Source organism: Candidatus Steffania adelgidicola (genome assembly GCF_020541225.1).
GTDB classification, from domain to species: Bacteria; Pseudomonadota; Gammaproteobacteria; order Enterobacterales; family Enterobacteriaceae; genus Steffania; species Steffania adelgidicola.
In genome coordinates this window covers 461370-519040 of the sequence record NZ_CP045889.1, presented here as the reverse complement: position 1 = coordinate 519040, position 57671 = coordinate 461370, and the positions used below count along the sequence as shown (strand labels likewise).

Sequence of the window (57671 nt, the reverse complement as noted above, 5' to 3'; positions counted from 1 at the left end):
GGCTAAAAACTGACGAACTTTAAAATCACTATCTAAATTATCAGCAAATTCTTTTGTATTCGCATACCAAGTAGAATTCCAGGCTTTAACAATACCCAGGCGAATACCATTCGGATGTACTTTCTGACCCATTGCTAGCCTCCAGACTCTTAGCGATCGGACACAATTACAGTAATGTGACTGGTGCGCTTCAGAATGCGACTGGCTCGCCCCTTGGCACGCGGCATAATACGCTTCATACTTGGACCAGCGTCAACGAAAATCCTCACCACTTTGAGATTATCGATATCAACGCCATCATTATGTTCAGCGTTAGCAATAGCGGACTCCAATACCTTTTTTACCAGAGTGGCGGCTCTCTTTTTAGTGAACATTAGGATTTCAATAGCTTGTGACACTTTCTTGCCACGAATCAAATTGATCACCAAGCGAATCTTTTGAGCAGAAGAATGAGCGTGGCGATGTTGAGCAATAGTTTCCATCTCTTCCTCCTGGTTTATCGCTTCTTAGTCTTTTTATCAGCTGCATGACCACGATAAGTTCGCGTTGGCGCAAATTCACCGAGTTTATGCCCGACCATTTCATCGGCAACAAAAACAGGAATATGCTGACGTCCATTATGAACAGCGATGGTTAAACCAATCATGGTTGGAAAAATTGTTGAACGACGGGACCAAGTGCGAATAGGCCTCTTGTCAGTGCTTCCCACCGCTTTTTCTACCTTCTTCAGCAAGTGTAGGTCAATAAACGGACCTTTCTTGAGAGAACGTGGCATGGTGTATCCTCTAATATTATTTGCTACGGCGACGTATGATAAACTTATCAGTACGCTTATTACTACGCGTCTTCTTCCCTTTGGTCTGTATCCCCCACGGGGATACAGGATGCTTACCAAAATTACGACCTTCACCACCACCGTGGGGATGGTCAACAGGGTTCATTGCTGTACCACGAACCGTAGGACGGACCCCACGCCAGCGGCTGGCGCCGGCTTTACCTAGCACACGCAGCATGTGTTCAGCATTACCTATCTCACCCAAAGTGGCGCGACATTCGGAGTGAATTTTTCGCATTTCACCAGAACGGAGCCGCAACGTAACATACGCGCCATCACGGGCCACGATCTGAACATAAGCACCCGCCGAACGTGCCAACTGACCACCTTTACCCGATTTCATTTCGACATTATGCACAGTAGAACCAACCGGTATATTGCACATCGACAGAGCATTACCGACTTTAATTGGGGCATCAATCCCAGAACGAACCTGATCACCAACCTTTAAATTTTTTGGTGCCAAGATATAACGACGCTCACCATCTGTGTATAACAGGAGTGCAATGTTGGCAGAGCGATTCGGATCACGCTCTAGACGTTCTACTATTGCTGGGATACTGTCTTTATTACGTTTAAAGTCAATCAGACGATAATGCTTCTTATGTCCGCCACCGATATGGCGGGTAGTAATACGGCCATTGTTATTACGGCCACCGGATTTACTGAGAGTGTCTAGTAACGGGGCATAAGGTTTGCCCTTGTACAACTCAGGGTTGACCACTTTAACAACGTGGCGACGACCCGGAGATGTCGGTTTACATTTAACAATTGTCATTGTCTTTACTCCTCCGCCTCACTCTGCGGCGCCAATGAAATCCAGATTTTGGCCTTCTTTCAGGCTAACGTAAGCTTTTTTCCAGTCTTTACGACGACCGAGACGCTGTCCATGACGTTTGATTTTCCCTTTGACCCGAAGGGTGTGAACCTCGTCGACTTCGACTTGAAAAAGCTTATGCACAGCGGCTTTAATTTCTGCTTTAGTGGCATTTTTATCCACTTTAATAACAACGGTATTATGTTTTTCCATCGCGGCAGATGCTTTTTCAGAAACATGCGGCGAGCGTAGTACTTTCAGGAGGCGTTCTTCACGAATCATGCCAGCATATCCTCCACTTTCTTAACAACGTCAGCCGTCATAACAACTTTATCAAACGCGATCAAACTAACCGGATCTATACCTTGAAAATCACGCACCTCTACTTTATAGAGATTCCGCGCAGCTAAAAATAAGTTTTTCTCTAATTTACCCGAAATAATTAACACATTATTCAAGACCATATCTTTTAGTTTCTGTGCTAGTAACCTGGTTTTCGGAGCTTCGAGAGAGAAATGTGTCACAACAAGCAAACGATCTTGACGTACCAGCTCAGACAAAATGCTTTTAAGCGCTCCCCGGTACATCTTTTTATTTACCTTCTGACTATGATTCTGCGGTTTGGCAGCGAAGGTAAGACCACCAGAACGCCATATGGGACTCTGCACGCTACCGCAACGGGCACGGCCAGTACCTTTTTGACGCCAAGGTTTTTTACCAGAACCGGTAACTTCTGCACGAGTCTTCTGACCACGGGTCCCTTGCCGAGCACCCGCGGCATACGCCACAATAACCTGGTGGACTAGCACCTCATTAAAATCACATCCGAAGGTAGTTTCGCAAACGGTCAATGTGCTTCGCGTGTCTTTTAATACCAACTCCATTCCCATTTCCTCGACGATTACGACTTAACAGCTGGTTTAACAATCAAGTTACCACCGGTTGCTCCCGGGACAGCACCTTTGACCAACAGCAAATTGCGTTCTACGTCAATACCCACCAGTTTTAAACTCTGAACAGTTACGCGTTTATTTCCCAGCTGGCCTGGCATTTTTTTTCCCTTGAATACTTTTCCTGGAGTCTGATTCTGACCAATGGAACCCGGGACACGGTGAGACAATGAGTTACCGTGTGTGGCATCCTGAGTACGGAAATTCCAGCGTTTTACAGTACCAGAAAACCCTTTCCCTTTAGAGGTACCAGTGACGTCAATTTTTTTTACATTGGCAAATAGTTCTACGGAAAGACTCTGACCAACGGTAACTTTTTTGTTATCCTCGACACGAAATTCCCACAGACCACGACCGGCTTCAACACCGGCTTTTGCAAAATGCCCGGCTTCTGGTTTAGTTAAGTGGTTAACCCTTTTTGTACCAACAGTAACTTGAATCGCATGGTATTGGTCTTTTTCGAGATTTTTAATCTGAGTCACACGATTCACTTCGATTTCAATAACAGTAATGGGGATAGAAACACCATCTTCGGTAAATACACGAGTCATGCCCGCTTTACGTCCGATTAAACCCTGCATTGCTTCAACCTCTCAATCGTACCTGATTAACCTAAACTAATCTGCACATCCACACCGGCCGCTAAGTCTAACCGCATCAACGCATCAACAGTTTTTTCGGTTGGATCAACGATATCCACCAAACGCTTATGCGTGCGGATCTCGTACTGATCACGCGCATCTTTATTGACATGCGGAGAAATCAAAATAGTAAATCGCTCTTTGCGAGTTGGTAAGGGAATAGGACCACGAACCTGCGCACCGGTACGTTTGGCAGTCTCGACGATTTCTACGGTTGATTGATCAATCAAACGATGATCAAACGCTTTCAAACGAATACGGATTCTCTGGTTCTGCATGAGATCAGAACTCCAATTATTTTCAAATGGAAAAACCACCCTCCCCCATCCTTGATGGGGAGCATGATTTTTAATTTAGTATCTCCACAAAAGATAAATGTGCAGTTAAATTATAGAATCACAGCTATAACGTCAGTATAGCTTATCATAAAACATCTACAAAACAAGCCCTCGTACTATCTGGATATATATACAGAAAGAACCTCCGCAGGAAGTATCTCTCTCTTTAATTTACAGAGAGATAAAAAACATAGAAAAACACTCACTATTATTACGCTTAACCTAATGCATTCGAGTATGTTAAGATGATCTCTTTACGCTACATGGAAACATACGTCGAAGTCTAAAACGTATGACCTATCTCCATTGTATTCGCTCTTCGTTGAAGAGCTATGATAATTCTACTCTTCAAAACTGACTGTAGCAATCGCTGATTGTAAAATCACACATATCGACCTTTTATCACCGGCAAAGAAATGCTTGTTTGGTAACGGCTATTGCAATTTATATATTGCATTTTGATTATACACTAGTCTGCGTGGCTCTATCGGGGGTTAAGCAGAGAAAACTCCATATAAATCACTACAAGCGAAAATATTTGACTATGCCCCATTTTATAACGAGCACTTTCTTAACCCAATAGAGAAGTACTATTATTTGTTAATAACGGATAAATAACTATGGGATTTCCTCGGTTTAAATCAAAAAGAAAATATCATATATTAACTACAGCCTATCTATTCTACAGATAAACAAGCACTTATTTAAGTTCCATAACCCCCTCGAGAAAAACAGGCTATCAATAAGACTTAATGGGATACATATGAAAATATTTCATACCTGAACATAATATAACTTTTAAAAGTTTTATACTAGGCTGATGTTTAATACTTTTTTTCACGGCAGTGGCTTCACTGCGTACCCCTATAAAATGTAAAGTTCTTTAGCTTAGTCCAGACGTGGCGGGATACGGAGAGAGTTTAACTTTTAGTGAAGATGAGGTGGTGTGCTAAACCTGCCGGAAGTTCGGAGATAGTCTTAGTGACTCCTCCTTTCATTCGACATCACCTATCTGCATATTAGGCTAGCCAAAAATACACGCATGCTTGTTAAGAAACCAAGCATTCTAGGACGCTATGCCCATGCAGTTCATAGATAGTTATTAAAAATATTCAGATAAGAGCATATCTTATACTTAAGTGCGATATATATGATCCAGTGCACTGAATTTATTTTGCACTCTCAAATCTAAAACCCATTAGAGATATATGCAAGGCATAACCTGGATCATAACAAATACATTTTAGAGTTCTTTTCACATTGACTCTATCAATATTTAGATTAAGAGAATAATATAGATTAATCTCTGGTAACAGAACTGGCATAGGTAATCTTTTTGATATGATTTTTTGTGTGAACGGTGTTTTTGTAAAAAAACACGAATTCTACTTACAATTTATCGAATGGTATTCGCACAATATCTAATAAAATTCACTGAATTAGCCATATTAATGCCCTGCTTGTTAGTTGAGCACCTGTCGCAACATTTATGTTACAAACCCATCTAGATAATATGCGTCTCCTAGAGACTACCATGTTGGTGATACTAGTAGTATACCACTAACCCTATTTGCGCCGCGCAATGCACCCCCCACTATAGGCGATGAGCATAAGCTGATAGCTGTAATTACGGGGTTGATTATCCAGCTTTCGATACCGGTTCGCAACCATCTCATACTATGCCAAAATGCACTCATTGAAATATCGAATACTGATCGTTTTCTCGATCGGGATATATTATTGTCAGGCGCCATATGCTTCTTCAAAAAGCCTACGCGGAATACCTTTACATCGGTAAAAGAGTACCTTATCGCACACCCTGCGTGTGCTAGTCATTGAGTGCACTGCTAATTATCATCACTTAACGAACAGTCCTTTTCAACTGCGTCAATGTTTTAATCTGGGGAGACGAGGGATAAAGTTTTTCAAGAATAGAGAAATGTGTTGATATTACTATTTTTCGCTAAAAGTTGTTTTCATGCGTATCGTAAGCACGACATTTTGTTGATTAAATGACTTTACAATCGTATCTCATTGGATTCATTAAACGATGCCCTAAATATCATAGTGTTATTCTTTACTGTGAAGTGAATCTTGTAATTGCAACAGTTGAGTTCTGAATTCTTTCTCTTAAAAACCACTTACACTCTTAAAAGAGTGCGAACAGATGTTTCCAACATAAGCTCTAAGTATATTTACAGCACTGCAACCTTTCCGTAACATACTCCCCAGTGAAGAAACGACATTAGCACACATTTTATTGAGGTCGTTAAATGAGATTCAGGAAATACAATGAGGCTTTAAGGATTCTATTCCTCTTGAGCATTGTCCTTATAATTAGCGGCTGCAGCGACATGGCGTTAATGAATCCAAAAGGACAAATTGGACTAGAGCAGCGCTCTTTAATATTAACCGCTCTCGGGCTAATGTTAATCGTCGTAATACCTGCTATTGTAATGGCGCTTGTCTTTGTTTTTAGATATCGTGCATCGAATGTTAAGGCGACCTACAGTCCTAACTGGGCCCACTCTAAAAGAGTGGAGTTGGTCATCTGGACTGTGCCTATCCTAATCATTATCTTTCTAGCAACCTTAACCTGGAAATCGACTCATGCTCTGAACCCGAGCCAACCAATTGCATCCAATGCCAAACCCATTACGATTCAAGCTATCGCGTTAGACTGGAAATGGCTCTTCATTTACCCCGAGCAGGGTATTGCCACAGTCAACATAATTGTTTTTCCGGCTAATATACCTGTGAAGTTTGAGATCACTTCTAATTCAGTGATGAATGCTTTTTTTATTCCACAATTAGGCAGCCAGATTTATGCGATGGCCGGGATGAACTCAACCCTGTATCTTATCGCCAAGGAGTCAGGCCATTATAAAGGTATTTCGTCGAACTTTAGTGGACGGGGATTTTCCGGCATGAAATTCACCGCTATTGCCACACCGAATCAGACCACCTTCAATCAATGGATTAAAAAGGTCAAAACATCATCAGATACGCTGAAGACTATAGACGCTTACGAGCAATTAGCGGTGCCAAGCGAGTATCATCCGGTCAAATACTTTTCTAGCGTCAAAACAAATCTATTTCAGGATATAATTGGTAAATTCATGGAAAACAAGGAGAATAGCGTTGCAATCGCTCACAGTAAGAGGATGAGCATGAATAAACGCTCTCACGCGGCTACTGAGGAATAATAACAATGTTTGGGAAATTAACTCTTAATTCTATTCCCTACCACGAACCGATCATCATGATGACTCTCGCCGCCATTACGATGATCTCTCTGGGAATTGTGGCAACTATTAGCCATTGTGGTAAATGGCAATATCTTTGGAAAGAGTGGCTTACCTCAGTAGACCATAAAAAGATCGGCATCATGTACATAATTGTAGCATGCGTAATGTTTCTGCGCGGCTTTGCCGATGCCATCATGATGCGAACTCAACAGGCATTAGCCTCAGCAGGGGGGGAGGGCTTTCTACCACCCCATCATTATGATCAGGTGATGACTGCTCACGGCGTTATAATGATTATCTTCATGGCAACACCCTTGGTGATTGGCCTGATGAATTTGGTAGTACCACTGCAAATCGGAGCACGTGATGTTGCCTTTCCTTTTCTCAACTCCCTTAGTTTCTGGCTCTTCGTCGTCGGTGTGATCTTAATCAATATTTCTCTCGGCGTTGGTGAATTCGCCCAAACCGGCTGGGTTGCTTATCCGCCGCTGTCTGGTAAGGAATACAGTCCCGGCGTCGGAGTTGACTACTGGATCTGGAGTATCCAGATAGCTGGTATCGGAACAACCCTCACTGGTATTAATTTCTTTACCACCATTCTACGAATGCGCCCTCCCGATATGCCGATGATGAAAATTCCAGTATTTACCTGGACGGCGCTATGCACCAACGTACTAATTATTAGTGCATTTCCAATCTTAACCGTCACCATTTTGTTGCTAACCTTAGATCGCTATCTTGGTACCCATTTTTTCACCAATAATCTGGGAGGCAACATGATGATGTATGTGAACCTATTCTGGGCCTGGGGGCATCCGGAAGTATACATTTTAGTGTTACCAGTATTCGGTGTATTTTCAGAGGTCGTTGCGACCTTCTCAAAAAAACACTTATTTGGCTACACCTCACTCGTATGGGCGACAATCGCCATTACTGTGCTGTCCTTTTGCGTCTGGCTTCATCACTTCTTCACCATGGGATCTGGTGCCAACGTCAACGCCTTCTTCGGTATTATGACCATGATCATCGCCGTCCCGACTGGAGTAAAGATTTTCAACTGGCTGTTTACCATTTATCGGGGGCGCGTAGTATTTAATTCAGCAATGCTATGGACCATAGGTTTTATTATTACATTCTCGATTGGGGGAATGACCGGGGTGCTTTTAGCAGTCCCCGGAGCCGACTTCGTACTACATAATTCCCTATTTCTGATTGCTCATTTCCACAATGTCATTATTGGTGGCGTGGTCTTTGGCTGCTTCTCCGGTATGACTTACTGGTTTCCAAAAGCGTTTGGTTATACCCTCAACGAATGCTGGGGTAAACGCGCCTTCTGGTTATGGATTATCGGTTTTTATGTAGCATTCATGCCACTTTATGCACTGGGTTTTATGGGGATGACCCGTCGATTGAGCCAAAAAATTGATCCCACTTTTCATCTGTTGCTAATGCTGGCTGCCGCCGGATCCATACTGATAGCATTGGGCATCCTTTGCCAGGTAATTCAGATTATAGTCAGTATTCGAGATCGAGAAAAACACCAAGATTTAACCGGCGATCCATGGGGTGGACGTACCCTAGAATGGGCCACGTCCTCTCCACCACCGTTTTATAACTTCGCCGTCATCCCGAAAATAAATAATCAACGCGATGCCTTCTGGCAGATGAAAGAAAAAGGTACTGCTTATAAAAAACCACTCGCGTATGAAACTATTCACATGCCAAACAACACAAGTGCTGGCATAATAATCTCCGCCTTTAGTCTAGCGTGTGGATTCGCCTTAATCTGGCATATCTGGTGGTTGGCAATCTTCGGATTCGCTGGCATTATCACTACCTGGATACTTTATAGTTTTAATGAAAACGTCGAATATTGCGTATCAGTGGAGGAAATTGAACGCATTGAGAACCAGCACTTTAAGCAAATCCAGTCCGCGGATATACAAAATGTTAACTAAGCGCTTTTCTAATTGTACAGAAACTCATGCACAGCATAAGCATGACAATTCAGGAGCTACAAAAATATTTGGCTTTTGGATTTATCTGATGAGCGACTGTATTTTATTTGGTACCCTATTTGCTACTTATGCTGTTCTAAGCAATAGAGTAGCCGGGGGGCCAGCAGGTAAAGATATTTTTAATCTACCGTTAGTTCTCCTCGAAACATTTTTTTTGCTCTTCAGCAGTATAACTTATGGAATGGCAATCCTGGCAATGTATCGGGCCGAAAAGACGCGAGTCAATATCTGGTTAGGTCTAACTTTCTTTTTGGGCTTAAACTTTATCTGTATGGAACTATACGAGTTCCACCATTTAATCAACGCAGGGTATTCCCCAGATCGGAGCGCTTTTTTATCTAGCTTCTTCACACTAGTGGGTATGCATGGTATGCATGTGACCGCTGGTCTTCTCTGGATCCTTGTTATGATGCTTCAGGTCTCCTGTTGTGGATTGACCTCAATCAATCAAACTCGTCTTCACTGCCTCAGTCTATTCTGGCACTTTCTAGACTTGGTATGGATTTGCGTCTTTACTGTGGTGTATTTAATAGGAACAGTGTCATGAATAATGCATCTACAAAATATAGTGGTGGCAGCCCTAAATCATCTTACATAATTGGTTTAATTCTCTCCATAATCCTCACAATAATACCATTCGCCATGGTAATGCAGACTTCTACTAACAAAAATAGCCTGATTGCGTTGCTGGTGATTTTTGCCGTGGCTCAGATTGTAGTACATTTAGTGTATTTTCTACATCTAGATAGTTCATTTGAGCAGCGGTGGAATCTAATAGCACTTGTGTTTTCGGTAATAATCATTGCAATTCTCATGTGCGGGTCTTTATGGATTATGTCTCATCTTAATTATAACTTAATGAGCCAACTAGTAAGTTTAGATATTAATGATTAAGAAATATCTAGAAGTAATAAAACCAGGAATTATTTTCGGTAATCTCATTTCCGTTATGGGGGGGTTCTTACTCGCCGCAAAGGGTCAGATCGATTGTACTTTATTTCTTGCTACACTCATAAGTGTCTCGCTCGTAATGAGCTCAGCGTGCATATTTAATAACTATATAGATCGCGATATCGATCGGAAAATGGGAAGAACTCAAAATAGAGTTTTGGTCAAAGCAATCATTTCTCCGTCAATTATTTTAGCATATGCGACAATAGCAGGTATTACCGGTTTTATACTTTTATATCTACTCATCAATCCGCTAGCTATGTGGCTTGCAGTTATTGGTTTTTTTGTCTATATATTCGTCTACAGCCTATATATGAAGCGTCGATCTATTTACGGTACGCTTATTGGGAGTTTATCCGGGGCTATACCTCCGGTGATTGGTTATTGTGCTGTTAGCAATCGCTTGGATACCGGTTCGCTAATTTTAATGCTAATTTTCAGTCTGTGGCAAATTCCACATTCTTATGCTATCGCTATCTTCCATTATAAAGATTATAAAACAGCCTTGATTCCCGTATTGCCAGTTAAATGCGGTATTACGCTTACTAAGCATCATATTATCTTTTATATCCTCGCGTTTATGCTGGCAACACTGCTGCTAACAATAACCGGTTACACGGGATATAAATATTGCATTATCACCGCTTCACTCACCCTCTGCTGGCTAGGTATAGCTTTACAGGGGTATAAATCAACTAATGATAATAAAGTTTGGGCACGGAAGTTGTTTATCTTTTCGATCATTGTAATTACCTTACTCAGTATAATGATGTCGGTAGATTTCAATAACAGCGCATACCTTAAACCTCCACTTCACTAATGGACGCCTAATGCAATATCCCACCTGGATATCCATTCCAACATATCAAATTTTATTTTTCTCTTCTGCCCATGTTTACTCATTGTATCGCAGTTTTTATGCTAAAAAGAGAGCAAATGTAAGATACCATGCCTTATTTAAAGGTGAAAACATATCAAGGCACTATTGGCGTGGGCTTCACGGAAAGAGAACATCATCGTCACCTTCAAGGGTAGTAATATTTCTAACGTGCTTTCTATCTAGTCTCCGGATCTAAAACTGGCAGGATATAAGTAAAAAGATACAAGGTATTTTTTGCAACATAGAAACACTGTGTGTATACATGATATAATAAAAATTATATAAATTGGTCATGCATTAACCCAGAAAACATTCCTTGAGGTTGTAATGAACGACACAACAATGACCAACATAGAGCTAAGAGCTACCTGGGGTCTAGGTACAATATTTGCATTGCGCATGCTAGGGATGTTTATGGTATTACCAGTCTTGAGTATTTATGGAATGGCGTTGGAAGGGGCTAACCAATCACTTATCGGCCTCGCTATCGGCATTTACGGGCTGGTACAAGCGATATTTCAGATTCCCTTAGCCCTGATTTCTGACCGTGTCGGCCGAAAACCACTGATTGTCGTTGGCTTACTAATCTTCGCCCTTGGCAGCATCATCGCTGCTTTGACTAGCAGTATCTGGGGGGTTATTCTCGGGCGAGCGATTCAAGGTTCAGGCGCCATTGCCGCGCCATTAATGGCGTTACTATCGGATTTAACCCGTGAACAAAACCGCACTAAAGCCATGGCGTTTATCGGTGTTAGCTTTGGAGTAACCTTTACCATTGCCATGGCGCTAGGTCCGATTATAACTCGACTGATCGGTCTTAGTGGACTGTTTTTAGGCGTCACTGCACTAGCACTAACTGCCGTTGCGCTTACAGTTTTAGTAGTGCCTAGCACGAACTCTCATACGATGAACCGTGAGTCAGGCGTGGTACGGGGTAGTTTCACTAAGGTTCTTGGTAATCCGCAACTCCTAAAATGCAACGTAGGTATTTTTTGCTTACATACTATACTGATGTTGAATTTCATTGCTCTTCCGCCGATGATGGCCAAAGCCGGTTTCGTAACCAGTGAACAATGGAAAGTATATTTAGTGACTATGCTAACTTCGTTCTTAACGGTAATCCCAGCAATCATATACGCTGAAATAAAACGTCAGATTAAGCGTATATTTTTTTCCTGTATGACCCTACTACTGTTTACCGAAATCGTATGGCTCTTAGCTGGCACCCATCTCTGGCTAATATTTACTGGTACTCAACTATTCTTTCTATCGTTTAATATCGTAGAAGCCCTACTGCCTTCGCTGATTAGTAAAGAGTCACCGGCAGGTTATAAAGGCACATCAATGGGTATTTACTCCACCAGTCAGTTTCTTGGGGTGGCATTCGGCGGGACACTCGGCGGGTGTCTATTTCAACTCCAAGGCCAATGGCTGGTATTTCTTGCTGGGGCATCGATTGCGCTGATATGTTGTCTAGTTAGTACCACACTGCGGGAGCCACCCCATATCAGCAGTCTTCGTCTTACCTTGCCCACCTGCTTACTGACTGAAAGTCAATTAACGCAGCATCGTCTTCAGGCAAAGCCTGGTGTAATCGAAGTACTCGTTATTCCTGAAGAGCGTAGCGTCTATGTTAAAGTAGATACAAAAAAAACCAACCGCGATACGCTAGAGAAAACAGTAACGAGTCTGAAGGAAACACTAGAGAATAAAAACTAGCGCAGGTAGGGTAGGTATAACTCCTGAAACTACAATCGATAAACATCTCGCAGATTCGTCCCTTTCTTGAAGCGTGAGTGAAGATTTATCAATGATTGTTCACTGTTCTATAATCACCACACTCTAAATCAGATTCTACCAATTATTATTGGTAACCTAGGGTCTACTTATCTTGGACTTTTACGGGAACAATACTATACCGTCCCCACTTTTCCCATTTGAAATATATCGCTTCAATAATTTTCTACGCAAGATCTCACGCAATATTTCTACCCGGATATCTGTCTTATAATTAGCTTGAGTTATCTTATTTTTTCTTGAAAAGAAAAGGATTGAATTTTGATAATGGGATATAAACAGAGCACTAGAGTGTTTGTGATTTACAGGATATTTTTAACTTCTTTTGCTGCTCCACTGACCAACAATCTGTTGATTATATCAATCATGACCATTTTAAGTATCTGTTTTAGCAATTTTACAAAGGATAGAGAATATTACTTCTTTATTAAATAATATCGTTCCGTCTTAATTGAGTGTTATAGTCGTCCTGTAGACGGTTTTATTTTCTCTTCTTTAAAATTGTTATCAATGTTGACCTAACTCCCTCTTTCTAACAGCACACTTTATTTCAATTATCAATTCTAAAAATACTTAAAAAGTATAATTTTTATCCCGGTTTTCTCTAAAAACTGTCTGAACATAATAAAATATCCCTCTTTCCACAAGAGATAGAATATTTAATAAGTTATTATTAACATTGGGTCCCTGACATCATCATTAAGGCATATTCACCAGATACCAATCCTAAAGAGGTAGAAAAATAAAAAGAAATATCTATTTTTACAAAAACACTCTGTTCTCAATCTATCTGAGTCTCACTCGATAATAAAAACAGCAGCATTTCTCTAGTAATGATCTTAAACCATATGAAATGATATAATATATTAGAACATAAATAAACTTGATAAAGACTATTAAATTGTATTGATGGTGATACTAAACAAGTTTCCATTAACATAAGGTTAGATAGTAATGTTAACCTTTAAATTATATAGCAAAAATCTTACCCCCTCTCTGGTCTACTATGAAAACATACGATAATCTTCGCGTTACCACCGCTAAAACGGTGACAGAAGTCCTGGATAATAAGCAATCTCTTAGCGTCTTATTACCGGTGCTGAAAACAGCCTTAAACAAAAAAGACCGCGCGCTACTACAAGAATTGTGCTTTGGTATTATGCGGGTCTTACCGCTGTTAGAATGGATCTTACAGCAGCTAATGAAAAAAGCACTGACTGGTAAACAGAGGACACTTCATCACCTCCTCATGGTTGGATTATATCAGTTAATGTATACTCGTATTCCTCCTTACGCCGTTCTTGCAGAGACGGTAGAAGGTGTGGTCTCACTACAACAACCTCAGCTAAAAGGATTGATTAACGGAGTGTTACGGCAGTTCCAGCGAAAGCAAATTTTCTTGTTAACCAAAGCTACGAAACTAGAAATCTGTCATTTTCACCCATCCTGGCTGAAAAAACGAATTTTAGCTGCCTGGCCGATACACCACGCACAGATAATCCATGCTAATAATCAACGACCTCCAATGTGGCTGCGAGTTAATCGTCGGCACTTCACCCGTAACGCTTACCTGATATTGCTTGCCAATAAGAATATCGAAGCTGTTGCACACCCGAAACTACCGGACGCTATCAGGCTAAAAACACCATGCAATGTTAGCAAACTACCTGGTTTTTATCAGGGTGATATAACAGTGCAGGATGCATCAGCACAGAGAGCTGCTTTACTTCTACAACCCCAAAACGGCGAGATCATTCTTGATCTCTGCGCAGCTCCCGGAGGAAAAACCACTCACATTCTAGAGATCGCCCCTACAGCGCAGGTTACCGCAGTGGATCTAAATGCGAAACGGATTACAGATATCCATAAGAATCTGCAGCGACTAGGGATGACTGCGAAGGTTCTAATAGGAGACGGACTATCACCGAATGACTGGCGAGAGAATACCATTTTTGACCGTATCCTACTGGATGTACCATGCTCCTCAACCGGCGTCATCCGGCGGCATCCGGATATTAAATGGTTGCGATGCGATCGGGATATTACTGCATTAGCCGAAGTACAATACCAAATTTTATGTGCTACCTGGGAAATTCTTAAGCTCGGTGGAACATTGCTATACGCCACTTGTTCTATTTTACCAGAAGAAAACTACTTTCAAATCAAGGATTTTCTTTCTACGCATCCTGATGCCAAAGTACATGAAACAGGCGATGCGATTTCACCCGGCTTACAATACTTACCTTCACCAACATCGGGTGATGGTTTCTTTTATGCAAAAATGATAAAAGGGATTTTATCCCATTAGAGATGCGCTATTCCTAAAAATAAGGATTCATTTATGAAAATCATCATTCTTGGTGCAGGGCAAGTCGGTGGTACGCTTGCGGAAAATCTTGTCGGGGAGAATAATGATATTACGATTGTCGATACCGACGCGGAGCAGTTGCGCCAGTTACAGGATAAGTTTGATCTACGTGCGATCCAGGGATACGGATCTCACCCGCGGGTCCTGCGCGATGCCGGAGCGGAAGATGCCGATATGCTAGTAGCCGTAACAAACTCCGATGAAACCAATATGATTGCCTGTCAGATAGCCTATACGCTATTTAAAACGCCAAACCGTATCGCCCGCATCCGATCTCAGGAGTATGGTCGAGAAGCTGAGTGGCTATTTTCGCCGGAAGCTGTTCCCATTGATCATTTGATCTCACCTGAACAGCTAGTCATTGATAATATCAATAAACTAATTGAATATCCTGGTGCCATTCAGATAGTAAATTTTTCTAAAAGCAAAGTTAGCCTAGTGGCTGTTAAAGCCTATTATGGCGGGTTGCTAGTTGGGAATGCCCTTTCTTCGCTCAAGGCGCATATGCCACATATCGAGACCCGAGTGGCGGCTATTTTTCGTCAAAACAAACCAATTCGCCCGCAGGGATCAACGATTATCGAGGCAGATGATGAAGTTTTCTTCGTCGTCGCTTCCCAGCATATCCGTGCAGTTATTAGTGAAATGCAGAGACTAGAGAAACCTTATCACCGCATTATGATCGTTGGCGGTGGCAACATCGGTGCTGGTTTGGCGTATCGACTAGAAAAGAATTATAATGTGAAACTAATAGAACGTATTCAAGAACGCGCTGTTGAACTAGCGGAACAATTGCATAATACTATTGTTTTTTACGGTGATGCCTCAGATCAGGAGCTGTTAGCACAGGAGCATATTGAGCAGATTGATGTCTTTATCGCCCTTACTAATGACGATGAAGCCAATATTATGTCCGCTATGTTAGCTAAGCGCATGGGGGCAAAAAAAGTATTAGTACTAATTCAACGACGCGCATATGTGGATCTTGTTCAAGGCAGTGTAATCGATATCACCATTTCCCCCCAGCAGGCTACGATTTCATCGCTGCTAGGACATGTCCGCAAAGCGGATATCGTCACTGTTTCCTCATTGCGAGGCGGAATAGCAGAAGCAATTGAAACTATAGCTCATGGCGATAAAAACACTTCACGAGTAGTTGGCCGTCACATTGAGGCTATTAAGCTACCACCTGGTGCCATTATTGGTGCTATTGTTCGCGGAGATGAGGTTATTATCGTCAACCGAACCAGCCGGATTGAAGAGGGTGATCATGTGATCATATTCCTCACTGATAAAAAGTTTATCAATGATCTAGAACGCCTTTTCCAACCCAGTCCCTTCTTCTTTTAGCAGTGACATAAAACCAATCTATTCGAAATAGATCGCTCCTTCTTTCTTTAAATTTAATTTGTTTATAACAATAAAAACATATATGATTTTATCATACTTTATTCTATGTATAGAATCATGGTCATCGAGTAGTCGAGTTAGTATTTTTTATAAAACTAGATACTTTTCCAGTAAAACCACTTTAGCTTTAAAAACTAATGTTATTAAGCTTATTGTAAAATTGTAAAACGTTAGGATTAACTTTAAGAAGTTCAAGTGGATGCTGAATTCGAGACCAACAGATCCTAAAACTATACTAATAGAATCGGATTTTTTTATTCAAAATAAAATTTTGATTACATCTTTATGCAGTATTTTCTATAAGAAAGATATCTTTTTGGTAAACGACATATATGGCCACAAACAAAACCACCTGTTTCTCTACCTAAGTAGAATAAACACAATCTGTTCCAACCGAAGAATAATAGCATGGAAGTTCTAACGCTTATCCTTAAGTAACCATGACCTGATTTCCATCGCTCATTAGCTGAATCGTTTAATTCATATTAAATTAACAATAATTAAATATTAGTATTATTTGTAATAATTGTACAATGATCAGTAATAATAGAGTAAAGATATTTTTTCTTAAAATATCAAAATAAACCCTGTTTATAATCAACGATATTATCATCAGATGATATATAACTATCCATAATGCTAAAAAATAACCTGATTCACGACTCGTGATAGTACAGTACTTATATCATTTTAAAAATCTGAAAGACATTAAGTATAAATGGAAAGTAAAAAAGATATCCGTTTAAATATAGTAACTCTGTTCTTTGTAAAAATTCATCATAACCCTTAAATCACTTGGTGATATTAGCTAATAATTGTAAATTACTTATATTAGGTACTATGAGTACCTAATATTATCAATGACTTTAAATGTAGACTGTATATGTTCATAATAACCTCTAAAATAACCCACCATCTTAAAAAAAAGAACTAAACCATGCCTGATCCACTCAAGCGACCTACATTTCTAGTACACGATTACGAAACCTTTGGTAAACATCCTGCCCTTGACTGGCCAGCGCAATTCTCAGCTATTCGCACCGATAGCCAGTTTAGAATTCTAGAGGAACCAACAAACTTTTTATGTCATCCGGCTGACGATTATTTGCCAGATCCAGAAGCAGTGTTAATTACTGGGATTACACCCCAAAAAGCGTTAAGTGATGGTATATCAGAGGTGGAGTTCGCCCGGCGTATTTATAAAATGTTTAACATGCCAGACACTTGTATTTTAGGTTACAACAATATCAACTTCGATGATGAAGTTAGCCGTAATTTATTTTATCGCAATTTTTATGATCCATACGGCTGGAGCTGGAAACAGGGTAATTCCCGATGGGATCTGCTGGATGTCATGCGTGCCTGCTACGCCTTGCGCCCTGAGGGAATCTCATGGCCAATAAATGAAGAAGGTCTACCCAGTTTCCGTCTTCAAGATCTCACTCATGCAAATGGTATTGAACATTCGAATGCCCATGATGCGATGGCCGATGTTTATGCTACTCTCGAAATAGGAAAACTAATCTATAAAATGCAACCGAATCTATTTAATTTCCTCTACCATTACCGCGGTAAGAGAGAGTTAAAAAGACTTATCGCTCCTCTTGAAACAATGACACCATTGGTACATATTTCAGGTATGTTTGGCGCGGCGCGAGGAAATACTGCCTGGATTGCGCCTTTAGCCTGGCATCCTTACAACCCTAATGCGCTTATCGTCTGCGATCTAAGCGGTAATATACAGCTTCTTGAGGAGCTCGATAGTGATGCTCTACGTAATCGGCTCTATACAAAGAAACACGCGCTGTATAAAAATACTTCAGTACCATTAAAGATCGTGTACCTCAATAAATGTCCAGTGCTGGCACCCGCCAATACGCTACGCCCGATTGATGCCGAACGACTGGGTATCCATCGGAAACGATGCCTGGATAATTTGACCTGGTTACGCAAACGGCCAGAACTCAGAAAAAAAATAGTAGCTGTGTTTTCCGAAAAGACAACTGTTTTTACGCCTTCAGACAACGTCGATACCCAGCTATATGATGGATTTTTCAGTGAAAGCGATCGGGCTACTATGAATATTATTCTCTCTACCAATCCGGAAAGTTTACAGACATTAAATATAAGCTTTATAGATCCTCGCTTAAATCTATTACTTTTTCGCTATCGCGCACGAAATTTCAAGCACACGTTAAATCATGATGAGGCACTACGCTGGTTAGAACATCGTAATATCTATTTTAATAAAGCGCGTCTAGACGGTTATCTACAGAAAATAAAGGAGCTCTCCTTAATGCATCAAGGAAATACGCAAAAAATACAGTTACTAGACGCACTTTGTGAATATTGTCAGATATAGAAACAGGAAAGAAAATCAAAAATCATGTACTAGTGTATTACAAAAGATCTCTGTTTTACTTTTCGCTTATCTCTATTTGTACTTAATCTATGTCTAATCTAGCTTCTATATAGAGAAGCAATTTCTAACATGTCATAGGCTATTTTCCACATAAACGTGAACTTTTAAGGATGCATATGCTTAACCCCAAAAAAAATTCTTAATAAACTATTTTATTCTTTTTCCAATGAACGTAACGTTCCTTTTAGATATGTAGTGATATAATCACCATATAACCCAATTTTAAAGATCATATATTTATTACGAGTCGCCTATTGTAGATAACAATTAGCTTAATCAGATCCTTGAAATCAGAAAAATATTTGAAGTTAACAATACCACTGAAGTCATTCTTAAACACAGCGAGTCGTATCGTAAATAAAAACATTCGATTCATTGATTAATTTCAAAATAATAAACCGTGCAAGGCAGTTGCCTTAGATAGGCATACGCTGATCTATTACAATTAATAGATGTACAATCGTGATTTACCATAAACAATCATAGTCACGAGTACTAATAGTACTGTTATATAACAAATATTTAAAGTAATAGTATTTGCTACAATGGTTGCCATGGCTGAAAGAGCTAAAATGGCTGCAATATCTCCACTTCTTCTATCTGTAATTGATGATCTGTTTCTAAAAAAATAAATTTTTCTCAATGTAAGTAATGAGGTATCCAGGTATATATCATAAAATCAATTGCTCCATAATTCTCTGATACATTCGACTCAGTAGCTGAAGATCAGTCACTCTTACGCATTCATTCACTTTATGAATAGTAGTATTTACTGGTCCCAGCTCTACTACTTGCTTACTCAGTCGGGAAATGAACCGACCGTCAGAGGTACCGCCGGTAGTTTCAAGACGTGGTATAATGTTCTGATATTGCTTTACCGCTCGCACGGCTGCTTCTGCTAAAGCACCGCTTTCGGTTAGGAACGGTTGGCCAGATAACGACCACCGGATCCGATAGCGTAACTCGTACTTCTGTATAATAGTCTCTACTCGATGACGGATAATCCTGTCTGTCAGCTCAGTATTGAAACGAAAATTAAATTGCACTAGCAACTCACCAGGGCTGATATTGTTACTCCCGCTACCAGCATGGATATTGGTAATTTGCATCGTAGTAGGTGGGAAAAAATCGTTACCCTTATCCCAACGAGTATCTATTAATTCTTTTAGCGCATTCATCGCGCCATGTACCGGATTCTCCGCTAGATCTGGATAAGCAATGTGACCTTGTATCCCTTGCACAATTAGATGCGCGCTTAGCGAACCTCGCCGACCATTTTTGATAACATCCCCAAGCTGGGCACTACTAGATGGTTCACCTACAAGACAATAATCCAGACGTTCTTGACGTTCTATAAGCAATTCTATTACTTTAACCGTGCCGTTTTGCGCGTTTGCTTCCTCATCAGAGGTAATGAGAAACGCTAACCGACCCTGATGATGATGATGTAAAGAAACAAAGCGTTCAGCGGCAATAACCATCGAGGCTAAAGATCCCTTCATATCCGCGGCGCCACGCCCATACAGCATACCATTGTGCAAGCTTGGTTGAAACGGTGGGTTATCCCAACAACCGATATCACCAGGAGGTACTACATCCGTATGTCCAGCAAAGACTAGTGTACGACCTTCGCCACGCCATGCCCAAAAATTAAGAGTATCGCCAAATGGCATTGGTTCAATTGTAAACCCCAAAGCTTCTAGGCGCGCCATTATTATCACCTGGCATCCGGCGTCCTCAGGGCTCAGAGAGGGACATTTTATTAACTGCTTTGCTAGTGCTAAGACAGGACAAAACATTTTAGACCTCGCTGATGGCAAAAAGATAATATTTTTGTAGAGAGAATTTTAATAAAAATGGTTATCTGTAACCAATGATAGTCATAGACTATTAATGACAGCTGCCTAGAAAAGCACTAACCTTAACCCACCTGAACTCCATTTTTTATAGATATTGTTAGTATTCAATGCACTTCTGAATACTTTAGTTTTCCAAACTGGTACTAGTAAGTGTTAGAATTCGCCTAAAAACCTAGGAAGAATAAAGACTGATGTCATACCTACTTTAGGGTAACACGCTTTAATATTATTTCCTTAAGCAATACTGAAAACTATATAATTCGCTGTTAAGCGAACTGTAGAAAATATACGCTAGACTATAAATAATTCAATGTTCACAAGAAAAAATCTTACAAGTCCTAAATCTAAATATTATTTTTCCTTATAATTTATTTCAACATCAATCAATGCGCCTTTGTGAATCCAAACCGATCATTAAAGTTATCATGCTTTATAAACTAGATAAATCATTGTTCGATATGATAAAAAAATAACTCTCTCTCCGCTTCATCCTTAATTATCGGAAATGGATAAACTACTCCAAATACTGGAGCATCAACGTTTTCTTACATTCTCTAGCCTAGGATGTATTGATTCAAGTAATCTACACGATAAAATCGCTTAAATAGCTAGAAGTTTCTGCTAATGAAGCAGAAGTAATAAAATTAGGATTGCAGAAAATAAGTAGGTTATTTTTAAATGAATTTAACTTGTTATAGCCATAATAGTGACTTTATTCAAAGTGTCAGGATACTGTTCATTATCTGGGATATGAACAAATCCACTAAGCTGTATCTTTCCAATGATTTTCATTTATCACTAGAGTAAAACCTAGTTGAATTATCTTTTTGTAACTTGATAACAAGTAAGCAACCTTAACTAATAAATAACATTGTGTGAGATAAGATTTTAGAAAACTTTTTTCAGTAGCGCTGCTACACTACCCCCCCCTTGGTTATAATCTATATTAACGCCAGTGTTCATAGCAGTCACCTTATCCTGACTTCCAGCCAACTTTCTTGATAAACAGATCGCTTTAGACTTATGGTCCGTGAAAATAGCAGCCGGAATTTGATTTGAGAGACCATCTATCTTTTGATAGAGCTGTTTTTGCTGCTCAAGCAGTTGAAATAACCGGTGTTGATTTTCCTGAATCTGACCTCGAAGTAAATCGACATCATGCTGCTGATTTCGGTACTGCTGATATATCTGAATTAGTAGTTGCCTATGCGCATTAGCAATACGCTCGAGTTGAGTAACTCGATCTTCTAGCGAATTGAAGCTAATATTACTAATTATCACATTCGCCGCAGCAGACTTTTGGAGGGGGGGGCTAACTAATAATAACAGACTGAAGAAATAAACTGTAAAATTCTTACTCATGAAAGACTCTTAATAGACCAGTATAACGCGACGGTTTTTGGTATTAGCTAATTTATCGCGATAAAATGAAATGGGTTGATCATTACCGTAAGATACAATAAAGATCTACTTAGCAGCGGCACCCTTACTCTGAAGATATATCTTCACGGCATCAGCACGGCACTCACATAGAGCAATATTATATTCCGGTGTCTCGTTTTGATCTATATAACCTTCAATAACTACTTTTTGTGATGAATTCCTACGTAAAAAACTGGCATGAGCGTTAAGCCTTTTATAAAAGGGTAAGGCTAGTATTATACTAATCCACATCGAAGTAAACAACATTATTTCGCTGAAGATTTTGCATCTCCGGAGTTACCTGCTTTTCCGGCGAGATACTGTTGTGGAGATTCTCTATGTTTATTTTTGCCCCCATACCTGGTATGTATGCATTATTAGTATGTTGATGTAAACTACATCCACCGATCATGATTAATGTCATGCTCAAGAAAATCTCTTTGAACCCTTTATTGACTGGCATCTTTCTCTTCCTTACATATTCACACGTATATTATAGATACGGCGACCACGCAGGAAACTTAACTGATTCATGAATGACTGGAAAATGTGCTTTAAAATCCCCATTAGCCGAGACTAAATGTAATATACAAGTTGTCCCTTTTTGTGTAGCACTGTAGATAATCATGCTACCATTAGGAGCGATACTAGGGGTGTCATCCATGAACGTATCCGTTAATACCTGTACAGTTCCTGTTATTAAATTTAATTTAGCGATGTGCTGTATGCTGTTATTACGGCTAACCATAACTAAAAACTTTCCATCTGCGCTAACATTTGCATTCTGATTGTGGGTCCCTGTCCAGGACAGACGTTGTGGAACACCGACATTGATATTAATTTTATAAATTTGTGGAGACCCACCTTGGTCAGAAGTATACGCTAACGTCTGACTGTCAGGAAACCAGGTTGGTTCGGTATTATTGCTACGACTGTCGGTTAGTGCACTAATCTGATTGGATAACAGATCCATTATATATAAATTCAAACTGCCGGTCTTTGATAACACAAACGCTAACTTACTGCCATCTGGTGAAAATGCAGGCGCGCCGTTATGCTGAGGAAAACTTGCAACCTGACGAATAGCGGTGCTATCCAATGTTTGGATCACAAGCGCACTATGACCGCTTTCAAACGTAACATATGCAAGTTTACTGGCATCAGGAGACCAGGCAGGCGACATTAGAAGTCGTGGCGAACGATGCACTGGAATTTGATTCCAACCGTCATAATCTGATACGCGAAGTTCGTATGGATACATACTACTACTGGTATGGACCACGTAGGCAATACGGGTACGAAACGCACCTTGAATTCCGATAAGTTTTTCAAAAGTTTCATCACTGACGCCATGTGTAGCATAACGCAGCCATTTTCCTGAAACTTTGAACTGATTTTCCGACAAAACGATGCCAGGATTATGAAAAGTATCTACCAATTGGTAAGAAAGGACATAGCTGTCATCGGCGCTTGGCCATATTTTCCCCACAACTACAGCGTTGATGCCAATTCCTGACCAGGCAAGAGGCGTTACTTCCGATGCAGTGGTTGGATATTGAGGTAGATGAGACTTATCGAGAGGCTTGAATTTACCACTATTACGTAGATCAGCAGCTATAATTCCAGCGATATCTTGGGGTGGAGCACCGGACCCACCCCATTTAAACGGAACAACCCCGATCGGCTGCGCCGAATATGCCTCTTGATTGATCTGTATGCTCACTCCTGCATATGATACATATGCCCATGACAGAAAAATACCCAAGGATAGTCGAAATACCTGGTTCATTGTATCTCCCGGTACACCACCAGAGTACCCGTCGCTATTTAAAATTAGTACATATATCTGGTGAAAGCACATTACCTCTTCAATTTTCAACCATTATACAAAATCTTCAATCTAAAACAGAGCGTTTTATAATTACCACATCAAACTATGATGCACTGCGTTTCAGTTTCGCTTGAATGTTACCTTCTTATAGCTTACTGTATTTTCTGGCTAGGCGACTGATAATAATCGTCAGTTCTATCAAGTCAAAACTCACCGAATACCACATCGTATCAGGCGATATATGTAATTAATACATAAAGTTAACTTCTTGAAAATACATTTAAAAGATTACAAAATTCACCATGTATCATTTTAATGATGAACGATGATATTATTTATTTCTGTAAAAAATAGTATTGTTATACTTTGTATTACAGTTACTTGCCTCACATACAATTGACGGTGAGCATGTTCTTAACAAGTAGTTTAACCGTGAAATATCATTTATACTGTGCTTTTTATTGAGAACAGCCATATTGTACTAACAGTTATATTAGTAAACTATAGCCTGGAAACTAAGTATTACTGTGATCATTGTTGGCTTTCGTGTGTGCTATTCTCTTCTTGGAGATAAACGACTTTTCAAGTCAATACAAACATTAAAAGATGTTAATGTGCATTAATAGAATAATGACTCTTTATAGTATATATTCTATATATGTGCCCTTTAATGCAATAAATGTTATAAACTATTTAAGAAATAAATAATATACTGTATAAGCTAAACCTCAGTAAGCTGAGTTATTGGCTCGATTCACTCCATATCTGACCTAATGAAATAGTAATTACTCTTAACTGTATCATATTCGCATGATATACAACACTTCTTTAGATTGGCTGACCCCTGACTTAAATAATAGTCTTTTAAGACTAGATTTACCCATGTCTGACAACACGATGATAACAAGTAGATTCTCATTGTTACTCAGGATATCTCAATAGATAGCCTTGAAAAAATTTTTCCTTAACGCCATAAGCAATCATCGGTATGATGCCTATAAAAATTAATATAGGGATAGAACGGTTTAATACTATGACTCCGTCAATAACGCTGAATCAGATGATATTACTATCAATCAATATGTAAACATCCATGTTCCAGATACATTTTCAGGGGGGGGGCTTTCTTTAAAGAAAGAATTTTTAATACCTTATTATACTTAATAGATCGACACACACAATGTATAATCTAATCGAGAAATTTAGGTTTTAAACGCTAGAAGCGGTAGCCTTTTTAAGGCTACCGCGCCATGCGAGGCTCTTTCTACTAACACTTTAGATAGCTAACCATTCTCTTGATGAAAGAAAGAGAAACGTGATCACGCTATAGCAGCACGTTTTCTATCCCAACAACATAAAGCAGCATAATGCAATCTCAGAACAACAGATAACCTCAAAGAATGCTTGTTTAAGCATTCTCGATATCAAAATACTACTACGCTGGACAATTATCCCAAAATACAGTTTTGTCGCCTATTAAAATAGGCATAGTAACTTTCAGACAAGTTACCATTAGCGAATAATTTAAAATTATCCACTCATTTACTGGTGAGACCCGCTATACAAATAGCAAATTTAATTAGCTGAAAAATATATAGCTATATAGCTAATACAGCTATCTATCTATAGCTAATACAGCTATCTATCTGACCGGAAACTATTCATTAGAATTTCGAATAAGTAATGAAATCTTCATAGAAATAAAATTGAAAGAGGATTTCGCTTTTATTTCGAATAGATTCCCCAGCAGAGAAAAAAGTAATGTTCTACTCCCATGTCCTTTTTAACGCTTAATTACCATAAGGATATTTTCGATCTCGACTACTTTTAGATTGAGAGACTTTGCCTTCTTCGGAAGGCGTTATCTTTTCTTTTTTTTTCAGTTATCACTGTAATATCTAGATTAGCTATACGTTACCTAATGGTGACATTAGGTGACTTCAATTAGTCTTTCTCATGTATTATTACATGATTTACAGAGAATATTATAATAATTTTTCTATTCTAGGTTATGACTACACTTAAATCTCGATTTACAATAGATAGACAAGCCAGAAAACATTCGGATCACCAGTGACAATAATACACTCATCAATCACTTAATATGTTTGTGATAACAGCATTAATCTCTTATTAATTCGAACGGTAGCGCTTATAACATCAGTAAAAAATACACATTTAGGAGGCTAATTCACTACCATTACCTGCTGATTTTCGAAAATCAGGATAAAGATCCAACACAGTCAATTTACACCATATAAGATATGGATATTTTTTAGTCTTTCATGCCTCAACAAAATCAGAGCGGATTTTTTACTTAGCCTACTCGGAGAATTTTAAAACTAATTTGTACAAAAAAATCGGCATGCTTTAATAAAAATCTTGGATACTAAAAAACCTCAACACAGTTTCCGTCTAATTTTTTTAACAAATACAACAATCTATGTATTTATATACGTTAAAAACTCTCAAATAGTATCTATAATTAAGGTTATATTGTTTTTCTTATCTTGATGATTCGTACTTGAAATATCGCTAAGTGATCCCATTATAAAAGTGGGTTTTATTTTATATATCTTTAAAGGAGTACAATATGGCCTATCGTTCTTTCTCATTCATCCCGGCCTTGAGTAATCATCTGCTTTCGGACCGCTTTACACAAATAGATAATCTATTTAGTCGTCTGACCGGGGAAAACCCCGTAACTGATACGCCTGCTTATAATCTTTTACAAAAAGATAAAGAGCATTATGAAATGACGGTAAGCGTGCCGGGTTATACACAAGATGAACTGGATGTTTCTTTACTCAATAACCACCTTACCATCATGGGTAAAGTTCAAGGTGAAGAAAACAAAGCAACTGAAACGACTGAAAAAGAAACCGGTGTAAAATGGTTTCATTGTGGCATTAAAAAAACTAATTTTTCATTAAGTTTTAACCTTGAACACAAGATACACATTCAAGATTCGCATCTAGACAATGGATTGTTAACGCTTCGATTTACTTGTGAACTCCCCCAAGAGGAAAAACCACAAAAGATCTCCATTGGCTTAAAAAATAGATCAAGTCGAACACTTGAGCATAATAAAGACTAAAAAACGCCCCAGTCAGGGGCGTTTTTTCTCTTCATAAGGAAGAGTGTATTACTGAACGCGCTTATAGTAAGCAAGATTTACATTAAATATATAATGAAAGTGATATTAAATATTATTACATACATCATTCTTTTCTTTGTTTTATCTAAAAACAAAACTGATTTTGATTCCAATATTCATCCAAAAATACAACCATATTACATTAATGAATAAAATGTAATATGGTACTTTCTAGTTTATGCTTTAGTATACATCTACTAAAAAATTATCAAATCTGGGTAAAATGGAATCATTTCTCATTTTACATAATACGCTTGATGATCTCTGGAAATACTATTTCTAGTCTTTGATATTTTTACTCATTCCTTATTTCAAGGAGAAGATTTCTCAATCAATCATTATTCAAGATCAACTTTAAAACACCCTCGGATAATATCCGATGGGGGGATAATAGTCTTTCAAGTAAAGACATCATTGCTTTTCTTAACCTGATATTATTGGTTATCAAATTTAACAAAATATATCATGGCATGTTTTAAACATACAGGCGGTAACATATATTTTTGTATCCATTGAATAAAAACTTTTACTCCTTCATGCTTTTTGATATTATCCCTATTGATTCGAATTAATATCTGACGTATCTTTTCATTTAGATAATTCTATCCAAATCTAAATTAAGAACAGAGTATTTTAGTTTTAATGGAGTTCTTCTTTTTTTGAATGTTCACTGTATCGTAAAAAAGATATAGGAAACGATTTGAGCAAACACCCTGTTTTTATACCAGGTCTCGCGTGTTCTTTTAGTATCAATGACTAGAATTCTTAAACATGCATGTCTTTAAAATTGTTAGAGAGTGATGCGATGATAATGCATGTCAGCACGTGCTTTAAAGAACAACGATCTCAGCTGGTATACTTCTCTCTAAAAGAGAGTCAATACAGCATCAACCAATACCTGTTATATAAAATTAGATTAAATAATCTGGGCTCGTAGTAGTCTATATCTCTACATCTATCAATCTAAATTTGACCGCATTATAAACAATATAATTTGCAAATTATCTTTCTCTTTTATTTTCTCACTTTAATTCCAAAATCACGTAATTTAACTCCATGTAATTACAAACCTTGAACAGAAAAGAAACGCACGAATTTCAGCATATCCTCTGCATGTCAACAACATTACTTGACTATACTTTATAGTTATAGATAAAAGGGGAGTATGTTCAACAATTCATATAAACAATCACATTTATATTCCCTTCTAGTTATATATTTTCTGAGGTCCATAAGACAATCCATACATGCTTTTCTATATCGTTTTAGAACCCACTATCTCACGATAAGAGATACTTATTCAGTATCAAGAAAATAGTTTTTTATTAGTTATAAATCTTGGTTTTTGTAAAAAAACATGAAATACGTAGAGTATTTTATTATTTATATAAAAAACATATAAGTTTCATTTTGTATTGTTTTAAGTGATTTTCCGTAACTACTTTCTGTTTTATTTTAAGGAACTCTCCCACTCTGTATTCATCTAAATAAATAGAGCACTACGCTTTCTTTTGATACAGAAAGAATATAGATGTTTACGTATTTCTGTTCAGAAATCATTCAGCGAGAGAAGGGTACTGATCGTAGGAAAACGATCTTACTTTTAAAAATAGAAAAACGTCTTTAACCAATAAAGAATATCCCCCTCATAATCCTAAAACAAAGACGCTTCTTATATTAACTAGATGATGTTAGTATCATCACTCTTAGTTAAAGACTAAAGACATATTTTTTTACACAGAAGAATGTATTATCCATATAATCTCACTCAAAAATAAATCGGAAAAAATAATGTTTCTAATATTTTACTATCTCGAGCATGACTAGTTAACCTTATACCCAATTGAGAAACAAGAAGCACTGTATATTTTTCTTAACTTAAAACGAATGTAGATACAAATATTCAGCAATACAGCTGTACAGTAATTCTCATAATAAATCCGGTAACAGCATTCCTCATGCTAAAAAATGCGTTATATGTTGTTTTAAAATTAAATAGTGATGAAATTTTTAATCGCTAGATGACCACATCCTCTTCACTATTTTTTGAAAATAATACATTAATATGTGATTTGACGACCATTACTAGTAACTGTAACAACAGTTATTATATTTTATAATTCGATGACAGTAATTGTGATATCACTCATAGACCTTATATTGATAACCTGCAGATAAGTTTTATTGAACATATGTTAAAGGAGCATAATATGAACTATCGTTCTTTCTCTCTTATTACCAATATTAAGCAACAATCTGCTTTCTGATCGTATTATGCAAATAGATAATCTATTTAGTCATCTTACTGGAGAAGACCCCCGTGGCTGATACGCCTACTTATAATGTCCTAAAGAAAGATAAAGAACATTATGAAGTAAGGGTAAGCGTACCAGGTTATACTCAAGATGAAATCGATATATCATTGCTAAATCATCAATTAACCATTAGCGATAAACCAAAAATTGAGAAAAAAGCATCGACCAAGGAAAAAGATAATCTCCAATGGTTACATGAAGGGATGAAGAAAAGTGAATTCTCTTTAAACTTTAACCTTGAACATAGAATAAAGATCCAGCAAGTTAATCTCGATAACGGATTACTAATCCTACTATTTACCTATGATATCCCTGCACAGGAACAGCCCCCCAAAATTTCAATTATTACTACAAACAAATCAGATGGAGTGTTGAAGTACAATGGGGATTAATTAAGACGCCCCAAGAGACGCGTCTTAATCTTAAAATACAAGATTTATCCTAGGAGGGATTACAATTAAAAATTCGATTTTTACTTAAATATAAAAGTAGACGATTTTAGTTATATATCCCCTTGCAACGTTTGTATCAGTCAACCAAATAAAAATCGAGTGTGATTCTCACTTTAATTAATTTAATTATTACCGTGGTACTACAAATCCAGATCAAATTAGAACAAATTAAGGTCATAAGACTAAATACTGTAAATCATCTTATAAAATTGAGTCTTGAAGAAAATAATCAATGATAACCTTTATCTTTTTATAAAGATATAAAAGCAAAATAATTATCACTAGCTTTCCTGAAAAGTACAGTACAGAAATATATTTCTAAGTCAATGGTGAAGCAGAAGATGAAGAATTATGATATAAAAACTGCACATTTGTTATTCCCACTCAATCGTGGCAGGCGGCTTACCGGAAATGTCATATACCACACGGGAAATACCATCTATTTCATTTATAATACGGTTAGAAACATGCCCCAAAAACTCATAGGGAAGCTTTGCCCAATGAGCGGTCATAAAGTCAATAGTTTCTACAGCACGTAGTGCAATCACCCAGTCGTATTTACGAACATCACCCATCACGCCAACAGAACGCACGGGTAAGAATACTGTAAAAGCCTGACTGAGTTTATTATACAGATTTTCCTTGTGCAGCTCTTCAATAAAGATTGCATCAGCCCAACGCAATAAATTGCAGTATTCTTTTTTTATCTCGCCAAGCACCCGAACGCCTAGACCAGGCCCAGGGAATGGATGACGATAAAGCATATTGTACGGTAATCCTAACTCTAACCCTATCTGGCGAACTTCATCTTTAAACAATCCTTTCAGAGGTTCCAGTAAGCCCATATTCATCTCTTTTGGCAAGCCCCCGACATTATGATGAGATTTGATAAAATGCGATTTACCAGTAGTTGAAGAGGCGGATTCAATGATATCGGGATAAATAGTACCCTGAGCCAACCATTTCACATCGCTAAGATAAAGAGCCTGTTCTTCAAATACTTCTACAAACACCCGACCAATGGTTTTCCGTTTCATCTCTGGATCGTTGATACCAGCTAGAGCGGAAAAAAACCTTTCTTCTTCTAGAAGAAGAATGATATCTAGATTGTAATCCTCACTAAACATTTTCATTACCTGACCAGCTTCATTAAGACGTAGAAGGCCGTTATCAACAAATATGCAAATAAGATGTTGCCCGATAGCGCGATGCAATAGCATCGCGGTAACCGAGGAGTCTACGCCGCCAGATAAAGCAAGAATTACCCGAGAATCACCGACCTGTTCTCTAATGCGAGAAACGGAGTCTTCAATGATTTTAGTGGGCGTCCACAGTGGTTTGCAACGGCAAATATCAAGTACAAAACGTGCTAGCAAGCGCTGGCCCTGATGAGTATGAGTGACTTCTGGATGAAACTGGACACCGTAGAAACGTTTTTTTTCATTGGCTATAACGGCCAATGGACAGTTTTTAGTTCTTCCGATAGTAAGAAAATCCACCGGAATAGCGGTGACTTTATCACTATGACTCATCCAAACATCTAATAACTGGATCCCACGAGAATCAATAGCATCCTGAATGTCTCTCAATAAAAAACTATCAATTAAAACTTCAACCTGGGCATATCCAAACTCGCGTGAAGAAGAACTCTGTACTGTTCCGCCGAGCTGCATCGCCATGGTTTGCATACCGTAGCAAATTCCTAGCACCGGTACACTCGCTTGGAAGACGTACTCCGGCGCACGAGGACTATCAAGTGCCGAGATACTATTCGGCCCCCCAGAAAGAATAATTCCACGGGGATTGAATTCTCGTATTTTTACTTCAGTTGCATCCCAGCGCCAGACTTCGCAATAGACGCCTAGTTCCCTTACTCTTCGACCAAGCAGTTGAGTGTATTGTGATCCAAAATCCAGAATTAATATTTGGAATTGATGACTATTTTCTATCATTAATGGTACATTCTAACATATAGCATATAAATATTATTATCCAACTATAAAGGAAATATAAAAACTCTATTAACTCATGCGGTAATTCGGGGATTCTTTAGTGATAACGACGTCATGAACATGGCTCTCCTGCATACCAGCGCCGCTAATACGGACAAATTCGGATTTAGTACGAAGGTCTGTAATAGTAGCACAACCGGTTAATCCCATACAGGAACGTAACCCACCCATTTGTTGATAAACGATCTCCTTTAGGTGGCCTTTATAAGCCACACGGCCCTCTATCCCTTCCGGAACAAGTTTGTTAGTGCAATTAGCAGTCTGGAAATAACGATCTGAGGAACCCTTTAACATCGCCCCTAACGACCCCATTCCGCGATAAGATTTAAAGGAGCGACCCTGGAAGAGTTCAATCTCGCCGGGTGACTCTTCGGTACCTGCTAAGAGCGAGCCTACCATGACGCATTCAGCGCCAGCGGCGATTGCTTTTGCAATGTCACCGGAAAAGCGAATACCGCCGTCAGCAATGACCGGAACACCCGTACCTTCTAGCGCTTCTACCGCATTAGAGATAGCAGTAATCTGCGGTACTCCCACACCTGTGACGATTCGGGTCGTACAAATGGAACCAGGGCCAATACCTACTTTCACTGCACTCACACCTGCCGCTACAAGCGCGAGTGCGCCGGAACCAGTGGCAATATTGCCTCCGACAATTTGCAGATCGGGATATTGGGTTCGTGTTTCACGGATACATTGTAGCACCCCTTCGGAATGTCCATGGGCAGAGTCGATAAGCAAGACGTCCACTCCTGCTTTAACTAAAGCAGCGATACGTTCTTTATAGCCAGCAGAAACACCCACGGCTACGCCCACTCGCAAACGGCCATACTCATCTTTACAAGCATGAGGTTTTCGTTCCGCTTTTTGGAAATCTTTTACAGTAATCATACCAAGAAGATGGAATTGGTTATCCACTACTAGTGCTTTTTCAACGCGCTTTTCATGCATTTTAGAAAGCACAACTTCACGAGTTTCACCTTCTTTTACTGTTACCAGGCGCTTTTTTGGAGTCATGACAGCAGAAACTGGCTGGTTTAAATCCGTGACAAAACGAACATCTCTGCCAGTAATAATCCCTACCAATTCATGTTCTTCCGTCACTACCGGATAACCAGCAAAACCATGATATTCAGTCAGTTTTTTAACCTCAAACAAAGTAGTATTGGGGATGACACATTGTGGGTTAGTAACGACTCCGCTTTCATAGCGTTTTACCCTACTCACTTCCTCTGCCTGGCGTGCGATAGACATGTTTTTATGAATGAAACCAACCCCCCCTTCCTGCGCTAATGCAATAGCCAAACTAGATTCAGTTACTGTATCCATTGCCGCAGATAGGATAGGAATATTTAAACGAATTTTCTGAGTGAGTCGGGTACTAAGATTGGTCATGTTAGGTAGTACCGTAGAGTGAGCAGGAAGGAGAAGAACATCATCGAACGTTAGAGCTTCTTTAAGAATACGTAACATAGCAATATCTCATCACAGTAAACGTGAAACAAATAAAATATTGCCGTGGCAATATACAGAACGCAATCGGTTTACTCCAGCACTATTTATTAAAATTCTTGCTTATAGTTTTTTAAAAAGTATAAATCCGTTACAGCTTTCTGATAGAGTCCAACTTTTTTATGTGCATGGTGCTTCTTCTAATCTGGTGCTAACCATTAACAAACTGAATCACATAGTGCGTACACTTCTGGAAAGCAATCTCAATCAAATTTGGTTCGCAGGTAAAATATCTTATTTTTTTCATCATAGCCCGCATCTAATTACTAGTTTTTCACACTCAAAGCCAATCTCGCATAACCGAGCGCACAATGTTGTATTACATCCATTTTCTCAAACCAAATTGTCATCCTGAAACGGTCAATAAGTATGAGTACGCGTATATCTCACGCCTTATGAAGCACGCGGAAACTATCAACGCCTTGACAAAAACATGCCACTAAGTGTGGTGAGAGATTACTAAAATAAGAGTTTTAGCAGCTTAAACAACAATTAAGCAATGAAAGGCGTGGTTTAAGAAATATTTTCAGTAACCACTACCCATTCTATTCGCTGCATGGGGGTTGATTACCACTGCTAACGGTACAGTGCTACATAATATTTTACAGATTCTAAAACAACGTGATCTGGCGATCACAGTGATACTTTATCTTTTGTATAGGATAAGAATAGAACACACCAGCACAGAATATACGTACTATCGATATTCCTAATAAACGCACAGAATGCATAATCTCTCCCTCCTCAGTCCTAAGAGGGTTTCCCGAGAGAAACTTGCCTATTTTAATAATAAAAACTAGCACAGTCGATTTTTAATAATAAGCAACCGGTAGTGAGTGTAGTCCGCTATGTTACCAACGTAAATATCGCTAATTTTATTGCTAATTTTTATTTGCCAACACCATCATCGTCCGATGAAATAGTCAGCCGTAATCAGGTAACGCTTCTGGGTCAACTGCACTCTCAATAATTGAAATTAGAAATAGCAATGGATTACTTGCTTACATAACTCCAGAACGACTAAGTCGCCTTAAAATACCGTCGACCTCCACCACATTCAAGAACTCAGCTCACTCAGCAGAAAATCGCCTTATTGAGAACGGCCTTGCCAACTGAATCACAGTTTAGAGAGATACCTTCTCCAAATGCAAAGATACCATAATGTTTATCTACAAACGAGGTGAAGACTCAACTACAGGTCTTGCTTTAACAATGGACGCAAAGAATAAACCGCGACGTTAACTTATAACATCATATTTTATAACTTTATCCGCTCGGCTAGCGGGCCTTAGCCCGCTGGAAACCTTAAAAAATGGGGTGTTAGCGTCTTCGCCGATAACTTTGGCGAAGTAGTAAAAAAACGAGTTATACGCTATAGTAATTAGCTGACCATCCAGATTAGCGATGGTTTGGTAGAGAACTAGGTATTCCAGAGCACTCCGCAACCTATGAGGTTCGAACTATTTATAGGAATGTCTAATCACCCATTCTCATTCGACTAAACTGTTCCATATAATGGCACAGGACTTGTTTTTACAAAGTGTAAGAGTATATTCTGGATATAAAGTTGACTACTTTGGTTTTCATTAAGGAATCAATCTGACTTATTTAATAAATTTTATAATTAACACAATATCACATTAAAAATATTTAATCTTTTAAAAAAATAATTTTCACATACCTAAGCAGGTATATTACCTGATTAAAATCATATGATACAGTTTAACTCTTCCTGCATATAGAACATAATATAGATAACCATGAGCGTTATAAACTATCAAATAAAATTTAACTCGTGATAGACAATAAATAGATTAGATTCGCTAACTTTTAAAAAGTTAGATATTTTGATTCCCCTAATATCTTTTAGAAACGTTCTACATTTACTTAATATCACAATTGATCTCATAAAAATATATTTTTATAAAAAAAATAACAAATACAATATGATTTCTGGGATTTTTATCAAATTAAAATTGTTAACGCGAATTAGACTATCCTTTGTATGAAGATGATATCTCGGATAAATTCCAGTATCTGATTAATATATTTAACTGATTATATTTACAAGTACGTTACATAAACTATATTGATGAGTATCTATGTTATAATAAAATTTTTTTTGTTTTTGTGATATCTAATGGAATATAAAATATATAGTTTATATTAAAATTTTCGGGCTTAGTTAAGTTAACTGATATCACACGGATAGTCACATCACAATGAAGGTCGTTTTACTAAGTCTTACAGTATCGAGTTTTCATTTAATTCTTACTCTTGCATATGAACAAATTACTAAGTAATTTACATCATCATAAAAAGATATATTGTTTGTTCAGAATCGTGCTTAATAATCTTCGATTATTGTTCAGTACTGAATTTAAAGCACAGCGCATTATCGAAACTACTGAATTCCTAGATAGCCAAGAAGGGATATATAAATATGATACATTCTTTATACGTAAAATAGTTTTTCAGTAGTACAGAGATCAGTAAGATTGAAGAGGTTTGCATTTATGCCTATAATGCGATAATCTGATCTAATCCTAACGTTTCTCGTACGATCTTAGTTTCCCTATTTCCAATAGGGACCTGTTGTTTACCAATCGATCCTGTCACAGGACTGACAGATCATCGTTTAAATCTAAGAAAATTAGCACTCAAAAAGACAAATAATTTTTGACTTTTTATAGGGATAAATATAAAAATCATCTTAGCTCTGGATCGCATTGGAATAAAAATTCCGTAGCTGTAAGGTTAGATACCCAATCTAATTTGATATTTCTACTCAATAAGAATTATCAATTCTTATTGAAATTCACAAAAAATGCGAAGGAAATCCTACTCATTCTTCTTTTCAAGAAGAATCTTCCTCTTAGGAATGCGAAAAGAAACTAAATAGAAGAAAAAGCAGAAACAAACCAAAAAATATACACTAAGGACTTTTTCTGTGTTTACATACTTGATCCAAAATCCAGCCACTGTAAGTATATCAGCAATCTTACACAACCGTCATACCAAAACCAAAAGAGAAAAAGTCTTCAAGATTATATATTGATATGTAATATCATGCAGCTGAGAATTTCATATTCTGCTCTTGCGACATTATCGGTGAGAGAGGATTCGAACCTCCGACCCATACGCCCCGAACGTATTGCGCTACCAGGCTGCGCCACTCACCGCGATACATTTTATATGATGCTAATACTAAGATTCATATGATGCTGTTACTAAAATAACAAGCGTCAATCTCTTTGCTGGATCAGATTAATGTTTTATGTTTACTGTTTAATAAATTTTAATGCATCCGTATATACTAATAATGTCCGAAAAACCTAGAGACTATACTCCAGTACGTATAGTACAACTATACTATCAAGTCCACTCTTTTACTACAATAGAATTGGTAACTTTATGGCGATGGTTTATGCATCAATTAAAGTATTTGATTATATTCTTCGTTTTGAGATAGTACAATAAACTCAAACGGTGAGTTCTATATCAAACTCTGCCCATTAAGCAGTCATATGCATATTTTTCTCTACTATTAGCGAACTTCACAGTTCTAAAAAACTCTATAAATATCTTATGACTCTCTTTTATATAACATATATACCATTCAAATTGCGTAAAAAGACTCATAGATTGAGTGCTTGTCTCAATATTATAGAAACAAACAAAACACATTGCATAATTATGCAATCAGGATTGATGGAGCATGTATAAACAACAATATTTAAATGCTTTCTACCAAGAGGTTAAAAACGCCTTACTTTAGGGAACTCTGTAGAGCGCTTTCCAATAACCATCATCTCATGTAAACAAGATTAGAAATTGGTATCATTATTTATACCACCATGTGCCGATTTTCAATAAAATACTCAGAAAAATAGTGTAAAACTATTATATGGATTACTCTTAATCATGAGTGGGTATAGAACAGAAAGAAATAATCACACAATATTCCTTAGCAGAATAAACTAATACCATTAGATTATTTTTGATCGCTTTCTATACAATTAATTCATAGATTATTTATGGGGTTATCTTTAATATTAATGACTCGTATTAGATATCTATCTAATAAAACGCGATTTGTAGAATTAAGAAAAAACACACAATAAAAACATCAAAAATATTTCACTAAAATACTATACTTAATAAATCTATGTTTCCTGGCAAACGAAGAGTTTTGCCAGGAAACATAATTAACGTGTATATGAAAAATATGCAGAAAATAGATTATTACCTTACTACAAGGTTACTAAAACTTTTTATATCTGGAATTAATTTAGTAAACTATTTAACCCGCTTAAAAAACACCATTTTTCAAGATGTAACATTTAAGATTAAAAGGACTACCATGGCATCTTATAATACCAATGAATTCCGTTCCGGTCTTAAAATCATACTTGATGGTGAACCGTACGCAATTATTCATAATGAATTTGTAAAACCTGGGAAGGGACAAGCTTTTAATCGAGTCCGTCTGCGTAAACTAGTCTCTGGTAAAATACTGGAAAAAACCTTTAAATCCGGTGACTCGGTAGAAGCCGCTGATGTAATAGATGTCTACTTAACCTATCTTTACAATGATCGTGAATTCTGGCATTTCATGAGTAATAAAAACTTTGAACAGTTAGCTGCTAATGCTAAAACCGTGGGAGACAATGCTAAATGGCTTGTAGAACAAACTGAATGTGTACTCACTCTCTGGAATGCTAAACCCATTATTGTAACGCCACCTAACTTTGTGGAGTTAAAAATAACCAAAACCGATCCGGGTCTGAAAGGTGATACCGCTGGAACAGGCGGGAAACCGGCTACACTAATCACGGGTGCACTGGTACGAGTCCCACTGTTTGTTCAAATCGGGGAAGTGATTAAAGTAGACACGCGTTCTGGTGAATATGTATCCCGTGTGAAATAATATGTAGTTGAGGATGCCGATTTTCTAGCGTTTATGGAACATAAACCAAGGTCTGATTAAGAGACATAATTTGTCTAGCTTTAAATCCAATTAAATCAGTATAACTCAACGCCAAGAAAAGTAATATTCATATGCAATTTAGAGCAACTCTATGTTGTAGCTTATTACGGATTCCTCATCCTAACGCTCTTAGCGAGTTGATCAATCAAAAAAATGTTGGCTATGAAATTCCTAAAGCATAATCACTGCGATTGTTGCTAGTTTTCCGTACTTTAAAACAGTACTGATCATTGCATATCAATTGCCATATGTACACATCAAAAATAATTTTACGCTGTGCTTGTATTGATGAATGAAGACAAGTAGAATAGAACATTAATTCTAAGCCGCACCGTAAATTATCACGTTCCTTGCTTCCATGGAAAGCAGTTGACCATGCCAGGAGGCTAAATAATCCGTAAGGAGCAATTTCATGCGTCATTACGAAATAGTTTTCATGGTTCATCCTGACCAAAGTGAACAGATTCATGGAATGATCGAACGTTATACTACCTTTATCACGCGTGATAAAGGTCAGATCCATCGATTAGAAGACTGGGGAAGACGCCAGCTAGCATACCCAATTAATAAACTGCACAAAGCTCACTACGTTCTACTAAACGTAGAATCGTCGCAGAAAGTAATTGACGAGCTAGAAACAGATTTTCGCTTCAATGAAGCTATCATCCGCGGTATGATCATGCGCGTCAAACATGCAGTAACTGAAGCTTCACCAATGTTGAAACCGAAAGACGAACACCGTGAACACCGTGAAGATTTTGGTGCCGAAACTAATGAGTCTGGTGCTAGGGATTCTGAAGAATAATCAGTGATAATGATAAATCTTCTACATTCTACCTAAAATTATGAATTATTGATGTTTCTTACTACAGCATAATTCTATGATTGATCGAGAATCACCCACCGGGTAAGCACACAGATATATCCTAAAAGGGTTTATAGTTGCAATCAAGGTCACATTGACTCCAGCGACATGAGCCTAAACGCTATACATGCTTGATTTAAAATATTCTGGAGACTAGCTCTATGGCACGTTATTTCCGGCGGCGCAAGTTCTGCCGTTTTACCGCTGAAGACGTTGTTGAGATTGACTACAAAGACATTGCAACTCTGAAAAACTACATCACTGAAAGCGGTAAAATTGTTCCAAGCAGAATTACGGGTACAGGCGCCAAATACCAACGTCAGTTAGCACGTGCTATCAAGCGCGCGCGTTACCTTTCCCTGTTGCCGTATACTGATCGTCATCAGTAATTTTTTATTCTCCAGTAAACTGTAGAGGAGCAGATGATGAAAGTCATTCTACTTGATAAACTTACTAACCTAGGTAGTTTAGGTGAACAAGTAAACGTGAAATCCGGTTATGCTCGTAACTATCTCTTGCCAAAAAGTAAAGCGGTGCTAGCCTCCAAGGAAAATGTGGAGTTTTTTAATGCTAAGCGGACTGAACTTCAAACTAAACTAGCCGAAGCTCAAGCAACAGCGGAATGCTACGCCGCACAAATTACTGCACTAGGCAGTATAACCATCACTTCTAAAGCAGGTGAAGAAGGTAAACTTTTTGGTTCTATCGGTGCCCGTGCCATAGCTGACGCCATCACCGATGCCGGCGTAAACGTCACTAAAAATCAAATACGTCTTCCTCACGGAGTGTTACGTACTACAGGTAACTTCTGCATCAGAATTCAAGTAAACAAAGAAGTTTTCGCCACTCTCAATGTGCTCATTGCTCCAAAAGCATAACCATAAGATAAAATGCATGCTTACACAATTTTTAAAAATTATTGAATCTCAATATGTAAATTTCAGTGCTCTCGCTCTATAAAAGCGATATGTTTTGTCATCAAAACAACAAGTTTTATTATGCTCTCACAGATATATGAGAGCTAGAATAAGTACATTACTCTCATTTTAATATTTAATATCATCAAGGATGATATAACACCAGGGTTGGTATAACCCATTGATCCACTAGTAATTATACGATTAATTTAATATCACATACTCAATTGTGATAAAATGTTGACCTTAAATACCCTTACTTTTATAGTAAGGTGACTGTTCTCAATCCTAACAGTTATAGTCAAGAGACTTTTGATGTTTTTTCAAAAGGGGAATTAAGGTCGTCTAGATATTTTTAACCGTAATTCAAATATATTAATTCAATATCGGACCCATGATCATTACTCAGCATGGTTTATGCCAATAGCGCTAAATAATCCCTCTAAATCACCAGATAATTAATATTATCAACATTTCTTATCAATGATCGCATTCCCGCACTAAGTTAATTAGTGAAATTGCTTTTTTCATAATCATATAAATCTTGCGATTTAATTACTGCTTACCTATTTATCTAACACAAAATCGCAGCTAAAGTATCAGGATACTACTAATATTAAGACAGCATAACTCATAAGGATGATATATTGGATACTAAAAGAGAACGAAAAAAAATAGAGACATTACCTTTTATCTCCGAGAAATAAATACTTCAGATAAACAGAGGTATTAACATACTTAGTTTTTATTAAATGCAGGAGCGCAATATAAAAAGACTTATTTCACTTTTATTACCACAAAAATCGCCCGCCAATGAAATTGAATTAATCCGCTACGCGGATATGCTCACAGGATATACGATTGGTGAGTTATCCGCACATGCTGCTCTAAAAACTCCCCCTAATCTGAAATATAACAAAGGATGGATTGGCGGGCTTATAGAACGTTACCTGGGAGCCAATGCCGGCAATAAACCCGAGCGAGATTTTTCTAACATCGGCGTGGAACTTAAAACGATCCCAGTAGATGAAAATGGAATACCTTTAGAAACTACTTTTGTCTGCGTAGCACCACTAACTGGTAATAGTGGTGTGATTTGGGAAACTAGTCATGTACGCTATAAATTAGCACGAATTCTCTGGATTCCAGTAGAGGGGAAACGGACGATTCCGCTAGCACAGCGCCGTATTGGTGCCCCCCTCTTATGGAGCCCCGATACAAAGGAAGAACTACAGTTAAGATATGACTGGGAAGAACTGATGGATTTAATTGTATTAGGGAAAGTAAAACAGATTAACGCCCGTTATGGGGAGGTTTTACAATTACGACCCAAAGCTGCTAACTGTCGCACATTAACCGAAGCTATCGATGAATTTGGTCAGATTATCCTGGTGGTGCCACTCGGTTTCTATCTAAAGAAACACTTTACTGCAAAATTGCTGGCTCGACACTTCTTGTCATAACTGCATGTCTTCTATCAACCACTGCGACAAATATTCAGGTCATAAAAAATACGTAAAAACAGATAGTTAACCACCTAATCGATGATTAACATATCACAATAGTTTTCGTCTTTTACTAAAAAAAACGAAAATTTAAAGGGGTAGATATACACTTCAGATAAGTAACAAACTCACATAAACTTTAAGTAATAACCATATTTCGGCAGGTTAGCATTTTGCTTCTTCAATAAGTTATTAAGTAACACATTTCATCAATATGTTATCACTATACAATGCAATATTTTCTAAATTAAGATTGAAAAAGAGAACACCATTAGAATCCAGATTAAATTAATCTACGGTTAGATTTGAATCATTTAAAATACCGATATTTTGAAAACTTCAAATTATAAAATAGCAATTTAATGAAATTAAGAAACACGGCTACTTCTTCACACCAAGTTGCGCCATATTCTTGATTATCTTATGATGTAGCACTTTAAACACCTATGATATTATTTCGCTTATTAAACTGGAACTCTTTGGAGTAACTGTATGAAAGTGATCTTGCCTGATTTCCGAGGATCGTGCGTTCTGGTGGTGGGGGACGTGATGTTGGATCGATACGGATACGGTCAAACTACCAGAATCTCACCGGAAGCACCAGTTCCTATCGTAAAAGTGGATGCCATTGAAGAACGCCCTGGCGGAGCAGCAAACGTCGCAAGAACGATTGCGGCGTTAGGCTGCCATTCTCGATTAGTTGGCCTGACAGGTATTGACGATGCCGCCAGGGTACTGGAAACGCGCCTCAATGAACTAAACGTAACCTGTGATTTTATCTCCGTTCCTACCCATCCCACAATCACTAAGCTTCGAGTATTATCTAGAAATCAACAGCTTATACGTTTAGATCTGGAGAAAAGTTTTTCCGATGTCGATACCACACCCATGATAGAACGAATTCGGATGGCATTACCAACAATCGGTGTTCTCGTGCTTTCTGACTATGCGAAAGGCACACTAGCGTGCATACGTGAAATTATTACACTAGCACATATCGCTGGTGTAACCGTGCTTGTTGATCCTAAAGGCAACGATTTTAGTCGCTATAAAGGGGCAACGTTACTGACCCCCAATCTATCCGAATTTGAAGCAGTAGCAGGGTCTTGCCAAGATGAAGAAACACTACTGAAGCGTGGCATGAAAGTCATTGCTGATTACCAGCTATCATCGCTGTTGATTACCCGTTCGGAGAAAGGTATGACCCTTCTGCAATCTAACAAGAACCCCTTGAATTTACCAATGCAAGCGCAAGAAGTCTATGACGTTACCGGCGCAGGCGATACCGTTATTGGTGTGCTAGCGGCGGCAATAGCAGCCGGTAATAGTCTCGAAGAATCCTGTTTTTTAGCCAATAGCGCGGCCGGTTTAGTAGTTGGAAAACTAGGCACTTCCAGTGTGAGTCCTATCGAGTTAGAGAACGCTATTCGCGGACGCGCCGCAATAGGCTTTGGTGTAATGACAGAGAACGAGTTAAAACTAGCGTTAGTTCTGGCACGTCAGCGAGGCGAGAAGTTGGTTATGACTAACGGTATTTTCGATATTCTACATGCTGGGCACGTCAGATATCTCTCTAATGCTCGCAGGTTAGGCGACCGACTTATCGTGGCTGTAAACAATGATGCTTCTACTAAACATCTAAAAGGAGAAAAGCGCCCGATAAATCCTCTTCTAAATCGCATGAGCGTCCTGGCTGCACTCGAGGCAGTAGACTGGGTTGTACCTTTTAGCGAAGATACACCACAGCGACTAATCGCCAATATACTACCCGATATACTGGTTAAAGGTGGAGACTATCAACCGTATCAAATCGCCGGCAGCCAAGAAGTATGGAAGAATGGTGGACAGGTGTTACGATTAAATTTTGAAGAGAACTGTTCTACTACTAGTATTATCAATGCTATTCAGAATAGCAATCAGAGTTAGACCCATTCTTCAAATGGAGGAAGGAACGGAACGTATACTGAAACCTATATTATATAATTCTTTAAAGGGGCATATGCTAATCTAATAGTGCTAGTTTGACTAGCATAGACCTCACTAGGAAGTTACGTCTCTGTTCTAATATCCTTATCGTGTTTTATTACAGATTCTAGAGAATTGAGTCGCAGTTCTAACTGATTTAATTTCTCACGAGTATGCAACAGCATTTGGGTCTGCATATCAAACTCTTCTCGGCTTACCAAATCCATACGAGCGAATTGATTTTGTAAAACTTGACGGATTTTTTTCTCCACGTCATCGCCCAAGTGGCGTATACCTTGGGGTAGTGATTCCTGTACCTGATGCGCAAGCTGTTTAAGTTTTTTTGGATCAATCATAGTAAATTCCCCAACTAGTCACAATATATGCAATTATACTGAATAATTTGATATGATTTTTTAAATAATCTTATCAAACTGGATATCTATATTTTATAGAGTATTATGATGCTTTACCATCCCATTTGAATTGATGCCATACCTGATTATATAGGTATATATAGACCCCAGATTATTTCTAACTCTTATTATCAGAAATCAGAATGGATTTGCGGCTGACTTAATCCATTCAAGAACGAATCGAATTAGTATTTCCTTATAACAGTGCATCTGAGTAGTGCAAAACTATAGTTTATCATTTTTTCTGTTTCCTATAATGCAGGATAAATAACCATGAAAAATAATCAATCAATATCACCCTAAAAATATTATATATGAAATGCAATTTCAGCGTCTTAGGAAATGATAAATTAGATGAAATCAGATAATTTGACACCAATGAAAAAATAGAGTTATAAAGTACAATGTAGAATTAAAAAAAAACACTTCACATATATTTATGTAACCATAGTCATTGATTTTAAACAGTTAATAATACAACTTGAGTCCTTTACTAAAAAGCAGCCTCTAGCAGAAGAAAAGCCGTATTTCACAAGGAAATACCACATGTAAGAAATTTGGGTTATCTCCCTCAGTAATGAATAACGTTTTTCGATTGTAACTAAGCAAGACTCCTCAAGATCGATATCCCCCTTTCTCTGATTGCTAGTGGTCTTCACAGCGCCTTCTCCCGCTAATTTAATATTGTATAATGGAAACCACTCTGACGCTCTAGTATCTTTTATTAACTGATACAATTTCTAGTGATATTCTTAAAACTAGTTAAAAACTATATAATATCTTTTACAGTCAATAAATATCTGAGTTTTTTCTCGTCAGCTGGATACACCTCAGAAATATGTCTTCTGTAGTTCTGTAATCTACTCTATACACCTGCGATTTTCTTAACATTTGATGGTTAGAATGGAGTAGCAGAAAATACCAAAAATAGTACTCCCCCCTCACTAGATAGTTTATAACCACCCAACCATAGCTCACCCTTTAGTTGATTTAAATTCGTCTTAAATATGATTTTTTAGCTAAACAACCTTTCTTCAAAAGAGCTTGAAAAACAATTCAGGATTTGTAAATGTTTAGAAAATGATAATTCTCGAATACAGCGAGTTTTATTTTAACCTTTCCATCTTACCTCACTTTTTTGTCTCAGTAACTAGCATCCATCTTTCTACAGGCTTTAAAAGTGGTTAACTTTAAATGCTTTATACAAAATGTAGTAGTATCCAGACAGATAAAAAATAAAGATATATTTATTCATAAACTTACAGGTTATTTACCTTGACAGTAAGTTGGACTGTTAGGATGTATGAGATAGCGGTTCGCTTTTAGATAATTATATAAATTTGCACACGCTATAAATCGAATTGTTTACAGCTGGAAATGATAAATGGGTTGTGATGTGTCTTTAGGGCACTCTCAGCATAGCAGCAATACACCGATACTTTCGCCCAATCTTAACCAAGGATTGCCTTTCAGGATTGATTGAATACCAATAATTAAAAACAAAGAATTTGTAGACTACCTTTTGGGTCTAGGAAAATGTTATGTAAAAGGAAATAGATATTCAATACATATTGAATATCTATTCAAGACAAAGCACCAACCTAGACCAGGCTATATTTAAAAAATAAATCACATATTCCTTCAGGTGAAAAATAATATATCAAACGTACCTATAAGGGTGACTACCTGTATAACTTGGATTTTTATATCCATATGAATATAAAACTTACAAACCGATTCACTATCAACGAGGGGGAAAATTCCGGATAATTTTACTAAAGAGATTTGATTCTTTGTTATGATAAAAATTTTTAAGTCAGTCTTTTTTTTTGATCGAAATAAGAGGACTTGATAGAATCAAGAAAAATCGAGCAATGATGGGTCGTGCAGGATTCGAACCTGCGACCAATTGATTAAAAGTCAACTGCTCTACCAACTGAGCTAACGACCCTCTTTATAAACTTTATCAAAAATGGTAGGTGATGACGGGCTTGAACCGCCGACCCCCTCCTTGTAAGGGAGGTGCTCTCCCAGCTGAGCTAATCACCCTTTTGCTGTATGGGGTGAAATTATAGGCTATCGCAAAAAGGAGTCAATGGTTTTTTAAGTACATTTTCATATTTGTATTTAATTTAGCTATTCTACCTGGAATTTTCTCATTCAGGGATAAAATTAATAAAATATAAACAGGCATTTAAAATGCCCCCTCTAGTCTGCTAGACTATTTTCCACTCTTTTGGTAAAAGCAAGAAATTCTATTAGATAGTTACGGTATACTACAGTATATAATTTTATTACTGATCATGTTATATACCGTTGTCATTGATATGCATTAATTATAATAACATTATTCTAAAAACACGCCAGATAATAAAACCACATACTATTAAATGAGTAGGCCATATTCTCTGTTATTTATAAGTAATTTAATTGGTTATTGAAATTACCAGAGTAATTTTTCACAACAATACTTTATACTATTTTAATGCTTTTCTAACTCTCGAACATGAATATGTTCTCCACTCAAGTTTTATAATATAAATCCTAGATCGTTTTATCTAAAGTCATGGATAGATAAAAAGACCGGGATTTGAATGTTCATTGTCTTCTAAAAAGACTAAAGACACCACTAATAAAAATACACATGTAAATGCTAGGTATACTCAGGTAATGGGTATGGTGTTTTTATTTTCTAAATAACCATCGGAGCTTCAGAGAACCATCATCTTCAATAAAAGGAATCCCTATGATATTTTCTCTTATTTATCCTCCTTAAACAGGTATATTTTCTATCCTGATAACTAAGCTAGAAGGAGTATGGAATCATTCCAGATAAAACACTTAACTATAACAATATACTTCAATTCTCAATTAAACTCATCAGATGAAAAATAAAGTGTAAATCATTTTCAATGTCCTTTTACAGATCCTATTATTTCCATTAATAGAGATTACTTGCCTCATTGATAAAATGCGCTGATAACAGAGAGTTTTGTTTGTATCGAACCAATCGTTATTGTATAATGTCTAACGTTTTGTTATAGGTTTGTCTATTTAGATAAATGCTGGGTGGACTGTGGTAGCTCTTGTTTCGGATTTTGAGGAAATTATGTTAACTATTAATGCTACAATCCGTAAAGACCAGGGAAAAGGTGCCAGCCGCCGCCTACGGCTTGCAAATAAATTCCCAGCGATCATTTACGGCGGTATTGAAGCCCCGATCACAATTGAATTGGATCATGATCTAATGTTAAATGTCCAGAAAAAAGAAAGTGTTTACAGTAAAATTCTCACTCTTGTAATCGATGGTAAAAAAAACACAGTAAAGATACAAGCGGTGCAACGTCATCCATTTAAACCAAAACTGAGTCATATCGACTTTATTCGCACCTAAATATTTATCATCGATGCACATCTCTTTTTGATAATCTTTTTATCAAAAACTATAGCAGGCAGTTATTTAATCAAATAGATCCTATAATTAGTTTTGAGTCATTTAGATTTATCACGAAGCTACGGCATGATGTGTTCTTAAGTATCATTATATTTCATCATGATGTTACTCATGATGAACAACTCACTTAAACTTTATGAGAAAAACGCAGTCACGATCTACGTTGTCCTTTGATTACCACACACCTTGGAACTAACAAAATAGCTAGCAAGAAATATAGTTAGGAAAATATTATTTCTTTAGAGACTCACGTCAGCTAAATAAAAATCTTTCCCCTATTTTCGCTATACGTTCTAGAATCTTTAAATCGATTCATTATCCACATTAAAAGTAATGAATCTTTCACATTATAGTCATATGACTAAATTCATGCTCATACATTACATTCCTAGATTATTCCCGGAAGGTTATGTCTGTATTTCTTACACTTCGCTTTATCCAATGAAATCAAAAATTTATTAATATATTTTGAAAAAATAATATAAAAGCATACAATTTGAAAAATCACTGCACGAAGGCATCTAAATGTGATATCGATTTTACTCAGGAAATAGCACATAAAACCTAAGCACACTATCTCTCATTGAGAAGACAATGAAGACGGTTCCAGATATTCTTGAGGATTTTAAGTGCGTTACTGATGCTAATTTCGGAAATCCCCACAAAAACGTGGCTGGCTACGCCGCCGTAGAGGCCTACCAGAATAGATAATACGATCTCAGGTACTAATATATTTTGCTAATTCTTCCCACAGTACGGGATACTTGATTGGCTTATAGCGGCGGTCTATATGTGATATAGATGCTTTTAAACAAGGGGGCCGGTACCTAAATTCCAATATATTTTTTTGCTTAACCGTCAAACTTAGCGCATGGAACAGTACCTTAATGTTAAATTGATAGTGTTTGGACAAGGAGCACGGGATCCCAAAATGCAAGATGTTATACCTCTTCCAATCAAGAAGAGCAGTATCAGCTAATGAAATATCTATATTTGGTAATACTGGATCTTGGTTAAAACTGAGATAAATACCACAACCCTCACAGATAAGGCAAGTAATCAATCGATTATCACCGAAAAAAACCTAGATTCAGCTCAGGTGGCAATAACTATAAATTAGTAGTCTCAGCGACCTGAAAACACCAATCCTTGCGCTTTTTTATCATCGATATCTGCTACTATGTCGGTACCACCTTAAAGATAGAGAACTATGTCAAAAAAAAATCCCGCTAGGCGCTTTCCCCTACCCTCGAAAACCTTAAAACTATTAACCACCATTTTAACAGTATGTTTTTGTAGTGCAAGTTTCAGTAGTGCTACTAAAATATAGATATCTTTATTGATTAAAACTCAGATATAGCCCTGCTTGATAGCTTTGCAAATATTTTTTTGCCCCTCTTTTCACGATTTAACAATAGTCGTTAAGACGACTAACCATTTATCTTCTGCTTGTAAAAATACACCCTCTACCATCTATCTGAGACTCTCTGCTACCCATCAGCACATTCTTATCCAAGAAGCGAGAGATACCAATATGGAAACATAAAAGACAAAGATAATTATAGATCTCGATGATTGTTTCTACTATCAAACGAGGATCATAAGACGTGAACTTTTATTCAATTGATACAGAAGGCAATAATTTTTCTATATAATCAAGATGTTGTATATCTAACAAAGATAAAAACTATCTAAGATAGGGAGAAAATAAGTCTATATATAACCGATGCCCGGCATCATACAGCGTATCGAATGCCACGGATAATTTACTGGAACCAGATCACTACACCGCATGGATTCTCGTGTTCTACACGTTTAACAGCAGCACAGCAGCACAGCAAACTACCACCTGCGCTTAATAATTGTGATTTTTCTAATTTGTTGATATATTGTCTAAATTTAATAACATATTCTTTACGTGAGAGCCCTGATCATGTTATAATGATAAAATTGCTTATTAATTTTATCATTATCAGGATACTTTTATGGCTAGTAGAGGCATTAATAAAGTAATTCTAGTCGGAAACTTGGGTCACGATCCGGAAGTTCGCCATATGCCTAATGGTGGTTCAGTTGCCAATATTACCCTAGCCACCTCGGAGAACTGGCGCGATAAGCAAACCGGCGAAACCAAGGAAAAAACTGAATGGCACCGTGTGGTGATTTTTGGTAAACTAGCTGAGGTAGCAGGTGAATATTTGCGGAAAGGTGCTCAAATATATATCGAAGGATCCCTACAGACTCGTAAATGGCAGGATCAAAGCGGGCAGGTTCGTTATACGACCGAGATCATAGTCAATGTTAACGGTACCATGCAAATGCTCGGTGGTCGCCAGGGAAGCACACAGCACAATACCTGGATAGAACCTCAGCAACTACAGGGCAATCGCATAGAATTGAGCAACGCAAATACCCCGGTAGAAAGAGCAGCGAAAAACACGACATCCGTAACTAATAATGAATTACCGATAGATTTTGATGACGATATTCCATTTTGAATCTCAAGAAAGACACCATTAGCTTAAAATTACTTCTTAGCCTCATTATACGAGGCTTTTGCTTTTTTCAGGGTTGCTATTATGGATTTACAATCCAGAACGGACTCACATTGTTTACCAAAAAAACAAAAGAATTTTCAGCATTAAGTATGGAGCAATAAACATTATCAATACCTTCTTTATCGCTATCCTATACTTAAAACAATTTTGTTTTGATATGTCTAACAATATTTTATATATTAGTCATGTAAAACCTTATCTGATTTAAATAATCATCATGTTTCATTCTACGTGGCAAAAGAAAAATACCGGTACCCAGTTATATTAGACCTTGTGTAGAAAAAAAATGATACCTCATTCCCATTTCAAAAGGAATGCTTACCGCCAATATACTAGTAAAAACATATTTGATGTTAGGATTAACCATAACCTTTTAAAAAAAGAATATATTTTTATAAGTCAGGTAACGTTATTGTTTATTAAAAATAAATAAACACCTATAAAAAATAAACCGCACTATGACCTAGTGCCACTAGATATATTCATGGAACAAACTATTACTAATATCTGATGATATCAATATGTCAGATATCAGAAAATTACCAGATCTGGTAATCATTAACCACCAATAATAAAAAAGAGTATCCGCTAATGTAAACAGATTTTTTTATAGTTGAGATAGTATGATCAACAAAAGTCCATCATTATTGTATTTTTAGTCTGTTATATCGCTCAGTAGTTCTCTATCTTGCTATAAAACATTAGCGCTAAAAGTCTCGATCATAATCCGAAAGCGAAAAAACATGTGTCAAAATGGATGATAACTTTCATCACGTTAGGAACTTATATCAGCTGACTTAGGTATATAACAACATAGATCAACTATGAATAAAAAAGGAGATATCAGTAATTTATGTACTATAAAAATACAGCAAACGAATCTAATTATTAGATTAGAAAAGAAACACATATTTCTTCAAATTCATTTTGTGCAGTTGCATCGTCTACGTTACTCTCTGGAACAATAGCCTAGTTTTTATCGCTCTATGCTGGTCAAACCACCTGCAACGAGATCCAGTAAAGACTACCAGCTAAAATAATCGCCACCGGAAACGTTAGTAACCAGGCTAACAAAATCTTCTTTACCGTCTTCCCATGTACGCCACCACCATCGACTAACATGGTACCAGTTACTGCGGAGGACAACACATGGGTGGTCGATACCGGCATGCCAGCATAGCTGGCAATACCGATAGAGACAGCTGTAGTAATTTGTGCCGACAACCCCTGAGCATATGTCATGCCTTTTTTGCCAATTCTTTCACTAATCGTGGTAGCCACACGCCGCCAACCAACCATGGTGCCTAAAGACAACGCTAACGCCACAGCGACTATGATCCACATCGGTGCATACTCCACTGTACAAAGTAGATCATGGCGCAAGTTTAACAGCAACTGTTTATCAGCACTTAATGTTTCTGGCCGCTTTGCTATTTTATCAGCGGTATCGGCAATGCATATCAAAAGACGGCGTATACGAGAACGCTCATCTGAATTAAGTGATTCATAACTATCTAGATTTTTTAACAATAATGAGGTGTGATTAATGGTTAATAACGCTTGAGATAGATCGCAATGAAAGATTTTAGTCGGCTTTATCTTTACCAAATCTGGATACTGGTTGTTTCTTATCGACAGAATTCTACTACTGGAAATGAGCAAATGAGGGTTCTGCATATAATAATGTTTTAAATGATTTACAGCATCGCGGGTTCGGCTAATGTCATAGCCAGTAGCGTTTATATTTACGACAAATCCTGCTGGTGCCACACCTATTAAAACCAGCATGATCAGCCCAATCCCTTTTTGTCCATCATTAGCACCGTGGAAAAAACTCACACCAACCACAGAAAAGATTAAGGTGATACGGATCCAAAACGGCGGTGTATGCTTACTATCTTTCTTTTCCCGCTCCGTCGGAGTCATATGAATACGGCAGCGTTGTTTTGTGCTGCTCCAGTAGCGACGAAGAATAAAAACCATTATTCCTGCAATTACTAAACCAACTACCGGTGAAATAATAAGCGATAGGAAGATTTCAACAAGTTTTCGGAGATTTAGCACTTGCACGATTGAGAGATTATTAACTAATGCGTTAGTTAAGCTAATACCAATAATCGCACCGATTAAAGTATGTGAACTCGAAGCCGGAAGGCCAAAATACCAAGTGCTGAGATTCCAAAGAATTGCTGCGAGTAACAAAGAAAAAATCATTGCTAAACCGTGAGCAGAACTAATATTGAGCAAGAGGTCAATAGGCAACAGATGAACAATAGCATAGGTTACACGCAACCCGCCCATTAACACCCCGAGGAAATTAAAAACTCCGGAGATAACCACCGCTAACTGAGAACCTAAGGCCCGAGTGTAGATGACGGTGGCTACCGCATTCGCCGTATCATGAAACCCATTAATAGCTTCGTACGCCAGAACAAAAATTAAAGCGATCAGTAACATTAAACCGGTATAAAACTCTAACCCAGTGAATAAATGTAGCATAAAGAGTTACGCCATTGTTTGGACATCGACGGGATAAATCATCTGTAAAAAATGTCACGGAAAAATATATTCAGTTTAATAACGGCTCTTAAAAAGCCGCGTTATCATCTATCCTATAAACAATTTAATACAGTAAAATATATTTTACTTACCCGACCATGTTAATAAAAAAACACAGTATCACCGCGCTTATCACAATCTGGCTGCAATCTTCATTTTTCTCAGAAATGATTAAATGACTTGATTATAATCATATAATTAAAACTGAAAAACCAAGTTTCTTTATCGCAACAGATATCTTTTTATTGCTTTTCACTTGTCATCCATGGCCTTAAGAAGTACTGATTATATCAGAAAACACTCTACCTCTTGAGATCTAACGCAGTAATGTCAACAGACAATTATACTCATTTATCCCATAAACAAGTGCCGTTTCAACCGGATTAGATAACAATACACTAGCATTAACATTTAACTTCTATATATTGGCAAAAAACACTTAGTTCTTCGATTCAAAATCGCTTGATGATCTACTTAGCATAATTGTATGTATGCTAATCTTACTCTCTTCGAGCTCATCTATTTTTCTCTATTGTTACTTCTGGTCGCATTGCGTAACAAAAAATTTATCCCGGCGCCTCTTTAAAACTGCATGATCATGATGAAGAACTCTACTTACAACACCGTAAAACCTATTTACCATGTTAAGCATCTTGCATATGTTCTTACTTATATCGTCGTTAGATTTACGTAAAAACATATAACTTAAGATCAAATAAAAGAGATTCTGATAAAACAACAATCTGTTATAAACACTCTAACGCCTTGAAAAATAAATTAAAATTTTTCACTTAACTCAGTTAATAACGCTTACGTTTCAGTAAGCGTTACATTGTTATAAACAATGAACCAGAGTGCTATTATCCTTTCAATCTCTCATGTGGAATCTAAATGCAAGAGAGCTACCTAATGATTAGAAGATTTCTATTCTCATGATGAAATATATTTAAAAGAGGACCCCATAGATATAAGGAATTAATCTTTAGATAATATCTAGTACCTTTTATATTGCTTGATATTTCGCAGTACCGGTTATATAGAAGATGAAACTCTCATCTAAGATATTAATAAAATTTCTTAGAGATTGTATGAAAGTTATGTACTGTTTGAAAGGATGGTATCGAATAATATCGCTATAGGTCAATGCTCTATTGTTTCTTTCATGGTGATAAAGTCGTACGTTAAAATATATTGATATTAAAGATATATCTTCTTGTATCTCATTAAGAATATACCGCTATATGTCAGTTAGTTAATTAAGCTGAATACACCTTCTTTCCATGTACAGTGGACTCTCTGGTAACGAGAATCAATTTAATATTGTTCACTACATAACTCTAAAATTCTACTGCTTTAGATAGTAGATCGCTATTAGTCTTTTCACACCCATTCAACATAAATAATACCTAAAAAATAATTTTACCCGATAAATAAAAACTTATAATTTATTGACTCATAGAGATAACACTATTGAAATTATCGTTTTAAAAATGCCAAAGATTTTTTTATGATTGGTATCTTCATACCATGTAGTAATAAGTAACCATGGCTATATATGAGCCTTATGTATGTTAAGATATTGTTTCCATTAGAATAGCCATTGAAATCATCTTATACTCAATCAACAAAACTACATTAAGACTGTTTCTTTAGAAATTGATATTACGTGGACTTCGAGGGAAAGGTATGATATCACGGATGTTTTTCAACCCGGTAATATAAGCTATTAATCTCTCAAAACCCAATCCAAAACCTGCATGCGCAACAGTTCCATACCGACGTAAATCGCGATACCACCAATAATCTTCTTTGTTAAGACCCATGTCTGCCAGACGCATATCTAATCGATCCAAGCGTTCTTCACGCTGGGAACCTCCAATGATTTCACCAATACCGGGAGCCAGAACATCCATCGCCGCTACAGTTTTACCATCATCGTTCATCCTCATGTAAAATGCCTTTATATCCTTAGGATAATTTTTTACAATTACAGGAGCTTTAAAATATCCTTCTGCTAAAAAGCGCTCATGTTCTAAAGATAAATCCATCCCCCAAGATACAGGCTTTTCAAAAATCTTATCGCATTTTTGCAAAATACTTATCGCTTCGGTGTACTCTACCTGTGCAAAAGCTACACTAATGAATTTTTTTAGACGATGAATCACTTCTTTATGGACCTGATTAACGAAGCATTGCATGTCATCAGGACGCTCGGTTAACACGGCTTTAAATATATATTTCAACATGGATTCTGATAATCGAGCAATATCCTCCAGGGTACCGAACGCTACTTCTGGCTCAACCATCCAGAATTCAGCAAGATGACGAGTAGTATTAGAATTTTCCGCTCGGAATATTGGACCAAAGGTATAGATTTTTGATAAAGCACAGGCGTAACTTTCACCGTTCAACTGTCCGGAAACCGTCAGAAAAGCCTCTTTCCCGAAGAAATCTTTATCGTAATTAATTTTTCCCTCAGGTGTACGTGGCAAATTTTCCAAATCGAGAGTTGAAACTCGGAACATTTCTCCGGCACCTTCGGTATCTGAGGAAGTAATTAATGGGGTGGAAACCCAGAAGAAACCTTGAACATCCATAAAACGGTGAATAGCCATCGCGACGGTATGGCGTACTCGCGCTACCGCGCCAATAAGGTTAGTACGTGGTCGCAGATGCGCCAATTCGCGTAAATATTCGAGACTATGGGGCTTGGCAGCCATAGGATAGCTATTAGGATTATCCACCCATCCAATCACTTGAATGACCTGTGTCTGAATTTCATAATACTGACCGATCCCTAAAGATTTTACTACCCTTCCCTTTACTGATACAGAGCATCCGGTAGTTAGACGCAAAATATCGTTCTGATATTGTATGATAGTATTATTAATTACTACCTGTAAAGTATCGAAACAAGAACCGTCATAGATAGTTAGAAAGGAGATGCCGGCTTTAGAATCTCGACGAGTGCGCACCCAACCCTGTACGGTAATTTCACTGTCAAGCGGGATTCGTCCTTGTAGTATATCAACCACAGATACTACGCTCATAAAATTCCCTCCCACTTAGTTAACAAAACAGGATTTTCAATTAAATAAAAAACGATAACATAATATGTTACTTCGAATCGGAAAGCCAAGAATGGAAAATCGCATATTTCACGTCTTTGATATTAAAAAGAATCATAAAAAAATAAATAAACAGCAGAATTTATATCCAATTGAGTTTAGTAACTTTTTAGTATCAGTGTTGCGTAAAAATACTTAGAAAAGACATGAAAAAAAGTAATTTTATATTTTTTTAAATTTATATATTAAAATACTCTATTCTTATAGATAATCCAAATTTTGGGTAAATCATTAAGATTTAGTTGCAGATACACCTCTTTAAACTTGTCAGAACCTTGAATATCTCAGACTACATCATAAATATTATGAGTGTAGAATATATATATTCATGCAGTATGCTCTTAAACTTCTTAGGAGCATAATCAAATTTATTATATATACATATCCATCCTTAATACCATATTGGAAATTGTATAAGAAGATGTTTTACAATCAGTGTTCTACATATCATGTATATACCAGTATCAAAAAGCGCCTCATATCATCTATTAGTACCCCATAGATATCTTACAAACCTCTTTCTATTACATATCAATCCAATAACTTCAACTATTTTTTGGGATAAATAATAACTGACAATATTCTTGGGAAGAAGAAATTATGACTATTCACTTTCCAGTTCAACAATACTGAACAAAAGAAAGGCTCACTCCCAGTAATTTTAAAACATCATGTTTACTTCAATAACGTATTGAGAAGTCTTAAAAATAACTTTTACACTGGTAACACCAGATAACATGGAGGGCAACCGCCATGTTATTATTTAGATAACGTTATTACGCATTCAAGAATGCGCGAGGTTTTCCCCGTGACAATACATGTTTCTAGGCATGAACAATTTTTAAAGAATCGTACGAGCACTGTGGAAACTCAGCGTTTCTTGATAAAACGACAGTTAGTGTTGATATAAATAAAAATAGAATTTTTTCATAAAACGTGAGAGAGAGGAATGTATGAGGAACGCAGATAAATCCAGATAGAAATAAAGCCTTTCCCACACATCTACGCGATTGAGAAGAATTCTCCTCTCTATTCCCATTTATCAGATATTGAGATGAAAAGACAAGAAATTTATCGATTCTTTTGAAAGTCATAAACTAACCTATTGCGTTCAGCGCAGATATAGAAGATTATCTAGACAACAATTGAATTTTAAAAAGAAAAATGCTATCCTAATCCCTAATAGGGACATTGGAATCTGATATCCCACGTCAATTTATAAACACCGTGAATTCAGTCGCAACTTGAATTGCTCAAAAAAAATCATACTGATTTTTTTACAGTATAGCCTTATTCGAACCTGCTTAAATGACGTTGGCTAAGTATAATCTTTTATATAGATATAATTCCGCAATCCAAAATAGACTTAGAGTCTATTCGTATAATAATCCAATTATTCCAAACCTCCCGATATTTACTGCCGATAAACGATAACAGTATTCCTTTTAATTACAGTTACTTATTCGTAAGAATATTAATTATGCATCAGAAAATGATAAATAAATTTCAATGTTTTGCTGAGGCTTTTTCAACCCAAAAGAACACAGTAAGTTCGAAATCTATATCGAAAAACATGGTACAAGAGACACCTTACTCCTATTCTATCTCTGTAACTCAAAACCACAATAATCACCGTTATAATTGTGAGTTGAATTGATAAACACAACCGTATGATTTTATATGGAAAATATTTCCTCTTGCTTTCAAGGACCACCTTTTTAACTATCGATGAATAATGTGATCAGCTCCATTCCAATATTAGAGAAAAAGAATGAATCCTATAAGAAGAGATAGTATTATCTGGTTGTCTATAATCTTTATGAAGCATATGCCTCTCGATTGTATATAAAAAACTGAAATCGGCGTATTCAAATACTTTATGCAGCAGAATTTAGTGCTTCCTGTTACAGGATATCAACACGTTTTATACCACATCGGTATAAACAGCGCTATAAACAGATTGATAAAAATACAGCTGGAAAGTATAGAAATTTACGGATGATAACCAGATAATCTTCAGAAAGGAGAGAAAACTTTTTTCAAAAAAAGAATCCTTAAAAACTTGCTAAATTTGTCGTC

At 37.3% G+C, this 57671-nt stretch carries 38 protein-coding genes and 3 tRNA genes (1 of these 41 only partly in view); 20 read left to right on the top strand and 21 right to left on the bottom strand.

The window, feature by feature from the left end; translation table 11 throughout:
- The 8 genes in view from rpsC to rpsJ are tightly spaced (at most 26 nt apart) and all read right to left on the bottom strand, a layout consistent with a single transcriptional unit that may run on beyond the window.
- Positions 1-132: the 5' end (the start) of a 30S ribosomal protein S3 gene (gene rpsC, locus GFK82_RS01365; protein WP_226811138.1), read on the bottom strand. It extends 564 nt beyond the left edge of the window; 132 of the gene's 696 nt are visible here — the first part of the coding sequence; its start codon is at positions 130-132; its stop codon lies off the left edge, out of view.
- Positions 133-149: 17 nt separating this feature from the next.
- Positions 150-482 (bottom strand): 50S ribosomal protein L22, encoded by a 333-nt coding sequence (rplV, locus tag GFK82_RS01360; RefSeq protein WP_226811137.1) that lies wholly within the window; start codon positions 480-482, stop codon positions 150-152.
- 14 nt (positions 483-496) lie between these two features.
- Positions 497-775, bottom strand: coding sequence for a 30S ribosomal protein S19 (gene rpsS, locus GFK82_RS01355; protein WP_226811136.1), 279 nt, complete (start codon positions 773-775; stop codon positions 497-499).
- A gap of 16 nt (positions 776-791) precedes the next feature.
- Positions 792-1613 carry a 50S ribosomal protein L2 gene (gene rplB, locus GFK82_RS01350; RefSeq protein ID WP_226811135.1) on the bottom strand — a complete coding sequence of 274 codons (822 nt, stop codon included), beginning with the start codon at positions 1611-1613 and terminating at the stop codon, positions 792-794.
- 18 nt (positions 1614-1631) lie between these two features.
- On the bottom strand, positions 1632-1934 hold the full coding sequence (gene rplW, locus GFK82_RS01345) for a 50S ribosomal protein L23 (protein WP_226811134.1): 303 nt from the start codon (positions 1932-1934) through the stop codon (positions 1632-1634).
- The gene (gene rplD / locus GFK82_RS01340; RefSeq protein WP_226811133.1) at positions 1931-2536 is read right to left on the bottom strand and encodes a 50S ribosomal protein L4; all 606 of its coding nucleotides are present in this window, start codon (positions 2534-2536) and stop codon (positions 1931-1933) included. The genes rplW and rplD overlap by 4 nt, the downstream gene beginning before the upstream one ends.
- A 17-nt stretch (positions 2537-2553) precedes the next feature.
- Positions 2554-3183: a 50S ribosomal protein L3 gene (gene rplC, locus GFK82_RS01335; RefSeq protein ID WP_226811132.1), complete on the bottom strand. Its 630-nt coding sequence runs from the start codon at positions 3181-3183 to the stop codon at positions 2554-2556.
- A 26-nt stretch (positions 3184-3209) separates the two neighbouring features.
- Positions 3210-3521: a 30S ribosomal protein S10 gene (gene rpsJ / locus GFK82_RS01330; RefSeq protein WP_226811256.1), complete on the bottom strand. Its 312-nt coding sequence runs from the start codon at positions 3519-3521 to the stop codon at positions 3210-3212.
- A 2333-nt stretch (positions 3522-5854) separates the two neighbouring features.
- Between rpsJ and cyoA the strand changes: the two genes are divergently transcribed.
- The 9 genes from cyoA (at position 5855) to sbcB (ending at position 18615) form a co-directional block, all read left to right on the top strand.
- Positions 5855-6787, top strand: coding sequence for a ubiquinol oxidase subunit II (gene cyoA, locus GFK82_RS01325; protein WP_226811131.1), 933 nt, complete (start codon positions 5855-5857; stop codon positions 6785-6787).
- A 5-nt stretch (positions 6788-6792) separates the two neighbouring features.
- Positions 6793-8787, top strand: a complete 1995-nt coding sequence (gene cyoB, locus GFK82_RS01320) for a cytochrome o ubiquinol oxidase subunit I (protein WP_226811130.1) — start codon at positions 6793-6795, stop codon at positions 8785-8787.
- Entirely contained in the window at positions 8777-9394 is a 618-nt protein-coding gene (cyoC, locus tag GFK82_RS01315; RefSeq protein WP_226811129.1) for a cytochrome o ubiquinol oxidase subunit III, read from the top strand. The genes cyoB and cyoC overlap by 11 nt, the downstream gene beginning before the upstream one ends.
- Positions 9391-9741, top strand: a complete 351-nt coding sequence (gene cyoD, locus GFK82_RS01310; protein WP_226811128.1) for a cytochrome o ubiquinol oxidase subunit IV — start codon at positions 9391-9393, stop codon at positions 9739-9741. The genes cyoC and cyoD overlap by 4 nt, the downstream gene beginning before the upstream one ends.
- Positions 9734-10618: a heme o synthase gene (gene cyoE, locus GFK82_RS01305; RefSeq protein WP_226811127.1), complete on the top strand. Its 885-nt coding sequence runs from the start codon at positions 9734-9736 to the stop codon at positions 10616-10618. Before cyoD ends, cyoE begins: the two co-directional genes overlap by 8 nt.
- Before the next feature lie 387 nt (positions 10619-11005).
- Positions 11006-12397, top strand: coding sequence for an MFS transporter (locus tag GFK82_RS01300; RefSeq protein ID WP_226811126.1), 1392 nt, complete (start codon positions 11006-11008; stop codon positions 12395-12397).
- 1084 nt (positions 12398-13481) lie between these two features.
- Positions 13482-14783, top strand: coding sequence for a 16S rRNA (cytosine(967)-C(5))-methyltransferase RsmB (gene rsmB, locus GFK82_RS01295; protein WP_226811125.1), 1302 nt, complete (start codon positions 13482-13484; stop codon positions 14781-14783).
- 33 nt (positions 14784-14816) lie between these two features.
- Positions 14817-16193: a Trk system potassium transporter TrkA gene (trkA, locus tag GFK82_RS01290; RefSeq protein WP_226811124.1), complete on the top strand. Its 1377-nt coding sequence runs from the start codon at positions 14817-14819 to the stop codon at positions 16191-16193.
- A 997-nt stretch (positions 16194-17190) separates the two neighbouring features.
- Complete coding sequence (sbcB, locus tag GFK82_RS01285) at positions 17191-18615, top strand: exodeoxyribonuclease I (protein ID WP_226811123.1); 1425 nt, start codon at positions 17191-17193, stop codon at positions 18613-18615.
- A 731-nt stretch (positions 18616-19346) separates the two neighbouring features.
- On the opposite strand, the gene dapE is transcribed toward sbcB, so the two are convergent.
- From dapE to tolB, 5 genes are all read right to left on the bottom strand, one after another.
- Positions 19347-20474 carry a succinyl-diaminopimelate desuccinylase gene (dapE, locus tag GFK82_RS01280; RefSeq protein WP_226811122.1) on the bottom strand — a complete coding sequence of 376 codons (1128 nt, stop codon included), beginning with the start codon at positions 20472-20474 and terminating at the stop codon, positions 19347-19349.
- A gap of 948 nt (positions 20475-21422) precedes the next feature.
- Positions 21423-21896 (bottom strand): YbgF trimerization domain-containing protein, encoded by a 474-nt coding sequence (locus tag GFK82_RS01275; RefSeq protein WP_226811121.1) that lies wholly within the window; start codon positions 21894-21896, stop codon positions 21423-21425.
- A 105-nt stretch (positions 21897-22001) separates the two neighbouring features.
- A complete protein-coding gene (locus GFK82_RS01270; protein WP_226811120.1) occupies positions 22002-22208 on the bottom strand; it encodes an OmpA family protein in 207 nt (68 codons plus the stop codon).
- The gene (locus GFK82_RS01265) at positions 22198-22419 is read right to left on the bottom strand and encodes a hypothetical protein (protein ID WP_226811119.1); all 222 of its coding nucleotides are present in this window, start codon (positions 22417-22419) and stop codon (positions 22198-22200) included. Before GFK82_RS01265 ends, GFK82_RS01270 begins: the two co-directional genes overlap by 11 nt.
- A 30-nt stretch (positions 22420-22449) precedes the next feature.
- The gene (gene tolB / locus GFK82_RS01260; RefSeq protein WP_226811118.1) at positions 22450-23745 is read right to left on the bottom strand and encodes a Tol-Pal system beta propeller repeat protein TolB; all 1296 of its coding nucleotides are present in this window, start codon (positions 23743-23745) and stop codon (positions 22450-22452) included.
- Between the two features lie 2635 nt (positions 23746-26380).
- On the opposite strand from tolB, the gene GFK82_RS01255 reads away from it, so the two are divergent.
- Together GFK82_RS01255 and GFK82_RS01250 are read left to right on the top strand one after the other, a co-directional pair.
- Positions 26381-26884, top strand: coding sequence for an Hsp20 family protein (locus tag GFK82_RS01255; RefSeq protein ID WP_226811117.1), 504 nt, complete (start codon positions 26381-26383; stop codon positions 26882-26884).
- A 2380-nt stretch (positions 26885-29264) separates the two neighbouring features.
- On the top strand, positions 29265-29651 hold the full coding sequence (locus GFK82_RS01250) for an Hsp20 family protein (RefSeq protein ID WP_226811116.1): 387 nt from the start codon (positions 29265-29267) through the stop codon (positions 29649-29651).
- Between the two features lie 434 nt (positions 29652-30085).
- On the opposite strand, the gene guaA is transcribed toward GFK82_RS01250, so the two are convergent.
- On the bottom strand, positions 30086-31663 hold the full coding sequence (gene guaA, locus GFK82_RS01245; protein WP_226811115.1) for a glutamine-hydrolyzing GMP synthase: 1578 nt from the start codon (positions 31661-31663) through the stop codon (positions 30086-30088).
- A 69-nt stretch (positions 31664-31732) separates the two neighbouring features.
- Positions 31733-33196, bottom strand: a complete 1464-nt coding sequence (guaB, locus tag GFK82_RS01240) for an IMP dehydrogenase (protein WP_226811114.1) — start codon at positions 33194-33196, stop codon at positions 31733-31735.
- Positions 33197-34067: 871 nt separating this feature from the next.
- Here guaB and GFK82_RS01235 point away from each other — a divergent pair.
- Positions 34068-34205, top strand: coding sequence for a hypothetical protein (locus tag GFK82_RS01235; protein WP_226811113.1), 138 nt, complete (start codon positions 34068-34070; stop codon positions 34203-34205).
- Positions 34206-36343: 2138 nt separating this feature from the next.
- Here GFK82_RS01235 and GFK82_RS01230 read toward each other — a convergent pair.
- Positions 36344-36417, bottom strand: a tRNA-Pro gene (locus GFK82_RS01230).
- Between the two features lie 1181 nt (positions 36418-37598).
- On the opposite strand from GFK82_RS01230, the gene efp reads away from it, so the two are divergent.
- The 6 genes from efp to hldE all read left to right on the top strand — a co-directional run bounded on the left by efp (position 37599) and on the right by hldE (position 43438).
- The gene (gene efp / locus GFK82_RS01225) at positions 37599-38165 is read left to right on the top strand and encodes an elongation factor P (RefSeq protein ID WP_226811112.1); all 567 of its coding nucleotides are present in this window, start codon (positions 37599-37601) and stop codon (positions 38163-38165) included.
- Positions 38166-38637: 472 nt separating this feature from the next.
- Positions 38638-39030 carry a 30S ribosomal protein S6 gene (gene rpsF, locus GFK82_RS01220; RefSeq protein ID WP_226811111.1) on the top strand — a complete coding sequence of 131 codons (393 nt, stop codon included), beginning with the start codon at positions 38638-38640 and terminating at the stop codon, positions 39028-39030.
- A 221-nt stretch (positions 39031-39251) separates the two neighbouring features.
- Complete coding sequence (gene rpsR, locus GFK82_RS01215) at positions 39252-39479, top strand: 30S ribosomal protein S18 (protein WP_226811110.1); 228 nt, start codon at positions 39252-39254, stop codon at positions 39477-39479.
- Positions 39480-39515: 36 nt separating this feature from the next.
- A complete protein-coding gene (rplI, locus tag GFK82_RS01210; protein ID WP_226811255.1) occupies positions 39516-39968 on the top strand; it encodes a 50S ribosomal protein L9 in 453 nt (150 codons plus the stop codon).
- A 791-nt stretch (positions 39969-40759) separates the two neighbouring features.
- Positions 40760-41470, top strand: coding sequence for a DNA mismatch repair endonuclease MutH (gene mutH / locus GFK82_RS01205; RefSeq protein WP_226811109.1), 711 nt, complete (start codon positions 40760-40762; stop codon positions 41468-41470).
- A 534-nt stretch (positions 41471-42004) separates the two neighbouring features.
- A complete protein-coding gene (gene hldE, locus GFK82_RS01200; protein WP_226811108.1) occupies positions 42005-43438 on the top strand; it encodes a bifunctional D-glycero-beta-D-manno-heptose-7-phosphate kinase/D-glycero-beta-D-manno-heptose 1-phosphate adenylyltransferase HldE in 1434 nt (477 codons plus the stop codon).
- Between the two features lie 122 nt (positions 43439-43560).
- Here the strand turns inward: hldE and ubiK are convergent, their stop codons facing one another.
- The 3 genes from ubiK to GFK82_RS01185 all read right to left on the bottom strand — a co-directional run bounded on the left by ubiK (position 43561) and on the right by GFK82_RS01185 (position 45942).
- Positions 43561-43833, bottom strand: a complete 273-nt coding sequence (gene ubiK / locus GFK82_RS01195; RefSeq protein WP_226811107.1) for a ubiquinone biosynthesis accessory factor UbiK — start codon at positions 43831-43833, stop codon at positions 43561-43563.
- Positions 43834-45771: 1938 nt separating this feature from the next.
- Positions 45772-45844: transfer RNA gene (locus tag GFK82_RS01190), tRNA-Lys, on the bottom strand.
- Positions 45845-45866: 22 nt separating this feature from the next.
- Positions 45867-45942: transfer RNA gene (locus GFK82_RS01185), tRNA-Val, on the bottom strand.
- A 1060-nt stretch (positions 45943-47002) separates the two neighbouring features.
- Here GFK82_RS01185 and rplY point away from each other — a divergent pair.
- Positions 47003-47287 (top strand): 50S ribosomal protein L25, encoded by a 285-nt coding sequence (gene rplY, locus GFK82_RS01180; protein WP_226811106.1) that lies wholly within the window; start codon positions 47003-47005, stop codon positions 47285-47287.
- A 2045-nt stretch (positions 47288-49332) separates the two neighbouring features.
- On the top strand, positions 49333-49845 hold the full coding sequence (locus tag GFK82_RS01175; protein WP_226811105.1) for a single-stranded DNA-binding protein: 513 nt from the start codon (positions 49333-49335) through the stop codon (positions 49843-49845).
- Positions 49846-50898: 1053 nt separating this feature from the next.
- Here the strand turns inward: GFK82_RS01175 and pitA are convergent.
- Positions 50899-52404: an inorganic phosphate transporter PitA gene (gene pitA / locus GFK82_RS01170; protein WP_226811104.1), complete on the bottom strand. Its 1506-nt coding sequence runs from the start codon at positions 52402-52404 to the stop codon at positions 50899-50901.
- Positions 52405-54113: 1709 nt separating this feature from the next.
- Positions 54114-55514, bottom strand: a complete 1401-nt coding sequence (asnS, locus tag GFK82_RS01165) for an asparagine--tRNA ligase (protein WP_226811103.1) — start codon at positions 55512-55514, stop codon at positions 54114-54116.
- Positions 55515-57671 lie beyond the last annotated feature (2157 nt).

Excerpts from the sequence above, each read along its gene's own strand:
- rplV (WP_226811137.1), bottom strand. The coding sequence starts at position 482 with ATGGAAACTATTGCTCAACATCGCCACGCTCATTCTTCTGCTCAAAAG.
- rpsS (WP_226811136.1), bottom strand. The coding sequence starts at position 775 with ATGCCACGTTCTCTCAAGAAAGGTCCGTTTATTGACCTACACTTGCTG.
- rplB (WP_226811135.1), bottom strand. The coding sequence starts at position 1,613 with ATGACAATTGTTAAATGTAAACCGACATCTCCGGGTCGTCGCCACGTT.
- rplW (WP_226811134.1), bottom strand. The coding sequence starts at position 1,934 with ATGATTCGTGAAGAACGCCTCCTGAAAGTACTACGCTCGCCGCATGTT.
- rplD (WP_226811133.1), bottom strand. The coding sequence starts at position 2,536 with ATGGAGTTGGTATTAAAAGACACGCGAAGCACATTGACCGTTTGCGAA.
- rplC (WP_226811132.1), bottom strand. The coding sequence starts at position 3,183 with ATGCAGGGTTTAATCGGACGTAAAGCGGGCATGACTCGTGTATTTACC.
- rpsJ (WP_226811256.1), bottom strand. The coding sequence starts at position 3,521 with ATGCAGAACCAGAGAATCCGTATTCGTTTGAAAGCGTTTGATCATCGT.
- cyoA (WP_226811131.1), top strand. The coding sequence starts at position 5,855 with ATGAGATTCAGGAAATACAATGAGGCTTTAAGGATTCTATTCCTCTTG.
- cyoB (WP_226811130.1), top strand. The coding sequence starts at position 6,793 with ATGTTTGGGAAATTAACTCTTAATTCTATTCCCTACCACGAACCGATC.
- cyoC (WP_226811129.1), top strand. The coding sequence starts at position 8,777 with ATGTTAACTAAGCGCTTTTCTAATTGTACAGAAACTCATGCACAGCAT.
- cyoD (WP_226811128.1), top strand. The coding sequence starts at position 9,391 with ATGAATAATGCATCTACAAAATATAGTGGTGGCAGCCCTAAATCATCT.
- cyoE (WP_226811127.1), top strand. The coding sequence starts at position 9,734 with ATGATTAAGAAATATCTAGAAGTAATAAAACCAGGAATTATTTTCGGT.
- GFK82_RS01300 (WP_226811126.1), top strand. The coding sequence starts at position 11,006 with ATGAACGACACAACAATGACCAACATAGAGCTAAGAGCTACCTGGGGT.
- rsmB (WP_226811125.1), top strand. The coding sequence starts at position 13,482 with ATGAAAACATACGATAATCTTCGCGTTACCACCGCTAAAACGGTGACA.
- trkA (WP_226811124.1), top strand. The coding sequence starts at position 14,817 with ATGAAAATCATCATTCTTGGTGCAGGGCAAGTCGGTGGTACGCTTGCG.
- sbcB (WP_226811123.1), top strand. The coding sequence starts at position 17,191 with ATGCCTGATCCACTCAAGCGACCTACATTTCTAGTACACGATTACGAA.
- dapE (WP_226811122.1), bottom strand. The coding sequence starts at position 20,474 with ATGTTTTGTCCTGTCTTAGCACTAGCAAAGCAGTTAATAAAATGTCCC.
- GFK82_RS01275 (WP_226811121.1), bottom strand. The coding sequence starts at position 21,896 with ATGAGTAAGAATTTTACAGTTTATTTCTTCAGTCTGTTATTATTAGTT.
- GFK82_RS01270 (WP_226811120.1), bottom strand. The coding sequence starts at position 22,208 with ATGTGGATTAGTATAATACTAGCCTTACCCTTTTATAAAAGGCTTAAC.
- GFK82_RS01265 (WP_226811119.1), bottom strand. The coding sequence starts at position 22,419 with ATGCCAGTCAATAAAGGGTTCAAAGAGATTTTCTTGAGCATGACATTA.
- tolB (WP_226811118.1), bottom strand. The coding sequence starts at position 23,745 with ATGAACCAGGTATTTCGACTATCCTTGGGTATTTTTCTGTCATGGGCA.
- GFK82_RS01255 (WP_226811117.1), top strand. The coding sequence starts at position 26,381 with ATGGCCTATCGTTCTTTCTCATTCATCCCGGCCTTGAGTAATCATCTG.
- guaA (WP_226811115.1), bottom strand. The coding sequence starts at position 31,663 with ATGATAGAAAATAGTCATCAATTCCAAATATTAATTCTGGATTTTGGA.
- guaB (WP_226811114.1), bottom strand. The coding sequence starts at position 33,196 with ATGTTACGTATTCTTAAAGAAGCTCTAACGTTCGATGATGTTCTTCTC.
- efp (WP_226811112.1), top strand. The coding sequence starts at position 37,599 with ATGGCATCTTATAATACCAATGAATTCCGTTCCGGTCTTAAAATCATA.
- rpsF (WP_226811111.1), top strand. The coding sequence starts at position 38,638 with ATGCGTCATTACGAAATAGTTTTCATGGTTCATCCTGACCAAAGTGAA.
- rpsR (WP_226811110.1), top strand. The coding sequence starts at position 39,252 with ATGGCACGTTATTTCCGGCGGCGCAAGTTCTGCCGTTTTACCGCTGAA.
- rplI (WP_226811255.1), top strand. The coding sequence starts at position 39,516 with ATGAAAGTCATTCTACTTGATAAACTTACTAACCTAGGTAGTTTAGGT.
- mutH (WP_226811109.1), top strand. The coding sequence starts at position 40,760 with ATGCAGGAGCGCAATATAAAAAGACTTATTTCACTTTTATTACCACAA.
- hldE (WP_226811108.1), top strand. The coding sequence starts at position 42,005 with ATGAAAGTGATCTTGCCTGATTTCCGAGGATCGTGCGTTCTGGTGGTG.
- ubiK (WP_226811107.1), bottom strand. The coding sequence starts at position 43,833 with ATGATTGATCCAAAAAAACTTAAACAGCTTGCGCATCAGGTACAGGAA.
- rplY (WP_226811106.1), top strand. The coding sequence starts at position 47,003 with ATGTTAACTATTAATGCTACAATCCGTAAAGACCAGGGAAAAGGTGCC.
- GFK82_RS01175 (WP_226811105.1), top strand. The coding sequence starts at position 49,333 with ATGGCTAGTAGAGGCATTAATAAAGTAATTCTAGTCGGAAACTTGGGT.
- pitA (WP_226811104.1), bottom strand. The coding sequence starts at position 52,404 with ATGCTACATTTATTCACTGGGTTAGAGTTTTATACCGGTTTAATGTTA.
- asnS (WP_226811103.1), bottom strand. The coding sequence starts at position 55,514 with ATGAGCGTAGTATCTGTGGTTGATATACTACAAGGACGAATCCCGCTT.